This is a genomic window from Gracilibacillus sp. JCM 18966 (assembly GCF_055392695.1).
On sequence record NZ_AP043883.1, the window covers coordinates 3,979,333 to 4,037,003 of the forward strand.

The window sequence follows — 57,671 nt, forward strand, 5'->3', positions numbered from 1 at the left end:
ATAAAGCCACCATCAACTGGAATGCAAGTGCCTGTTACAAAGCCACTTGCTTCATCATCGACTAACCATAATAATGTACCTAATAAGTCTTCAGGAGCACCTAATCGTTTCATTGGTGTATGATCCACAATCTTCTCCATCCGCGGTGTAGGAGAGCCATCTTCATTTGTTAACAATGGTCGATTTTGATCTGTTAAGAAAAAGCCTGGTGCTATAGCATTAACACGTACATTTGCCTCAGCCATATGTACGGCTAACCATTGTGTAAAATTATTGATCGCTGCCTTTGCTGCACTGTAAGCAGGTACTTTTGTCATTGGACTTGGAGCACTCATCGAGGAAATATTGATAACAGTAGTTTTTCTGTTAACCATTCGTTTCGCAAAGATTTGCGTAGGGATAAGTGAGCCAATAAAATTCAGATTAAATACAGAGGAGAATCCTTCTGTTGTCATATCAAAAAATGTTCGGATTGTTTCATCATCTAAATCTACTGCTTTAAAATTCTCCTTTTCGGTTGTTCCATTCGGATGATTACCGCCCGCTCCATTTATTAAAACATCACAAGCCCCATATGTCTGAAAAATATTTTCTTCGCAAGCGACAACCGCATCTCTATCTAGTACATCACAAGCAACCGCAAGTGCTTCGCCACCTGCCTGTCTTATCTCAGCTGCAACTTTCTCTGCTTTCTCAGCCGTACGATTTAATATTGCCACCTTCATTCCTTGACGAGCGAGCTCTATAGCCATAGCACCACAAAGTACTCCCCCACCACCTGTTACTACTGCTACCTTACCTTTTAAATTGAAGTGAATTGGTAACATCAACCTCATCCTTTCCTCGTATTTGCTGATATGCATCCCATAATCCCCACAAATACATAATACCTAATGCACGATCATAGAGACCATATCCTGGGCGACAATCCTCATTCCATATATGTCTACCATGATCTGGTCGGACATATCCTGTATAACCAATTTCATGATAAGCCTGAACGATTTGATCAATAGGTAAAGAGCCATCCATTGTTCGATGAGATGTTTCGATAAAATCCCCATTATCAAATAGCTGGACATTCCTTATATGAGCAAAATGAATTCGGTCTCGTAAGTCGTAGATCATTGTTACGATATTATTTTCCTTTAAAACACCTAATGCTCCACTACACAACGTTATCCCATTATAAGGACTATCTACTAGCTGAGTAATCTCTTTCAATTGATGTTGAGTTGTTACAATCCTTGGTAAAGTAAAGATCTCCCAAGGTGGATCATCTGGATGAATGGCTAATTTAATATCATATTCCTCGCAAACAGGAATTACTTTCTCTAAAAAATATTTTAAGTGATGCATTAAGTCCTGATTCGTTACATTTTGATATGCAGTAAATAGTCCCTTCAATGTTTCTAACCGTTCTGGCTCCCAGCCTGGCATCGTATAATCTGGATTAGCGGCAATTTTTTGGACAAGCTCAAGCGGATCCATATCGCGAACCTTATCACTTTCATAAAACAATGCCGTTGATTGATCAGGTAATAATCCAAATAAATCGGTTCTTATCCAATCAAATACAGGCATAAAATTATAACAAATCACCTTAACACCAACTGTAGCAAGGTGTTGAATAGTTTTTATATAATTTTCAATATAATAATCTCTGTCATCGCTACCAAGCTTAATAGATTCATGTATATTGACACTTTCTACTACATCTATATGAAAGCCAAATTGATCCGCCTGACGTTTCATTGCTTGCACACGCTCCAAAGGCCATACCTCACCTGCTGGTAGATCATGTAATGCCCATACTAGTCCTTCCACACCAGGTATTTGTTTAATTTGAGAGAGCTTTACACTATCATTTCCTTCACCAAACCAACGAAACACCATCCTCATGTCTAAATCCCCCTATTATTAGTAAATCGTTCGTTGATGCTGATCCTGGATTCCCGATTTACGGTAAAAGTAAGTGTTAATCTGATCACACCATTCACGGGCATTATCCTCTTGTAAAGCTAGTCTTTCTCGTACATTTTCAAATCTAGCATCATCTATTTCACTTTCTAATGAGTTCCATTTCTTTTTTAACTCTTTCACTTGTTCTAGCCCTTTGAAATGAGTATCATATATATGCTGAATGACTGTTTTACCATTTTTTAACGTATACTTGTATGGTACGTGGTGAAAAAATAAAAGCAAATCATCAGGACATGTAGTAGGTGAATTATAAACCGATTTGTTTGGTTCTGCGTATTGCTCTGTATAACCGGTTCCCGTTTCCTTTGTTCGATCCACACCAATCCCATCACGATCAGCAAAATGATAGGTTCCCCATCTAGAATACTCATAGCCATCAATATTAGGGCCATAATGAATGCCTGGAGTTACCATCCAGCCTACCCCGAGAGGCGCCGTATAATTTTCATAAATTTCCCACGATTCTAACAGCATCTCTAAAATCACGGATTCCAAGTTAGCGTTCTTTCCAAATGTTTGAATAATCCATTCTTTTGCTATTTCTTCAGAGCCTAAAGAGGGATTCCAAGTTAGCCTTCCATAACCATACAGATTTGCCTGAGCTAATGTGTGCCCTGTCCAATTCTGATCATTTCCAATATTAGAAACTGCAGCAATACCACTGTAGCGATATGGATGAATATTCCCAGCAACAATCTTCTCTATCGTTGTTCCTACTCCTTTTATATGTGTATCAAATTCAAGAACTTCCTTCCATTGTGGAATTAAATAACATAGATCTTTTTGTTGGCCTGTATATTCTTGGGCAACTTGAAATTCAATCATTTGATTCGTTTTTTCCATTGCCCCGATTAATGGAGAGACAGGTTCACGAACTTGAAAATCCATAGGTCCATTTTTGATTTGTAATATAACATTCGGATGAAACCTTCCATCTAATGGTTTAAAATGATCATAAGCGGCTCGCGCTCGATCCGTATTACGATCGCGCCAATCCTGGACACAATTATATACGAAACAACGCCAGATTACTTTTCCATCATAAGGTGCAAGTGCCTCTGCAAGCATGTTGGCACCATCGGCATGGTCCCTGTCATAAGTAAATGGCCCAGGTCGGTGCTCCGAATCTGCCTTTACGACAAATCCACCAAAAGTTGGAATATAGTCATAGATCTCCTTTACCTTATTGCTCCACCACTGCATTACTTCTGGCTGTAGCGGATCGGCTGTTTCTAAATGATCAATGGCTATAGGGCTGGCAAAATTAATACTTAAGAAAAGCTGGACCCCATAGGAATGGAATATATCCGAAATTTCCTTTATCTCTGGTAAATATTTTTCGGTGATAAAAAACGTTTCTTCTTCCCATACATTTACATTATTTATAGAAATGGCATTAATACCAATAGACGCCAAAAATCTAGCATAATCCTTCAATCGTGATTTATCTCGTACTATTTTACCAGCTTCATAGAAAATCGAATTCCCTGAATACCCTCTTTCAATACTTCCGTCTAAATTATCCCACTGGTTTAACATTCGAAGCTGATTTGTAGGTTGTTCAGAAATATTAAGTGTGTTTAATGTTTGCCTTAGCTGTATTAATCTAAGTAAATGGAATGTCCCATATAATACAGCTTGATCAGTTTTTCCAACGACATATAGCTGTTCTTCAAAAAAATAAAGGAGATAACCCTCATTGCTCATTGACTCTATCTCTTGCTTCTTTTTATTCTCCAATAACTCGTTTAATTGATTTATGTTACCGATTACAATTTTAGCCTTTTGATTTGTTGTAATCTTTGGTGAGATATGTAACATATTTTTTATCGCAATATTTAATTCTTCTTTTATTACTTCCATAATGGAGGAAGATCCCATTAAGGCTACTTCCTCAAATAATTTTTGATATGCTTGAAGATCTGGACCATCGATAGAGTTATATTGGAGCCACATGTGATACATTTTTTCCTTCATCAATACGCACCTCTTCCTCTATATTTAAGCAAAAAAAACTTGGATTTTCTTTCTTTAAAGCATCTTTCTCAATATCAACTAATTGTAAATGAACAGCTGTTGCTTTTTCGGCTAAGTCAGGATTTTGATTGGAGACTGCTTCAAATATTTCTCGATGTTGGGAGACAATGATGTCCCATTCATGATTAACAGCAAGTCTCAATAATCGCAATCGATCAAATTGAATATTCATGCGCTTGACCATTTCCCAGGTTCGATGCTTACCACACCCTTTGTAAAGCAAACGGTGAAATTCATCATCTAACTCAAACAGACGCTGAAACGAGCCTTTCTCTAATGAGAATTCCTGAAGGGTTAAGTTTGTTTCTAATTGTAGTAAGTCCTCCTTCTCCATTTTTAAAGCTGCTTCACGTACAATCGCTTTTTCAATATGCTCTCGAACAAACCTTCCTTCTTCTACTAATTGAAGGTCAATTTTTGTCACAATTGTGCCTATTTGTGGAAATACACCTAGTAGTTCCTCTTGGTTCAACTGCAAAAATGCTTCTCTAACTGGAGTTCGACTGACATTTAATTTATCTGATATTTCTTTTTCAGATAATTTCGTGCCCGGTGCAATCTCTCCATTCATGATTTGTTCTTTGATTACCTGGTACACATAATCACGTGAAGAGCCTCTCGTTCTTTGATTTTGGATTGGCATAACGACACCTCTTTATACTAGTATGGTAGTTATATATTATACTTGTCTTTATAACTGAATTCAACTATGTTGTTTATATTTTCCTTTAGAAATATAATTTTATGCTTAAGTTTACTAATTATAATCCCATAGAATAACCCAATTTTCCTTTTCCTCTGTTATATAGACAGGCTGTTGTATCTCTAAATAACCGTATTTACTTTCATATCCCAGAATAACAGTAAATTGATATACATTGGAAAGACTAGGAGATTGATCACTCATTTTCCATGTATCCAATTTTACCGGTTCTGTATACTCAAATTCAAAGGTATCCACACCAAAATGATTAATGAATACATGAGCACGGTCTTGGATGTATTCACTTTTGTCCCATTTATTTTGCATCTCGGAATGAAATAATTCCCATGAGCTAGCAAACTGTCCATTCTGTTCATACTCATAAAAGCTTTTTAACACATTTTCTGCTTTCCTTTCAGGTGAAAACCACGAACTTATCCATAAATATAGAAAAACAATGCATGCAATCGCGAATATAAGTGCAATAATGGCTTTTATGGGAAATCTGTTACGACGCATGTAATCACTCCTTGATGATAAGAATGAACGCTTTGTATAACATATTCCTTTCACCCCCATTTTATTATTTACATAAATTTCTTTAAAAATAATCCAAAAGACCTATTGTAATCGCTTCCTAAATTTTATATACTGGAAACGGTTACAATAATAGTTGTTGTGTACATATACTGTTTATCCAATCACTTTTGTGTTGGATAACTACATGTACAGTATTTTGATTCAAAATAGATTGTCCCCCTTTGCACCCTTGCTGGTTTAGTAAGGGTGTCTTTTTTTGTGCAAAAAAAAAACCCTGCATGAAGGTACTGCACCCCTAAAATTAGATTTTTTCACTCTAACTTTAGGGGTGCAGTACCGAACAGAGTTTTTTTTTACTTTAATGTGCTTCTATTACTTCACCTGCTGTTTCTTTTTTATGAAAAAGCTGTTTTTTCATAAATGGGATTACATAGCGATCTAAGCCAAATTTACCTGCATTATAGCCAGCTACTAAAATAAATACGGTTAACAAAACCATTTGAGCATTTGTGCTAACTGTTCCACTAAATAAGAAAGCAAAGTTCATACATATTCCCATTAATGCTGCAAAATTTGTAAATACACCTAGAATTAATGCAATTCCTACTAGAATCTCTCCCCACATAACGAGAAATGTGAATATATCTGCTCCTGGTAATGCAACATGCTCTAGAAAGCTTGCCCACCAGCCTTGAACAGCAGGATGATCACCACTTGACTTTTCAATAGCTCCTTGAATGAATCCTCCAGCATCAAATCCACCTGTTAATTTTCCCCATCCAGCGGTGAGCCATTGGTAACCTAAATAAATACGAATAATAGCTAGTAGACCTGCAACAACTCCATTTTTTCTTAACCATTCTACAAACATATAAATCACTCCTTCAATTTGTTCAACATTTCACATGTTGGTTTTTATTGATTTGATTTATTACACTTATATAATAACATGTATTGGCTATTTTTTGATTATATTGTGAATTTATTCACAATAATGCCATAAAGTTTTGTCTAACTTGTGACATCAGGCTCAGAAATGTTTCAACTATCATGAAATATAGTGCTAGGATTATACTACTTAAAATGATATATTTAATAATGCTTGTTTAATTTGAAAGTTCGGTTGTTTTTTAGAAACCTTCTATATGGGTCAGCTCTTTTATGGACTGTTTTATATAGCTTAATTAAAGGAAGTGATGTAGAGATGCGTGGATTTTATTATCATTGCTTAAAAAGGATCGGGAAATCTAAAGGAGATGAATGGAAAATGATAACAATAGATGGTGTTGTCGGTGTTGGCAAAAGTACTTTAATGAACATTATGGTAGAAGAAATGGGATATACCCCTTTTCAAGAGCCAGTAGTTAACAATCCAATTTTAGATCGATTTTATTATGATAGAGAACGATACAGTTTTCCTTTACAAGTATTTTTCTTAAATGAACGGTTTAAGCATATTAAAAATGCAAGTAAAATCGAGAAGGCTGTATTAGATCGATCTATTTATGGTGATGTGATCTTTGCCAAAATGCTAAACGATGCTGGAGAAATGTCTAATGAAGAGTTTGGCATTTATAAGGACTTATTTGCTAATATGATTGAACATTGTCAAGCCCCCGCTTTAATGATCTATCTAGAGGCCTCTACAGAGGAAGCCGTTCGCCGCATTACAAACCGTGGCAGAAGCTATGAACTAGACACGGAAATTGCCTATTGGGAAAGATTAAACAAAGAATACCGCCAATATTTCGAGGAATACGAGGCATCCCCTGTCTTAAAAATCAATGTAGATAATCTAGATTTTGAGAATAATCCTGAGGATAAGGAATATGTTTTATCATTGATTAGGGAGGAAATTGCTCGGTTGAAGTTGGATGATGAGAACAAGTGATAATCCTTAAGACGGTAGAAACCCAACTGGTTTCTATCGTCTTCTTATTGATCTGAGCCATTTGATTTTTTATGGTTAGTTTGTTTATTATTTTTAGGTTCTTTTTTAGGATCTTGATCTTCGGGAATTTGAGGGTCTTCGGTTCCTTGGTTTGGATCTTCTGGATTTTCTGGATTATCTGGGTTTTCGTTAGGTGATTCTTCGGGCTCTTGCTCGGTGGGATTAGTTGAATCATCTAAATCTTCTGTAGGAATATCTTCTTTCCCATCTTCTTCCTCTTTATCAGTGCTATCACTCGACGAATTTTCTGGAGATGATTGTACAGTCTTTTCATCAAAGCTATCTGTTGAATTAGATTCCGGATCATTGTCTTTTTCTGATGGGTAGCTATTGTATGATGCTTCTGGTGTTGGTTGATAATTCCATGTTGACTTTTGCTCATTGGTTGGATAGTAATATTGCTCTTCTTCCTCATTTCCAATTTTCTCTTCGAACACTGCAGTTTCATTTTCTAGTTCATCATCTGGTGTTTTCGTTTCTACTTTTTCCTCACTAAATAAGTCATCATTAATTCCCATAGGACTAAGAAAACTACTGCTTGCTATATTGTATGTATGAGAGTTTGATATTTTCTCTTTGATTGTCGAATTATTAAATACCGTTTTCCCATCAAGATAGCTTTTTCCGATCCATCCAACTCCAATTAATAACGTCATACCAACTGCAATGGTTACATACAGTGCAAGGGAATCTTGATTAAATTTCAGCTTTCTCTCCTCCATTTGGTACTTTTTTCTTGTATTTAACCTATCATTATTTTGTCGAAATGTAAACGCATCTAGTTGATATATCACATTTTTGGGCTATATTATTCTAAAAATAACTTCAACACCATCGAGACATAATTATAAATTCTATTTCACGTACCAGCTCCTGCCAAATCGAACTATATCCACCTTATAAACACCATTTCACGACTAAGCTCCTACAATTTGTACTTTATCCTGCTTATAAACGCCATTTCACTACCATGCTCCTTCCAATTTGTACTTTATCCTCCCTATAAATCCAACCTGAACAAAAAATTAGAGTGTATCTCTTTTTAGAAATACACTCTGCTAACTCCCATCCTTATCTGCTAAACGTGCTTAGCAAAGCTTTGTTTGACTTCTTGTAATACATCATTTCCATCACGATCCCAAAGCGATTGGTTAATAATTTCCACTTCAATTGGTCCATGATATCCTGCTTCCTCTACTGCTTTTCTCATACGATTGATTTCTATTACACCTTCTCCCATCATGGCACGGCCTTTGAACATATCTGCCATTGGTACCTTCCAATCGGATACATGAAAACCTAGGATTCTACCTTTTGCACGATTGATTTCTTGATACAAATTTGGATCCCACCACACATGGTAAACATCAACAATTACTCCAACTTCATCCGGGTGATACTTCTCTGCTATCGTGGAGGCTTGATCCATTGTGTTAATGACAGAACGATCTGCTGCAAACATTGGATGTAAAGGCTCAATCGCAAGCTTCACCCCATAATCCTTTGCATATGGTACTAATTGGTCAATTCCTTCTTCCACTTGTTTACGTGCTGTGTCAATATCTCGGTCTGCACTTGGTCCACAGACAAGCACTAATGTATCTGTGCCAAGCTCAGCCGCTTCTTCGATGGCTCGTTTATTATCATCTATCCGTTCGGCCCGTTCCTTTGCTGTAGCAGCAGGAAACATGCCGCCACGACAAACACTAGAAACATCTAAACCGGCATCTGTGATCAATCTTTTACTTTGCTTCAGGCCGATTTCTTTTATTTTATGGCGCCATACTGATATCCAAGGTACTTCATGACGGAGGCAGCCTTCCACTGCTTCCTGCAGGCTCCATTGGTCTATTGTGATTTGGTTTAAACTAAGACGACTCATTAATTTATCCTCTGCCATTAGCGACCCTCCTGTTCAATACCTGCTAACTCAAGTGTCCATTTCATTCTTATTGTCGCTAAGTCCGGGTCACGTAATAGGCCTGCTTCATCTGCCATGACGAATAAATCAGATAAATGGACAATGGAACGAGCACCTTCCTTACCACCAATCATGCGAAAATGGTCTTGATGTCCATTTAGATAAGCCATAAATACAACACCTGTTTTATAGGAAAATGTCGGTGCCTCGAAAATATGTCTAGATAGCGGAACTGTTTTTTCGAGTAATGCATCATATGTCTTCCAATCATCAGCGTCTATTGCGTGCATGGCTGCCGCTGCAGCTGGTGCGATCGCATCAAATATCCCTAAAAGGGCATGACTATAACCTCGATCATCACCTTTAATTAATTCAGGATAATTAAAGTCATCTCCTGTGTACATCCGTACACTATTCGGTAGTAAACGGCGCATATCGATCTCTTTTTGAGCATCAAGTAATGAAATTTTAATCCCATCCACTTTTGATTCATTATCCTTGATGATCTGCAAGCACACTTCCATTGCTTGGTCGATATCTGTGTGCCCCCAATAGCCTTTTAATGCTGGATCAAACATATCACCAAGCCAGTGTAGAATAACGGGTTCTTTAACATTTTGCAAAATCTTATTATACACTCTCTGATAATCTTCAGGACCCGTGGCACATGCTGCTAATGCGCGACTCGCCATCAATATTATTTTCCCGCCTTCACCTTCTACAAATGACACCTGCTCTTCATAAGCTTTTTCTACATCGTCTAATGTCACGCTAGGTGTTGGTTCTAAATGATCTGTACCAACACCACTAGCAATATTGCCACCTACTGTCTTTGCTTCTTTAATCGAACGTGAAATTAATTCCTTCGCACCGTCCCAGCTTAACCCCATTCCACGCTGAGCAGTATCCATTGCTTCAGCAACAGATAGTCCGAGCGACCATAAGTAATGGCGATATTCCATCGTTTTATCCCAATCTATTTGAGCATTCAAAGTTGGATCGGCTGGCGATAATGGATCTGCTACGACGTGTGCTGCTGAGAAAGCCGTTCTACTTTCAAAAGGTTTATCTTGTGGAATATCAAAAGGTGTATAATTTTTGGCCTTATAGCTGTAAAGCGTTCGATCTGATTTTGGTAAAATTAGCTTTGCCATCCTAGATACCTCCTTACAGTTTGATTTCTGGCACTTCAATCCAACGACGTTCTTCCCATGATTTCAAACCAAGGTCAGATAGTTGAGTACCTTTTGCTCCTTCTAATAAATCCCAAGGAAATGCTTCATCTGCAAATACATGCTTTAAAAATAGCTCCCACTGTACCTTAAAACCGTTATCAAATACATCATTTGTTGGTACTTCCTGCCACTGTGCTTGGAAGTCAAATGGATTTTCAATATCTGGATTCCATGTTGGTTTTGGGGTATTTACACGATGCTGCACTTTACAATCTCTTAATCCAGCTACTGCACTTCCTTCTGTTCCGTCTACTTGTATTGTTAATAAATCATCTCGGTTCACACGAACAGCCCAAGAAGAATTTGCTTGAACGATCACCCCATTATCAAGTTCAAATGTACCGTATGCTGCATCATCTGCAGTTGCTTTGTACGTATTTCCATTTTCATCAACACGTTCAGGAATGTGAGTTGCACCTAGACAAGAAACTGCCTTGATATTTCCAAATAAATTGTCAATCACATAACGCCAGTGTGCAAACATATCGACAATGATTCCACCACCATCTTCTTTACGATAGTTCCATGAAGGTCGCTGTGCCTCCTGCCAGTCGCCTTCAAACACCCAGTACCCAAATTCCATTCTTACAGATAAAATTTTCCCGAAAAAGCCAGAGTCAATGAGACGTTTTAGCTTTAATAAGCCTGGTAAGAACAGTTTATCTTGAACAACACCGTTTTTAACACCGGCATCATTCGCAAGCTTTGCAAGCTCAATAGATCCTTCCAAATTTGTAGCTGTTGGCTTCTCACAATAGATGTGCTTCCCTTTTGCTATCGCCTTTTTAATACTATCTGCTCTTCTGACCGTCGTTTGGGAGTCAAAGTAAATCTCATTGTATTCATCTGCAAGTGCTGCATCTAAATCTGTGGAATATCGATCGATTCCATATGTTTCTGCTAACGCTTTCAATTTCTTTTCATTACGACCTACTAGAATTGGATCAGGCATGAGCGTGTCCTCGTTCTTTAGTTTCACGCCACCTTGTTTTCTTATCGCAACGATGGAACGGATTAAATGCTGATTCGTACCCATTCGCCCTGTTACGCCATTCATAATAATACCAATTTTATGTTGTGCCATTTTCATCCCTACCTTTTTCTTTGATACACCTAGTGTAACGCAATAAAAAAAATTCGTCTTATTAATCTAAGAACGAATTTCTTAAAATCGGAAGTCATCTTTTACAAATGATAATTTTTTTGATTAGTTCGGTATTTATTTGGTGTGATTGAGGTTATATTTTTAAATGTACGATAAAAGGTTGAGATGGATTCGAAGCCCACCTCAAAGCAGATCGAGGCGATATCCTTATCTGTTTCAGCGAGCATTTTTTTTGCTAGTCCTGTTCTCACTTCTGTTAAATACTGTATCGGGGTCATTTGATAGCTTTCTTTAAAAATAGTATTCATATGCCGAGTACTCATCCCTAAGCGTGCTGCCAAGTCCTCTGCGTGAATCCACTCGTAATAATGAGAATCTATGTAATCCTTTAATCTTTCTGCTCTTAATGCATTCGCATCTGACACCTCTGCTTTCTTTTCCCCTCTTGCTAATAATAAAAGCAAGTGAGATAAATAGATTTTTAATGCCAATTCCTGTTCCTTCGTTTTATTTGCTTGTTCATACAGCATCGTTCTTAAAATTTGACGAATTTCACTACTTTCAAATGGGTTTAAACCGATAAATTTCGTTTCATTTAACGATTCTTGAAAAAGTTTAGCATTTGCCTGAGCATCATTAATTCGCTGATCAAAGGCAAGAACAAGTACCGTTAATTTTTTGTCCGAAATAATAGCATGACTTGTAAATGGTGTAATAAAGGTAAGGTGGTCCTGTTCAAAGCGATGACGCTTTCCGTTTAATATAATATCTCCCGTTCCTTCTAATGAATAGAGAAGCTGATAGATTTCATGGTGATGGTTTTCAATTCTATCACCTTTATTATGTTTACTTTCATATAATCGAATGCCGAAAGGTTCAAGATTAATTTTTTGTAGCATGAGCTTCCCCCATTTATCAGACATTTCTGTTTAATTTTTTGATTCAATACTGCGAACCAAATGAGTTTATGATATATTGCTATTATACTTCAGAAATTTTTAAAAAAGCAAAAGTGAGGAGAACTCTGTTATGACAAAACAAGTATCTGTTGTTCTCGTAGGTATAGGTGGCTATGGGAACATGTATTTACGGGCCTTATTAGATCCACAAAATGTAAACGCATACGTAGAAGGCGTGGTTGATGTAGTTCCAGAAAATTCGAATTACTATCAAGAAATAATAGAACAAAATATCCCTGTTTTTGAATCATTAGAAGTCTTTTATCAGGAGCATAATGCAGATCTAGCTATTATCTCTACACCTATCCATTTACACAAGCACCAATCATGTATTGCTATGGAAAATGGTAGTCATGTACTTTGCGAAAAACCGGCAACTGCTAATCGAAAACATCTTCAAGAAATGATCGAAACAAGAGATCGTACCGGAAAAAAACTAGCCATTGGATTTAATTGGTCTTTCACGAATACCATCCAGGCATTGAAAGAAGATATTTTAACTGGGGAATTTGGGAAACCAATAAGAATGAAAAGTCTCGTTTTATGGCCTAGAAATGCTGATTATTTCAACCGATCTAGCTGGGCTGGTAAAAAATTCAGTCCTAATGGGGAAATGATTTTTGATAGTGTGGCGAATAATGCTACCGCACATTTTCTTCATCATTTATTTTATTTAACAGGAGATGCAATAGATCGGAGTGCAGAGATTGATCAGCTTTCTGCTGAATTATACAGAGCAAATTCGATCGAAACATTTGATACATGTGCTGTCCATCTATTAACTAAGAACAATGTAGAGGTCATTTATCTTGCTTCCCATGCTATTTCTAATAACCACCGGCCAAAATATTCGATAGAGTTCGAAAATGCCATTATTACTTACCATCCAGAGGGAGAAAGCTCAGACATTGTGGCAACGTTTAAAGATGGTACGAAAAAGACTTATCAAGATCCAGAAAACAATCATCTTGCAAAACTTGGCGTTATGATTGAAGCAATACTAACTAATGATGATAATATACTATGTGGACCAGAAGCAGCGAGTAGTCATGTTCATGCCATTTATGGTATGCATCAATCAGTAAAAGATATACCGACATTTCCGAGTAATTGGATTTCCGTTGATGAAGAGCAAAAGTTGACGATCGTAGACGGTTTAGAGGAAGTATTGACAGAATGTTATGATCAGTTTTGCTTACCGAATGATCTAGGGATCGAATGGAGCAAGCCCGGAAGTATCGTTAAATTGTAAGGAAATGAAGAGAGGCCATAATGAGTTACGCATTATGGCTTCTCCTTTATCTCGTATGAAGTAAAGAAGGATGGAAGCTTAACACTGCATCGACCGTTTCCTTTCTCATCATTTCTTTATAGTCATGATAAAATGGAATTTCAGGGTAATGATAGTTTACGACCCTTTTCATCGATTTGTCTTTATCATAGATAGCGATTACCTCTACATTTTCAATAAGTCCATCCTTCAAAAATGAAATATAGGCATTTACCTCTTGATTCCAACCTACTATAGCTACCTTTTGAAAAACCACTTTTGTCATCCTCCATTCATATTCGAAATCGTCGTTTTTTCCTAAATAAAAACAATACAAATAGCAACCAACTATTTCAATATGGAACTAGAGAAATGATTCGTACTATGATAAATTCTTAAACGTTTTTTTCGGTATTCTTTTGGCGTTATCCCTAGTTTTTCTTTGAAATATCGACTAAAGTGCGACACATTCTCAAAACCGCTCTCATAGGCAATTTGTTGAACTTGCTTCGTTTCCTCTGCTTCTAGTAAATATTTTGCTTGCTGTATGCGACAGGCCATTACGTATTCCATGATGGTGTAGCCTGTCATTTCTTTGAAAACATGCGAAACATATGACTTATTCAAATTCAAGGCTACTGCAATCTCTGAAATAATAACTTTATTTGTAAAATGCTCTTGAATATAAGAAGCAATTTTCTCTGCATGCTCTGTTTTATTACTAGGCTCCTTTTTTGCTTGTAAACAAGTATTTCGATACAAAGAATTAATCTGAACGAGCAACTCCCCAAGCAAAAATTTCATTTCCCACTCTTTCTCTGAATCAATCAATCTCGAAGAATATTCGACTTTGTACATTTTCTCAAAAATAGCTTCTATATCTCGAAGGACCTCTTTATTCGATGTTCGAATTAAATAATGGTGATCAAAGCGAAAAACATCTAATAATTCCTTAGCCTTCATTAATTCTAAAACTGGTTCAATCCAGTCTGGAATAAAGTGAAGATTACTTCTAACATAATCACAATTATCCGGAACATTTGGCCTATGCAATGCTAAACCATCCATCAATAAAATATCACCAGGCTGTAAATCATAGATTTGATTGTTTATCAGGTATCTGCAAATCCCTTTGTGAAACATAAAAATCTCAAAATCCTCATGTGAATGAAATTTAGGTAAATCAGGATTACCTGTAATTCGATAATTGATAGAGAACATTTTTTCCACTTGGATTCTCACCCCACATGAATGTATAGTTATATTTTATTGTATAATGCACCATCTGAAAATAACTAGTAGTGTTAGATTTTATTTTAAAATTTGCTGTGCGTGTTTTCTTATCATAAGACTATTGATTTTTATTCCGTTAACTGCTATTAATGGAGTCAACTTCTGCCATACTAGGTATACAAGAATAATAAAAGGAGGATATACGCTAATTAATTGGAAGCGCTAACTATAAATTATCAATGATGAAGGATGTGTAAATCTATGAAAAGGAAACCAATTCTTTTTTTAATATTATTTTTATTCACGATTACCATTTTTCTTAACCGAACATTAGTTGAGCCTGTAAAAGCAAAAACAGCTACAAGTGTAATTAAGTGGGATAAACATCGTCAATATGTGGACGGATTTGGTGGATCTGGTGCCTTTCAGAAGCCTTCTTATATTATGCAATTACCAGAACCAGAAAAAACGAAAATATTAGATATGATCTTCTCACAGGAAAAGGGAATAGGTTTATCCATTGTTCGAAACCTTGTCGGAGACGGAGTTGCGGCTTCTACTATAGAACCAGAACCTGGTAAATTTGTTTGGGATCAACCTGATTGGTCAAAGAAAAAAACGGCATTTGATAAAGATCAAATTTGGTTTATGAAGGAAGCAAAAAAAAGAGGGGTTTCCACCTTTTTAAGCTCGGTTTGGAGTCCCCCCGCTTGGATGAAAACGAACAATAGTGTACTCGGTACGAATAACGGGAAGCTTAAACAGGAGCATTATCAGGATTTTGCTAACTATTTAGCGGAATATGTATTTGGCTATAAGGAACATTTTGATTTAGATATCTCTTATATTTCTATCGCCAATGAGCCGAATTATGGGCCAGATTACTCTGGAGCGATATGGACACCTGAAGAGCTTCATATTTTTATTCGAGATTATCTCGGGCCTACCTTTGAACGAAGGAATGTTCCTGCAAAAATCGTAATGCCAGAACACATGAATTTTACCGAAGAATATGCCTTACCAGCATTAAATGATCCTATCACTGAAAAATACATAGATGTGGTTGCTGCACACGCCTATGGAATCGGAACAGATGTCCCAACATTCCCTGTATCAAAGGAAAAAGGAAAAACTATTTGGCAAACAGAATATATGAATCAAGGAGATGCCTTACAAACCTATGAATTTAATACGATAAAGGACGGCCTTCGACATGCAAATCTAATCGGAGATATGTTTCATAAAACAGGAATTAGCGCCTATTTTTGGTGGTGGCCAGTTGCCGTGAATAATGCAGATGGATCCGACTTAATTCGTTTAACCACAGACGATGACGGTGAGGTTAATGGCATGTTTAGGGTTTTCAAAAGATATTATACATTCGGAAATTATAGTCGATTTATCCGTCCAGGCTATATTATGATCGAATCCGATAAATCACCTGTTGAGGATGTACAAATTACGGCATATAAAGATCCATCCACAGACAATTTTACTATTGTAGCTGTGAACAACCAACCAACAGAGCAGCAACTAGAATTAAAGCTTGATAATTTTCCAAATACAAAAGAGCTTATTCCCTATCGTACTTCAGGAAATGAAAACTTGAAAAAATTAGATACTGTGAAGGTTAAAGGAAACGGCAAAACTGTAACGATTCAGCTTTCTAGTGAAAGTGTGACGACCTTTATCCCGAAAGAATTTGAATTACCAGCATTTGACGATTTGAAGGATATATTCTCTAGCTATGAAGCAGAAGAAAATGACGGACAATCTCCGGAAATGATAGCGCCTCCTGCTAACCAGAAAAAAGGTTATATAGAGCATGTTAGAAATGGAGATTATATCAAATACACCAATGTAAACTTTGCAGATGGCACAGCTAATGGACAGCCTGGCATGAAGCATATTTTATCAATGGATGCCTTAGTCCATCCGATAAATGGTGGTACGATCGAGGTTAGATTAGATGATCCCTATCATGGCAATTTAGTAGGAGAAATAACTGTTTCAGGAAAAGGCTCTAATGATTGGATAACAACATCGACCATGATTGATACGAATTCAGACACTGGTGCCTATGGAATTCATGATATGTACCTCGTGTTTAAAGGAGAAAACAGTAAAAAGCTCTTTGCGATAGACAAATTGACCTTTAATGATGGAATAGAAAAGCCAATAGAACTTAAAAAACATGTCTTGGATTTTGAGAATGGCACAACAGAAGACTGGACAGGAAGAGCAGGTACTGAAATGGTTGAGGTAACAGATGTTGAGGCTTATTCGGGTAGCTATAGTTTGAAAACATCTAACAGAACTTCTTCCTGGCATGGACCAACTATGGATATTACTAATATGGTTGTAAAAGGTAAGGAATATGAGTTTTCTACCTATTTCCGTTTTGTGCAACCACCAGCAACAGAGAGTAAAGTAAAGCTTACATTGGAAGTCACTGATTTTGGAGGAACGAAATATATAGCACTCGACGAATTAGATACCAATCGCAATGATTGGTTCGAATTAAAAGGGAACTATGTCTTAGATCCAGATATAACCACTATTAAGCTCTACGTCGAAACCTCTAATCCAAATGATTCCTTTTATATCGATGATGTAATCATTAATCCAGTACAATAGACGAACAAAAGCGCAAGCGACCGTTTAGAAACGTAGCGACTGGAGCGAACCAACTGAGATAAAGGAATCACGGTGAGGTTACGAACCGATGATGACTTATCGTAGGGCGGTGCGGGAAGTCGCCTAGTTTCTGGGCGCTGGAGCTGGACGTGGCCCAATTCGCTTCCCCTTATCCATAGGATCATATTTTTATACCTTCCTCAGAACAAAAATTTATCCCTCACTGCTCTAGAGATTTCTAGCATAGTGGGGGATATTATAGTTTTATAAATTCATGAAGATTGGTCTATTTTCAGCTTATCCAAACTTACCATAATTTCTTCTACTGTTTTCCCCAGATTTGCTTCCACCGCTGCGATATAAGAGCCTTCTACTAGTGGCACATCCTCCGCTATTTGTAGATTGTTCCTATCGACTAATTCCAGTACCATTTCTGCGTTCATTTTGGCGCTACCTAAATCATAGAGTAGAACAGCTCCATTCTCATTGCCGACTTGGTCGATTGCTGATTGTATCCTTTCCATACTCGTTCCAATTTCGCCATTCTCTGTCCCACATGCAAGAGCGATTGGCACATCTTCAATCACTTGATCAATCAGCTTTTTGATTCCTTCACCTATTTCGAAGCTGTGAGAAATAATAATGATCCCAGCTTTACCAGACATCTTCATCCCTCCAATTCCAATACTTCGACTAAAGCTTCAAAAATATACAGTGATGACATGGAACCAGGATCAACATGTCCTTTAGATCGTTCCTTTAGATAAGAGGCGCGACCTTTTGTTGCTATCATTTCTCTAGTATCCTCAATAGTTGCTTGGCAAACTTCTACCATGCCACCCCAATCGTTTACCTCTTCTTCCTCTAAAAAATCAGCTACTTGTGACCAAACGTCATACATTGTTTTTTCACCAAAATCTGCTTTACCTCGTGAATGAATCCCATCGACTGCTTCTTTAATTGCCTGCTTAAAAACATGCTCGTCCACATCTTTCCCTTGCATCGCAACGGACATTTTTAAAAATGCTGTTCCATAGAGTGGTCCAGATGCACCTCCAACTTTTGCCATCAGTGTCATTGCTGCACTTTTTAATACATCGGAAACCGAATCATAGTTTACATGATGGATCTTGGCAGTTACCTCTGTAAAACCACGAGTCATATTGATTCCATGATCACCATCACCAATTGCTTGATCTAGTACCGTTAATTGCTCTTTGTGCTCATCCATTCGTTTTTGTATTTCTTTCATCCATTCGACTGCTTGATCGACTGTTAAAATGATCATAATATCCTCCTATTAAACGTGAAATGCTATCGTTTTTACTTTTCGTGTTAAGAGATTTTTCAATTCTTGATCTAATTTTAATAAGGTTATCGAAAATCCTGCCATTTCTAAAGATGTCATATATTCTCCTACCCATGTTTGGAAGATTTTAATCTCCTTATTGCCTAAAAGTTCTGAGAGCTTTCGATAGACAATGTGTAGCTCCATTTCTGGTGTAGCTCCCAATCCATTGATCATTACTGCAACCTCGCTTCTTTCATAATCTATATCCGATAAGATTTTGTTGACTAAAATTTCCGTTATTTGATCAGCGGGTTTTAACGGAACGCGTTCAATACCTGGCTCTCCATGTATTCCAATTCCAATTTCCATCTCGTTTTCTGCTAATGTAAAACTTGGTTTACTAGCTGCTGGTACCGTACAAGCTGATAAGGCAACCCCCATAGAGCGAACATTCGCAATTGTTTTTTCCGCAATGCTCTTTACTTCTTCAAGTGAGGCACCATTTTCTGCTAATGCCCCCGCTATCTTGTGAACAAATACAGTTCCAGCTATTCCTCTTCTACCTATAGTAAAGGTACTATCTTCTACAGCTACATCATCATTAACAATGACTTGATCTACTTGGATCCCTTCCATTTCAGCCATTTCTTTGGCCATTTCAAAGTTCATCACATCTCCGGTGTAATTTTTAATAACTAAAAGAACACCTTTCCCACTGTCAACTGCTTTGATCGCTTCTAACACCTGATCTGGAGTTGGAGAGGTAAACACTTCCCCTACTACAGCAGCATCTAACATTCCTTTTCCCACATAACCTGCATGGGCTGGTTCATGCCCACTTCCACCTCCACTTACAATACCAACTTTTCTTTCAGCTGGAGCATCAGTTCGTACAACTACATTTGTATTCGGAAGCCTTTTCAAAAGCTTCGGATAAGCTGTTACTAATCCAGTAATCATTTCATCGACAACATGATTTGGATCATTTATTACTTTTTTCAATCCGCTTCACCTCTACTTTCATTTTCTTTCATCGTATCGGAATTTAGATGTTTTTTCCACTTTTAAAGTATCTGTTCCTACTTGATAATGATGAAGCTGGGACGAAAGAGTAAGTAAAGAAAGGAAAACCCGAACGTTAATATTTCTGCACGGATACCGCTCCGTCAAAATACTCCGCTTTCCGCGGGCACGGCTTCAGCTAACTTTGCAAAGAAAACCGCTTTGCAAAGTGGATCTTCAGCTCGTGCTGTTCCCACAGGAGTCTCCGTATTTTGACTACGCTAAAGCAGAATAACGTTCGGATTATAGCGCTTGCTGTTTAGTTATGTCCCAACCCCAATTCGGCAATTCGGGTTATTCATTTGTTGGGTGTACTGCTTCATATAAGAGATTTTCAAGCTCTTTCGTATACACATCCTTTTGCTCATCTGTCCATTTAAAAATATGTTGCATTTCATCTGTAACAGCATCTTTTTCCTGCTGAACCCAGTTGATGTCAAAGAAAAGCGCTCCTGTTCTTCGAATAAAGAAATCAACAGGTTTACACGTTAATTCGTGCTCTATACTATACAGAAGCATTGCCTTTGTTACAGGATGAATGTCTGAATCATCCTCTAAAGCTTTCTTATAATAGTCAAATAATTTTGGAACATTAGATCCATAGCGAAGGATAAGAAGTTTTGTCTCTTCCTTGGTTAGCCCTATCTTCATTCCGTCCTTAACCTGTTCTTTAGCATAAGCCACAAAGCCTTTTGAACCACCAACATCTCCACCTGAAATTGGTAAATGCTTCGTATTGCTCGGCTTAAATACCCTTTTTTCTTTTTCAATCATTTTATCAACAATTACTTTTACTACATCCTCTGCCATCTTGCGATATCCAGTTAGTTTTCCTCCAGCTATTGAGATAAGACCAGAGCTTGATTCGAATATTTCATCCTTTCTAGAAATCTCAGAAGGGTCTTTACCTTCTTCATAAATGAGAGGTCTTAGTCCTGCCCAGCTTGATTCCACATCTTGTGAAGAAATATCTAGGTTCGGGAACATAAACTGAATAGCATTTATTACATAGTCACGATCTGATTCGGTCATTGTTGGATGGGCAATATCGCCTTTATATACTGTATCTGTCGTTCCAACATACGTTTTCCCATCTCGTGGTATGGCAAATACCATTCTACCGTCAGGCGTATCAAAATAGATCGCTTGTTGCAATGGAAATTTTGATTGATCAAAAACAAGATGTATTCCTTTTGTCAGCTGAAGTGTCTTTCCTTTTTTCGATTGATCTATTTCTCTAATTGTATCCACCCACGGACCAGAGGCATTGACAATGTACTGCCCATGAATATGATGGGTCTCATCATTTAACTGATCCTTAATCTGAACACCAATAACCTTGCCATCTTCATAGATAAGATCATCTACTTTTGCGTAGTTCAGAGCAAGTGCTCCCTTTTCTACCGCTTTTTTCATTACTTCCATTGTTAATCTTGCGTCATCAGTTTTGTACTCCACATAATAACCTGCACCTTTTAGACCTTCACTTTTTAAAAGTGGTTCACGCTTGAGTGCCTCTTGCTTATTAAACATTTTTCTTCTTTCTGATTTTTTAACCCCTGCTAAAAAATCATACACCCTTAGTCCAATATTAGTGGATAACGGGCCAAATGTACCCTTTTCATAGAATGGAAGCATCATCCATTCCGGTGTGGTAACATGAGGTCCGTTCTCATAGACAATTTCTCTTTCCTTGCCGACCTCTGCAACCATTTTTACTTCAAATTGTTTTAAATACCTAAGTCCTCCATGAACAAGCTTTGTTGATCTACTTGATGTACCCGCAGCAAAATCTTGCATTTCAAAAACGGCTACACGAAGGCCACGTAGAGCAGCATCTAGTGCGATACCTGCTCCAGTTATTCCGCCACCAATAATAATCATATCAAGCGGCGTCTCCTTCATTTGTTGGTAAGTATTTTTGCGATTCAAACTAGAAAAAGTCATAATAGATGTCCCCTTCTTTTTGTTTTTATTTAAATACTCTGGCTGCTTCTACTGCCTTTTTCCATCCTGAGTACAGCTTTTGTCTGTCTTGATCGTTCATTTCACTACTAAATCTTTTGTCCATTTGCCATTGTGCTTGAATTTCCTCGCGATCCTTCCAATAGCCTACAGCTAATCCAGCCAAATAAGCTGCACCCAATGCCGTTGTTTCGATTACCTTTGGTCTTTCTACAGGAAGATCCACTAAGTCACTCTGGAATTGCATTAAGAAATTATTTGCAACAGCACCACCATCTACTCTGAATGATTTTACTTCAAGACCTGCATCATCCTTCATGGCAGCAAGTACATCCTTTGTTTGGTAGGCAATCGATTCAAGTGTTGCACGGATGAAATGTTCTTTTTGTGTACCTCGTGTCAATCCGAAAACTGCTCCACGTACATCACTGTCCCAATATGGTGTACCTAGACCAACGAAAGCAGGAACAACATAAACACCATCTGCTGATTCTACTCTTGTCGCATACTTTTCAGACTGTTTTGCATCTTTAAACATTCTTAATCCATCTCTTAACCATTGAATTGCAGAACCACCTACAAAAATACTTCCTTCTAATGCATACTCCACTTTGCCGTCAACACCACAAGCTAAGGTTGTTAATAATCCGTGGTCAGACTTCACTGGCTCTTCACCTGTATGCATTAACATGAAGCACCCTGTTCCATACGTGTTTTTCACCATTCCTTTTTCGAAGCATGCCTGACCGAATAATGCTGCTTGCTGATCCCCAGCAATTCCTGCAATCGGTACATTTTGACCAAAGAAATGGTAATCTACGGTCTCGCCGTACACCTCTGAGGAGGATTTTACTTCAGGAAGCATGCTAGATGGAACCCCTAGAATATCGAGTAGCTGTTCATCCCATTTCAAATCATAAATGTTATACATTAGTGTTCTAGAAGCATTAGAGTAATCGGTAACATGTACTTTTCCGCCAGTTAGCTTATAAATCAACCATGTGTCAATTGTCCCGAATAATAAATCTCCATTATCGGCCTTTTCTCTTGCGCCTTCCACGTTGTCAAGGATCCATTTCACTTTTGTTCCAGAAAAATAAGCATCGATTAGTAAACCTGTTTTATCACGAAAAAGATCTTGATGTCCTGCTTCTCTTAATCTTCGACATATATCTTCTGTTTGACGTGATTGCCATACAATTGCCTTATAAATTGGCTTTCCAGTATGTCGATCCCAAACAACTGCTGTTTCTCGTTGATTCGTAATTCCAATACCTTCGATTTGGTTTGCCTCAATATCTGATTTTCTCAGAACTTCTGCGATACATGATAAAACAGAGGTCCAAATTTCATTCGCATCATGCTCTACCCATCCCGATTTTGGAAAAAACTGCTCAAATTCTTTTTGTGCAACATCCACAATCGAGCCTTTTTTGTTAAAAATAATTGCTCTTGAACTTGTCGTACCTTGATCAATCGATAAAATGTATTTTTCCATTTTAATTCCTCCTCGTATCGTAAAAATCCTCTATATTAAATGTCTTTATACAACCTTGTCACTGGCTTTTTCTGCTATGTTTGTATTATTTTTTCTTAATTCTTTAGAGACAGCTACTATAACAATTACTAACACAACAGCTGACATGATCCAAAATAATGCTGTTATTTCCCCTACGAAGAACGCATTATAAAATACGGCGCCATAAACACCACCAATAATCGGACCAAATACTGGTATGGCGGCATAACCCCAATCTGAGGACCCTTTGCCGATAATAGGTAATACTGCATGGGCAATTCGTGGACCTAGATCTCTTGCTGGGTTTATAGCATAGCCAGTTGTTCCACCTAAAGACACTCCGATCGCAACAATTAATAACCCTACGATTGCTGGATTGAGACCGTCTGTAAAATCATTAGCACCAATGAACAAAAGCCCCATAATTAATACAAATGTACCGATCATTTCACTTAATAAATTGGATGGCAGACTTCTTACTGCAGGATCTGTTGAAAAAACAGCTAACTTTGCCCCTTTATCTTCTGTTTTGCCCCAATGAGAAAGATATTGAAGAAATACAATAACTGCACCAATAAAAGCACCTATTAGCTGAGCTGTAATATAAGTCGGCACTTTTGACCAAGGAAATTCACCTATCGCTGCGAACGCTAAGGTCACGGCAGGATTTACATGCGCATCGGAAACATTACCAACAGCGTAAACTGCCATTGCCACAGCTAACCCCCAGCCAATCGTAATCACTACCCATCCAGCACCTTCCGCTTTTGTCTTTTTTAACACTACTCCACCAACTACTCCTCCACCGAAAATAATGAGGATCATAGTTCCAATTAATTCTGCCACAAATTCAGACACTTTACTCACCCCTTATAGTTTAAATTACCCTTAAAATTACAAGTCATAACACGAAATTAGTTAGAGTACAAAAAAAGTCCACACTAACAATATCCATACTTCCCCCAAGGAAGTACTAAATATTGCAGTGTGGACTCCATTTCTCCAACACATTCGTTAACTTGTTGCTTCTAAGCATAACTTATAAATAAAACGCTGTCAATCCTATTTTTTGTTTGAAATCCATCCCTTATTTAGAATTCAAATTCCCACAAAGCATTATTCGAGGTTGTGACAGCAATAGCTCCTGCATTAGAGGCTTGATTGACTTGTTCTTTTGTATTAATTAAGCCACCTGCTATAACCGGAATTCCAGTGTCCACAGCGACTTCTTCTATTACGGAAGGTATAATACCTGGAAGGACTTCGACATAATTCGGTTTGGATTGTTCGACTAATCTTTTACTATTTTGCAAAGCAAGGCTATCCAATGCAAATAACCGTTGAATCGCTATTACTTCATTCTTTTTAGCTAATGCTATTACATTAGCACGTGTAGATATCACACCATCGACTTTTACGACACGAATTAAGTATTCCATTCCGTAACGATCTACTTTTAAACCATTAATCAAATCGGTATGAACTAAAACCTTTTTTCCCCGTTTATGTGCATAATTCACCATTTGATGAATTTGAGCTATTCTCGTTTCAAGTAAAATTAAGATTTCGAAATTACTATGGGCTATTCTTTCAAAATCCTTCATTTTTCTTGCTGCTGGTAAGACTCCAGATAATTTTATCAATGATTACAACTCCAATTCTACCTTCACTTTTTCTCTATTAATTAGGGAAATTTCTGAATATTCCCAATAAAAAATATTTGCGCAACCATTCGTTTTAGCTTAAACTAGTAATGTTCCTGTTTTTCTTTCCCCTTGATTATACATGATTCTTCTAGCTGTGGTAGCGAAAAATTATTCAATTCGACAAATTCATGTTATGATAGTAAAGGTGTCTATTTATATTCATTTCTAAGCCAATTCCTCTATCCAACTCCAACCAATGAAACGTTGTGCGATTTTCGCGCAAGGACGATCAACAATTCGTACTTAATTTTTACGAAATGTTCCATATCATACAACAATATTTTTGAAAGGAAGTGGGATAAATGGGAGTAAAATCTGACGAGAAAACAATTTCCTTACTTAAAGATGTGGAGTACTTAACGAAAATTTTAGATGATGTCTTATTACATGAAGGCGGAGAAGAATTATTAGATAAAATCAAGAAAATCCGTGAACTTTCTACAAATGTTCGTGATACTAGTACCCAGGCAACACAAAAAGAAATTAAGGAAGCAATCCAATCCCTTGATCCTAGTTTACGTCAAAATGTAATTCGAGCGTTTTCTATTCACTTACATTTAATCAATGTTGCGGAACAGAACTACCGGACTCGTCGTCGACGCGAATATCAGGCTCAAGATGCCAACATCATACAGCCTGGTTCACTTGAAGCGGGTGTGAAGCAATTAGTTGATAATAACGTAACCCCTGAACAAATCACTGAATTATTAGATAAGCTTTCTCTTGAATTAATTATGACAGCACACCCAACAGAAGCAACTAGAAGAACGATACTACAAATCCATAAACGGATTGCAAAACTATTAACTGCTTGGGATTATTCTTATACACGATATGAGAAAAAATTGATTAAAGAGAAAATTTATAATGAAATTACCATTCTTTGGCAAACACAAGAAATTAGGCAGAAAAAACCTTCTGTAATGAAGGAAGTATCCAACGGTCTTTATTATTTCTATCATGTCTTATTTGATGTATTACCTAGAATTCACGATGATTTAGAAGATCTTCTTTTTGAAAAATATAATCAACGTTGGAACATTCCATCCTTTCTCCGATTTGGTTCATGGATCGGTGGAGATCGAGACGGAAATCCTTTTGTAAAAGCAACTACTACATTCGAAACCATTAAACGTCATCGTCGATTAGTCCTTAAAAAATATAAAGATTCACTAACCATCTTAAAGGATCGTTTGAGTCATTCTGATACGAAGATTGAAGTGAGTAAGGAGCTTCGTGAATCCATAGAGTTAGATAAAAAAGCTTTAGGAGAAGAAGGATGGCATAAGGAAGACGAAGTGTATCGCGTTAAATTAGCTTATATGCTTAAAAAATTAGCCTATACTGAACAGGATGATGAACGAGGATATTCCGAATCAGAGGAGCTTTTAGCAGATCTTAATCTTATTCGTGATAGTATGAAACTGCATCACCCAAACAAGAATCCGGTTAAATTATTAAGAAAAGTTGCTCGCCAGGTAGATTTATTTGGATTTCATTTAGCATCATTAGATATACGTAACCATAGTGGTGAGCATGAAGCAGCACTGACAGAAATTTTTAATAATGTAAGCATTACAGATAATTATAAAAACCTAAGTGAAGAAGAAAAGGTACAAACTTTAATCAGTGTTTTAGAAAATCCTCGTCCTATGATCTCGATATATGATGAGTTCACACCGGAAACATTAGAGGTAATTGATACCTTCCGTATGATAAAACGGGCTCAGGACACCTTTGGATTACGTGCAATTGAAGTCTATTTAATCAGTATGACAGACAATGTCAGTGACTTATTAGAGGTACTTGTATTAGCAAAAGAAGCAGGACTATATCGCGTGTATCCTGATGGTAAAGTAGTAAGTCGTATACACATTGCCCCACTACTTGAAACCATTGATGATTTAAAGAATGGTCCAGAAATGATTCAAAAGCTATTAGATATTCCTTTATATCGTAAGCATATTGAAGCTCGTGGCAACCATCAAGAGGTCATGCTCGGGTATTCAGATGGTAGTAAAGATGGAGGAAATATTACAGCAAATTGGGAACTTTATAGTGCACAGCAAGAAATTCACGCTATTGCATCTAAATATGGAGTGAAGCTAAAATTCTTCCATGGACGTGGCGGTTCGCTTGGACGTGGTGGTGGTCCACTTTATTCAAGTCTATTATCACAGCCTCCTGTTACACTTGGAGATGGTGTAAAAATAACTGAACAGGGAGAAGTATTATCATCTAGATACCTTTTAGAAGACATTGCTTACCGAAGTCTAGAGCAAGCCACATCTACTTTAATTACAGGTATTCTCGGTATCAATGATGAAAGCTCTACTATGCAACCAACTCCAGAAGAAGAACAAGCAATGGGCATCATTTCAGAATATGCCTTGAAAAAATATCAATCCCTAGTATTTGATGAACCAGGATTTATTAAATACTTTAATCAAGCAACACCATTGCATGAGCTTGGTGATCTAAATATTGGTTCTCGTCCAATGAAACGTAAAGGTAGCGATAATTTGGAAGATCTACGCGCCATTCCTTGGGTATTTGCATGGACTCAATCAAGACAGTTGTTACCTGCCTGGTTCGCGACAGGAACTGGCTTTAAAAAATATCTAGATGAAACTAATAATTTAGAATTTTTACAAAATATGTATAAGCACTGGCCATTCTTTACGGCAACAATAGATAATTTACAAATGGCTCTTACAAAGGCAGATCTTGAAACAGCAAAAGAATATGCTAACATGGTCGAGGATCCTGACATTCGTGACCGAATATTTGGTCAAATTGAAGAGGAATATCATATAACAAAAGATATTATTTTGAAAATTACAGGACAAGAAGAATTGCTTGATAATAAGACAAATATTAAAGAATCAGTACGTGTACGTAATCCATTAATTGATCCGTTAAATCAATTACAGGTTCAATTAATTTCTAAACTACGGAACACAGATGAAAACAGTGAAGAATATCAAGAATTATTGTTGGAAGCTTTATTAACCATCAATGGTGTTGCGGCAGGTCTTCGCAACACTGGCTGATTCACTTTTCAAACCTTTGGGCATAAATTAAATGCTCAAAGGTTTTTTTATTTTCATAGGCGGGTAAAGAATTAGTAAGTTAGAAAATTAAATGTGTCTATTTTTTGAAGGAAAAGTTACAAAATTGTGAACAAGTGTGTTATACTGTAACTGGAAACACTTACAAATAATTAATTTGCCTATGAGGTGATCATGATGGATATATTATTGATATTCTTGTTAATATTTAGCTTTACACCATTTTTACTTTGGGGTGACAACTGGAAAAAAACAGCGTTATTCCAAATTCCATTTATTTTAGGTGCATGGTATACATTTATAAAATTTGTTTCCGTTGGTATCGCACCACATGAAAGTTACCTTTGGATGCTATTCTTTGCTAACCTAGTATATGGACATATTGCCTTTACCATTATGTTATTAGAAATGCGAAAATCATTAAAAGCACGCCAAGGCTTTGTTCAACATAATAATTAAAAATGAGAATTGTACATGTATGATCGAGAAGGTAAATAACACCTTCTCTTTTTATTGTTCAAATATTAGGGTTACTTGTTGTATGTATGCGCTACCTTCAGTATAATTTGAATTAAGTTCGTAATCTGTCCGAGGAGGATTAACATGAATATAATAGTTGCTCCAGATTCTTTTAAAGGAAGTTTATCCGCTACAGAGGTAGCTATGACAATAAAAAATGCTCTAGAGGAAATCGCTGAGGATACTGTTACAATTAAGCCAATGGCTGATGGTGGTGAAGGAACGATTGAGGCTATTCTGTCTTCTACTAATGGAAATGCTGTATCTGTTTCCACATCCGGGCCATTAGGTAATCCCATTGATACCTATTATGCTATCATCGATGAAAACATAGCAGTCATTGAAACCGCATTACATGCAGGAATTATCCAAGTAAAGGAAGAAGATAGAGATCCCAACCTAACCACCACTTATGGCATAGGAGAAGCGATATTAGATGCTTTAGAAAGAGGTTGTTCTTCATTTATTATTGGTTTAGGTGGAAGTGCAACTAATGATGGTGGACTTGGAATGCTACAAGCACTTGGATTAGAGGCATATGATGAAGATGGAAAGAAGCTCGGTCCCTTTGGACAAGACCTGTTAAACATCCACTCCATTAATTTATCAAAGCTTGATCCACGCTTAAAAAATACCCATTTCCAAATTGCTTGTGATGTCGACAATCCTTTATGCGGAGACAATGGAGCATCAGCAATCTATGGACCGCAAAAAGGGGCAACGGATGAGCAAATAACACACTTTGACGATGCATTAGATTACTTTGCCAATCTTATAGAAAAGGAATTCAATATAAACGTGAAAAATACCCCAGGAGCTGGTGCAGCTGGTGGCCTAGGCTTTGCATTTCTAGTCTTAAATGGACAACTAGAATCTGGTGCCTCCCTTGTAGCTAAGGCAATTCAATTAAAAAAGGCGATCACAAATGCAGATCTTGTTATAACTGGAGAAGGCAAAAGCGATGAACAAACCTTATTCGGTAAAGCCCCTAGCCATGTAGCTGATCTCTCTCAGCAATATGGGAAGCCATGTCTATTACTTTCAGGTAGCTTAGGTGAAAATAATGAACGTTTACGCGAAAAATTTGCTGGATGCTTCTCTATCACTAATCGACCACTATCCCTACAGGAATGTATGAAGAATAGTAAAACACTACTATCTGAACAAACAAAGCAAATTCGAACATTAATTAGTTATTTTGGGGTAAGGTAAGAATTCCATCCATGAGGTGCTAACATTCCTCAAGATTCCTCCGAGATAAAGAAGGGTAACGAGAGCTTGTGGACAGTTGTGATTTTAGGATGAAATAAAACAACGAATTACTTTTCACCTCGAGCCTTTTGCTTTATGATTAGGTAGTTAGCTTTTTTTAATTACAATAAAATTTTCTATGAATTGTTTTATATTTGAAATTTTCACTAAAGTAGGAGGTTTTTTCCTTGAGCAATACTTATCATAATACTAATTTGAGAGTATTTAGCCTTAATTCGAATACAGAACTCGCAAAAGAAATTGCTGATAATATCGGAATTGAACTAGGCGAATCATCTGTAAAAACATTTAGTGATGGCGAAATACAAATTAATATTGAAGAAAGTATTCGTGGTTGTGATGTCTATGTCATCCAATCAACTTACGATCCTGTAGAGGATCACATAATGGAATTACTAATCATGGTTGATGCATTAAAACGTGCATCTGCTCGATCGATCAATGTAGTAATACCATATTATGGATATGCCCGTCAGGATCGAAAATCACGTGCCCGTGAACCAATAACCGCAAAACTGATTGCTGATTTAATCCAAAAGGCCGGGGCAAACCGAATGATTTCTATTGATTTACACGCTCCTCAAGCCCAAGGATTCTTTAATATACCAGTTGATCCAATCACAGCTGTTCCAATTATTGGCGAATATCTGTCAAAGAAAAAGCTAAAAGACATAGTTGTTGTGGCACCTGACCATAGCAGTGTATCACGAGCCAGACAGCTCGCAGATCAATTAAAAGCACCTATTGCGATAGTCGATCGAAGGGGGCCTAGAGATAATGCATCTACTATTAATGTTGTAGGTGAAGTGAATGGAAAAACCGCTATCATCATTGATGATATAATTGATACAGGTCGTAGAATAACGACAAGTACAATGACATTATACGCACATGGTGCAACAGAGGTTTATGCTTGTACCACACACCCGGTTTTATCCGGTATAGCTGTAGAGAAAATTGCTGCTTCTAATTTAGTAGAGTTAATTGTTACTAATACTATTCCATTAACCGAGCATAAAAAAATCGACAAGCTTACCCAGTTAACCGTAGCACCAATAGTAGCAGAAGCGATTATCCGATTATACGAACAACAATCTGTAAGCTCCTTATATACATAATCATAAACAAATGCACCTCCACCCGGACTTTATCTATATGATAAAAATCCGGGTTTTTTCTTGTTCATTTTCTCATGCACATTATTTGGGCGGTTATCATAATATGACCATATAAGAGAGGAAGAGGTTTATGAAGACAAAATTATCGATTCAACAATTGATCACCATCTCCTCCCCACTCATTTTATTATTACTTTGGGAAATTCTATCCCAAACCAATATTTTAGATGCGAGATTTTTCCCGCCACCAACGGTAATATTACAAACTTTAATCGAATTAGGGGAATCAGGAGAGCTATTTCAGCATGTCTCAGTAAGCCTTGTGCGAATTTTGTTAGGCTTTTTATTAGGGGTGCTCCCAGCAATTTGTATTGGTTTATTAATGGGGATGTATAAACATTTTAAATACTTCTTCTCCCCTATTGTGATGATTTTCATGCCAATACCAACTTTAGCTATGCTACCGATTATCTTAATCTTGTTTGGAATTGGGGAGTTTTCCAAAATAGTAACCATTGCTATCAGTGTATTTTTTCCTGTTGTAATTAATACAGCTGCAGGAGTTGCCAATATTGACCGGATTTACTTAGATGTCGCAAAAAACTATCAAGCAAGTGCGAAGGATTTTTTCTTAAAAATCGCACTACCTGGGGCACTACCTGTCATGCTTGAAGGGATTCAAATGGGTCAGGCAATTGCATTACTGACGATTGTTGCTGCAGAAATGATTGGTGCAACCTCTGGAATTGGGTACTTGATTTGGATGAATTATAAAGCCTTTCTTTTACCAGAAATGTATGTAGGATTAGTACTTATATCGTTTTTTGGTTATTTATTTTCCCTATTACTTAGAGGACTCGAACGAAAATTATTGCCATGGAAATAATGGTTGAAACGGGGGATGATGATGTCAAAAATCCAAATCAAGCAATTATCCAAAAAGTTCAAGAAACGGAATAAATATATTGAGGCTTTGGATCAAATCCATTTGTCGATTCAAGAAGGAGAATTTGTCTGTCTACTAGGACCGAGTGGCTGTGGAAAGACCACTTTACTTCGAATTCTTGCAGGATTAGAAGTACCTACTACAGGAGAAGTTAACATTCAACAAGAGGGATCATCCAAAACCCCTATCCAATCTATGGTATTCCAGGAAAATGGCGTGATCCCCTGGCTTACAGTAGAAGAAAATGTTGCCTTTGGATTAAAAATGCGCCACCTACCTTCCTCGTATATAAAGGAACAAACAGAACATTATTTACGGAAAGTCGGTCTTATAAATTTCAAAAAGCTCTATCCAAAGGAACTATCTGGTGGAATGAAGCAAAGGGTAAGCATTGCAAGAGCTTTTGCGAATGACCCTGAGATTTTATTAATGGATGAACCGTTTGCTGCACTAGATGAGCAGAATAAATTTATATTACAAGAAGAGCTTTTATCTATTTGGCAGGAAACGAAGAAAACGGTACTTTTTATTACACATAGTATCGATGAAGCTTTACTATTAAGTGATCGAATTTTACTGATGAGCGCACAGCCAGGCAAAATCGTTAGGGATATCCCGATTAGGTTGGAAAGACCAAGAACTATTGAACAGGTACGCTCCGATCCTGAAATCACCAATACCTTCTTAGAAATTTGGGAGCATTTACAGAAGGAAGTAAAACAAACAAGATAAGTTTTGGGGGAATGATGATGAAAAAAATCATTGGTTGTCTGCTTATAAGCATTTTGGCTATATTATGTTTAACGAGTTGTCAGCAGGAGGAAAAGCCTAAAGCAGAAAAAGCATCCGATGGAGAGCTTCCACCATTAGAAAAAACAGAGAAAGTTGTGATTGCAGAAGATGGATCAGCTTCTGGTGCAGGCTTTTATATCGCTAAAGATAAAGGTTATTTTGAGAAGTACAATATTGAAGTAGAATTTGCTACATTTGGCAATAGTGATGAAATGCTCCCGGCCGTTGCAGCAGGGGAAGTCGACGTGGCGGGCGGTGTCTCCTCTGCCTCTTTCTTTAATTCCATTGCACAAGGAATCGATGTTCGATTTATTGCAGATAAAGGACACAACAATAAAGGCAATTCGTATTTCACATTTGTTGTTAGAGAGGATTTAAAGGACGAAATTAAAGATTATGAGGATGTCAAAGGGAAACGAATTGCAGTCTCCACGAAAAATGCAGTAGATGATTATATCTATCATAAAATGCTTGAACATGCAGGAGTGTCGCCAAATGAAACAGAATTTGTGTTAATGAGTGATTTTGCTAACATGATGGCAGCGATGAGTAATAAACAGATTGATCTCGCCTTGCAAATAGAGCCATTAATTACTCAGGGTGAAAATAAAGGTATTCATACCCGCTTTGGTGATGCAACGGATTATGCACCTAAAGCACAAATTGCCATGGTATTAGGGTCACCAAAATTTCTGACAGATCGTCGTGATGTTGCTGTACGTTTTATGGCTGCCTATCTAGAAGGTATACGTGATTATCATGATGTTTTTATGAAAGGTACTGGTGATGAAGAAGAGATAATCTCTATTATGGCAAATCATACGGCTTTAAAGGATAAAGAACAATGGGTGCAAGCTGGCGTAACAGGACTCAATCCAAATGGTACGATTTTTGAAGAGGATGTGATTCAACAGTATGAATTTTACAAGGAACAGGGTGCTATTCAAGAAGAGCTAGATTTTGATAAAATTATCGATATGTCATTAGTTGAGGAAGCAATTGAAGTAATTGGTACCTATCAAGAATAAGAGTAACATTTTCCTTCTATTCCAATTGTTTTAGTAGATTTAATGTTTGCTATTTGCTAAAATATAGAAAAAGGAATGAGGAGGAAAAGAAATGGATGTATTAGAGGCGATAAAAAAACGTCGTGAAATCACAAAATTTGAAGATCGATCCATTGAGAAGGAAGTACTGGAAAAGGTCATTGATGCGACCTACTATGCTCCTTCAGGAAACAATCTCCCCTCAAAAGATATTATCGTAATAAAAGATACGGAAAAGCTTAAAGCATTAAAAGATACGACTCCCTTTATGCCATGGATCGCTGAAGCAAAGGCAGCCATTGCGATAACTGGTAGGCCGGATATAAGTAAATATTGGCTCCAAGATACTTCGATTGCATCTGGTTATACATGGTTAGAGGCTGTGAATCAAGGATTAGGTGCAGCCTTTGGTGCGATTTATCATGCAGAGGATGAAGAGGAATCTGTTCGTAGAGAAAATCATGCGCGAAAGATATTGAATATTCCTGAAGATCGTCGTGTTGTTGCCATTATCGGTCTCGGTTATCCAGCCGAAACAAAGCCACCTAAAAAGCTTTCGCCAAAAGTAGAAATGGTTCATTTTAATAGTTTTACAGAGTAAATCCCGGATTCTAGCCCCGGGATTTTACTATATCAAATATTTTCTTTTTACCTGAAGAGTAAATACTATCTCCTTTTTTATAGGGTCTTTTTTGCCATTCTGATAACTCATTAGTCGATGGCTGTCCATAAAAAGCATGGATCAGTAAATGTTCCCCTTCTTGGATCGATGATGTTATCGTCGGAATAACCGTTCGCTTATATAAAAGATTTGTATTGGCATTTGGACGGATAAGGATGGCCTTGTGTTCATCCATTAAGTCAATACAACCGACCATCCCATTGTCATTTACCATACCAATACCTACCCCTTCTTTTACTAGTTGTTCTTCTGAAGTATGATCTATGCCTAATGCAAAGCCACCATCAGCAATGTCTAAAGGTCGTTCTGTCTTGATCTGATGGACACGAACATGCCAAGGTAATCCTGGTAATATCCATGTTTGCACCATCACATCCTTCCATGGACGCCATTTCATATATAGGTGGGTCTCCTTCACTTCCTTTTCCACAACATTACGTTTTACTCGATACAATTCATCTTGCTCACTGAGAGCAAGCATCGAATCAAACGCTCCTTGATCCAAGCCCCACTCCGCACGTGGTACACTAAAACCAAAATGGGTGGAATATGCGAATTTTTCATATTTTGCAGAAGTATGGGTGTGAGCATTTGAATGCGCATAGCCTGTTTGGAACGCAACGACATGTTTACTATTCTTTTCTCGGTCTAGAATAAACCCTGGTTCATTTTGTATATCTCGCTCCGGTAAAGTAGGCAGTGGTTCTTCTGCTACTCGCCAAAAATAATGATGATCAGGTAATGCTAAAATAAGAAATATTTTAAAGGACCAATAAGGGGAGCCTGGTGCATTATAATTTTCTGCCATCAATAAATTAGGGTAATGATAGCCAACAGATAAAGTGCCATCTGGGAGAAAGATGTCTTGGTTCATCCAATGACGTAAATGGCGTAAAATAATTCCTTTTATAATCCCCAGTGAAAATACCTCAACGTCCGCATAAACGATTGCACTCCAAAAGGATGCTTGTGCAAATCGATAGGTTAAGCTCCTTCCGTAGGGTAGGCTTCTTCCGTCTTCACTAAACCAATAGATAAACTTCTTGGCAAAAAGGACAGCTCGCCCTTTGTACTTTTTGGCACGGATTGGATCATCCTTTTCCATCACTTTTGCATAAAACAACCCGTAATAATGCATGGCAAATGGGGTGTAGTAATCAATATGGGCAATCTCTCCATCCTGATACCAACCATTTCCAATATAAAAGTCCTCTATTCTTGTTAAATTTTGTTCTATTTTCTCTTTACTATATGGGGCACCAACCTGCTTTAAACCAATATTGACGATTACCGCGAAAAACAACCAATTACAATCATGTGCCTTAAATCGATTGATTTGAGACAACCAATTAACAAGGTTTTGTTGTTCTTTTTCTCCTAGTACATGCCAAATCTCATCTGGAGCAATACACAATGCATAACCGAATGCAGCCATCTCGACAATTCTTTGGTCATAATCATGAACATCCCCCCAATACCCTTGATGATTTGGATTTGTTCCATTCATGATTCCTTGTAAGTGTCTTGGCCATAGCTCCGGCTTCTTTTGATGAGCTAACAAGGGGGCAGCTCCCCAAAGAACGCGAGAAAAACACTCCATTCCCGCTACTTCATCAGAGTAAGCTGCTCCGGCACCCTCTGGAAGAATTCTAGAATGAAATGAATCATAATAAGGCTCCAATTTCCCCCATAAATCAATTAATAATTGTTCGACATCGGCTTTTGTTTTCAATGGATTTTGCTTCAAACTATCCTACCTCTTCTCCTTTTAACAAAATTCTAATGTGAATATAACCTCTATTTCTTGCTCCAAATCCACTAACGGAAATTGAACACGGAGAAACCCTTCCTGCTCTCCTTGATGATTAGTAAAAAATTGTTGCTCAATGATCGGAGTAAGCTGAGAATCGAATATAAATTTTAATGATTGCTCCTCCCCTTCGAATAAAATATAATCATCAAATAGTCGATAGCTTCTGTCTTCTAAAATAAAACTTTCGATAATGGAGCTTGGTTGTTTCTTAAACTGAAATACATCCGTTAGGAAAAGTCTTGGTTTAGCTGTTTTCTTCCAATGAAATCGTCTATTGTATGCTAATAGAGTAGGTTCTGGATATGTCTGTTCTAGAGCTAATTGCCATATATCCTCATCCTTCGAAAAATCTGATTTCAGTGGAATAGCTTTATATTCTTTACCATCACGCTGAAATTTTCCATTAATAATCGGAATCGAATGCCCTGCTGCACTTGTACAAATAAAGTCATAGCGTTTATCGTTAAAATAGTCTTTATGGTACTGCCCTGCTCCTAAATCCTTTAGAAAAATTTCATTCCCACCAAGCAAAATAAAGTGGCCGATATCATTATGATTATGTGGTTCTGCATTATGTCCACCTTTTGCGGCAAAAGCATATATGCTTATTCTTGAAAGAAATATCATCGATTCATCAAATAAAACCGTCTTCTCTGGCCAATTATTCCCCGGTAATTTAGAATCGTACCAGCTAAGCTCACGAAAAGCAGGTGCCCATCTTCCACAATGATCAATGATTTGAAATTGACCATGCTCTCGTGCAGGAAGATGAATGTCATTCCATTTATGATATAAATAATGACTGAAACCTAGCATTGGTTTGGCCATCGGTATAGCATCTGAAAAATTCACGACAAAATTGCTTGATAGAAAAATATTTTGTTGAAATTGAGCAATTTTATGTACCTTATCCCTTGATAATAAGCGAGACGTTTCTCCAGTCGCTTGTTCATATAAATCTAGAAAATAGAGAAAATATCCAAACCCGTATTGCCAATAGCTGTATCCCTCTGTACATGCACCATCCTCTTCAAACCCTTGCAAATAGCATTCCATTGTTTGGAAGACTCGTGCTAGGATCGAGCGAAGCACGCTCCTATCTGATACCAAATATAAAGCGGCAGCCCCTATCGATCCTGCACAAACTGCTGCCCAATTATGAGTTGCCTCCTCCCACTCATATGGTCCATTGTCTAAATAGATTGCAATCACTCTTCGATCGATTTCGATTTTGATCTTTTCGATTAAAAATGGATCTAATCTATCTTGAAAAATATGATGAATCTCCGCTAGAGTAAAGGCTGTCTCCGCTGCAAATAAGTCAATGGAATAATGTAACGATTGTGAAATTCGATAGTCTTCATAGGTCTGCCCCTCCCGCTCCATATGTAAATGAGCTGGTAGACACCAGGTAAACTCCTGACAAATTTGCCAAATTTGATTTTCTAACTCCTCTATATAAATAGACTCATTAGGGTGTAAATAGCTAAGTAATCCAAAGGTAGTTAATCTCTTTCTTCGATCAAAATATTCGCTCTCAAAAAGCTGTCGATCACCGTTCTTGTGAAAGTGTTGAAACGATTGAAAGGAGGGCTCCTTCGCTCGATTTGTCAGGAAACATTCCGCTTCTTTTTCTATAAAAGCTAGCATTTCTTTAGGTAATTTACTAGGATTTATCGGTTTTTTTTTCCAGATTCCTTGTTTATTTATTTCCATTATGATTGTAGGACTCCTTGTAAAAGTTTGTTCCGGTATTCTAAGGGAGTGCAACCAGTTTGCTTTTTAAATATCTTAATGAAATAGCTTTGGTTATCATAGCCTAATCGCTCACAAATTTGACCAATGGGATCTGTTGTGAATTCTAATAATTCCTTTGCACGTTGGATTTTTTGTTGTTTAATATATTCCACAAATGTAATATTCATTTCTTTTTTAAATAAGCGACTAAAATAACTTGGGTTTAAGTAAAGGTGATCTGCCACTTCATCCAAAGAAAATTTCGATTCAATATTACTAGAAACATAATAGCATGCACTAAGTACATCCTTGTGATAAGCGCTTTTTAATAAATGCTCTGAAGCGCCAAGACAGTTTATTAAATATTGAAGAACATATTCCTTTAACTCTTCCAAGGAAGCAATCATTAAAATATCCTTTTGGATTGCCTCTGCTTGATAATTGGATGGATAGTAATGAACAGAACTCAACTTCATTTTCAGCTCTAATAACATTCTTAAAAATCCTTCTTTGACTGTTTCAGGATCACAATCTTCCTTTTGACAGTAGAGAGACCAATGATGGATTTGTCTTTCTAATTCGGATCGATCCCGTTGAAAAATAGCCTTCTTCATTCGACTAATGATCTCCTGATAGAATTGTAACATTTCACTTCTATTGTTTTTGCTTGACGCTTTGCTCAGTTTTTGCTTATCTGTAATGCTATTTTGTTTTAAATAGAACAATTGCTTATCACTATTGACTAAGTAATGAATTTCCTTTTTTATTTGGTAAACAGGCTTATTGTCCCCGATTAAAAAAGTGATTTGAATATGCAAAAACTGATTGATTGCTTGTTGGATTTTATTCAACAATACTCGTAAATCATCAAAATAATTCCGCTTAATATTATTAGAATTAGGGTATAAAAGAACCCCCTTGTTCTGTTCATAATGGATAAACAATGCATGTGTTTCCTGCTTGAGAATCATTTCCTCTGCAATATTTTGAATCGCAAATAACAAGGTTTCCTCTGATACATAGTTGTTTTTTACAATATAAAAATGGTTGATAAGAAATAGAACAGGAATATAGTACTTGTCTTGTTGTAGGCGTTCTTGATGAAATCGATTGGATGCACCTTGAATAAATTCTTTTAACAGTCTTTGGTTTTCTAAGTCATGATTTTGATTTACCTGGTGTCGAAGACGCTGCACCTCACCTTTTTGATATTTTTCATTATCTAAACGTTCCTTACATATACGTAATATATTTTGTAAATCTTCTGGATCAAGTGTTTCTTTCAGCACATAATCTTGAACATTTAATTTTAGTGCTTTTTGCGCATAATTAAATTCATTATGACAAGAGATAATAGCGACCTGTAAATTAGTTTTTAGTTCTTTTAATTTTTGCGTTAATTCGATCCCATCCATTTTAGGCATTCCAATATCTGTGATGAGAATATCTGGCATCTCCTTTTTAGCAGATTCATAGGCACTCATGCCGTTGTCGTGGGTACTAATTAGTTTGAGACCTAATTTGTCCCAATCTACCACCTCTGTCAGAAATTCAATGGTAGGAAAATCGTCATCAACTAACATCACCTTGTACAATACCATCACCCTCCAAAGGAATTTTTATGCTAATCGTTGTGCCTTCTCCAATTTGACTGCGTATTTCCATCGATGGTCTCAGAGGAAATGTCAAATGTAGACGTTCATAGACATTTGCTAAACCAATACTAGAGAGTCCTTTATTGGATTTATACTTTACTTTTGGTTTGATGAAAGACTTCTGAACTTTTTCCAATGTTTCCGGATCCATTCCTATTCCGTTGTCTTGAATCAAAATCTCTAATTCACCCTCTTCAACCCTTGTCTTTAATAGAATCCTTCCATTACTCTGATGAAACCCGTGGATAATCGCATTTTCTATTAGAGGCTGTAGGATAAACCGCGGTATCATCACTTCCGTGCTTGGTTGATCCATTTCTTTTAGGAGGTTCACCTTATGCTTTTGTCTCATATTCATTAAATGAACGTAATCACTAATTAGACTAATTTCATCAGCAACCGTTATCATATCATGGTTATTATCTATCGTTCCTCTTAATAACTTCGACAAAGATTGAATCATGATAGCGCTGTCTTTATCACCGAACTTTAACACTTTCATCCTAATGGAATTTAATACATTAAATAAGAAATGTGGATTAATTTGAGCTTGAAGCATAGCAAGCTCTGCCTGTCTTTTTCTCCTCTGTGTATTTCTCACTTCTTCAATCATTCCATTAATTCGTTCAATCATTTGATTTAAGGACCGGGAAAACTTTCCGATTTCATCATGGCTTTTCACCTCTGCACGTACTGTTAGATCACCAGTTTGCACTTGTTTCACTACTTTATCTAAATGACCTAGTGGTTTTGTAATACGTTTCATTAAAAAGGCTAATAGCACAAAAAATATGGCGAATGAAATAGATAAAAACGAAAAAACCTTTGAAAATACGGCATTGATATTGGATGTCGCTTGCTTATATGGAATGATTGAAACAAGACTCCAACCATTAAAGGAAAGTTTCTTAGTCGTCAATAAATGCTTTTTCTCTTTCCAATCAATAATAGTAGAGGTATCCTTGTTCGTAAGCTGTTCTCTAATCTCCAGTTTTTCTCCAATTTGATCAGCATTTTGTGTAGATAATATCGTCTGATTCTGATCAACTAAAAGGATCTGTTCTTGATTATTTTTGTTTTGTAAAATATTTCTGATTTTCGTTTCAAGTAGTGTAACGACCACATAGCCATATATCTGTTGATTGGTGTCTCTTAGGGTTCTCGCTACAGATAACTGAAATGGGTGATTCAGTTGGTCATAAGCGAATTCAGTTGATTCCACTCCCACCCATAAGGATTGATAGCCTCTAATTTGTTGCAAGTCTTCAAACCAATCCTTCTTGAATATTTCCATTGGATTATATTCCGTAACAGAATAATTCGTATAATACTTTCCATTTGTTAGCAATATCGTAACATAGGATTTCTCCCCCAATTGTGTAATGTTTTCAATCGTTTTTCGAACGAGCCGATCCTCCATATATGCTTCATACGTATGGCTATCTTCTCCACTTCCATCTCTTGCTTTACTTTTTAACACGGCATTGATTTCTGTATCGATCTGAACAAAATTGGAGACATTCATTAAATCCTCTAATATTTTCGTTACATTCTCATTTACTAAATTGATTTCTTTTTTGGCATTCATAATTGCTTGCTCTTCCACCGCATCTCTCGTTAAGTATGTATAAAAGGAAAGACATACGAGGACAGGAATGCCGATACATAAAAAGGATGCAAAAAATACCTTAGAACGAAAAGAAGGAGACGCCAATCTCCGAAAATTCACCATCATTTGTTCACTCCTCTAGGAAAGAAAGGGTGGGGAAAGGTCGGGAGAAAACGTCCCTATACTAATTGTAATCGCTTTTATATTTTATTGCTATCATACTGTTTTTTTTAGATTACTGGTTATTGGCTATTATTTCTTTCGCTTTCTCATGCATTGCCTGTATCGTTTGATCTATATCCTGTTCTTCGTAAATCAGTTTTTCGTATTCATCATTCACCATTTGGTAGATTTCTGCTTGATACGAAACTGGTGCAATAAGCTTGGATGACTTGGCATTTTTTAATACCGTAATTAATGCTTCTTTATCGACTTTTTCTGGATTATTCGTATCTGCTAAAATCGTGTCAACAATCCCTTCTAGTTCACTATCTTCCACACCATTCCATGATGGAATATTCTTCCCTTGTACTAATTGACCTTCTGTTGTGTACCAACGGATAAATTGATAGGCTGCTTCTTTGTGCTCCGAGCTTGATGCTACAGCCATATAATCTGTTGTGACAGGAGTATACCCACCTTCTGAATTTTCGTCATTTTTCGGATATGGCGCAACTCCAACATTAAATTCTAATGGAAATTGATCGGTACCACCTAATTCTGTATTCATCCAACTCCCAATTAATACTAGGCTGGAATCTTGATTAAAGAATTGATCCCTATAATGCAATTTCTGTGACATAATATCCGTATATGGTGTCGCTGATTGATCTTCTTTTTCCATTTGCCAACGCAATTCTAGTGTTTTACGAAAAAGTGGATGTTCAAAATTAGAAGAACCATCTTCCTTAATAAAACCTGTTTCCTCTTCTTCACTTGCTAAAGCGAGCTTCATATATTCCATCCAACCACCATTTTGAGGCCCATGGAAAAATGTTCCGTAGTGATCGTCTGTCGTTAATTTCTTCGCATAATCGGCAAACTCATCCCAAGTCCAATCTGTCGGCATCTCTAATCCAGCTTCTTCTAAATGATCTTTATTCACTAATACATACCATGGATTAAACTTTCCTGGTAAAGCATAATAGCTTTCATTCAGTTTTGTGTTCACTTTATATTCCTCGCTTACTTCAAATCCTTCTTCCTCAATAAATTCATCAATCGGAGCTACCATACCTAAATCTACTCTTTCTGCATAGGATGCTGGATCACTGAACATCAGAACATCTAGCTGTTCACCAGAGGATGCGGCTAAATCTAATTTTTGCAATGCTTCATTTGTATCCCCTTTTTCACTGAGCACAACTAGTTCCACATTAATATTTGGATAAGCCTCTTCAAATGCTGGAATGGTTTCTGACCAGTTGTAGCTTGCTTCGTTTCCATGTGTATGGAACTTGATCGTTACCTCCCCATCTTCTTCATTTGATTGATTACCATTGGCTGAATCGTTTGAATCGGTTTCCTCTGTATTACAGCCAACCAACATACCGATAAGTATAAACATACTAAATAAGACCCACAAAACTTTTTTTTGCATCATTCTACCCCCTCTATTTTATGAAAACCCTTTCATGCTATTAGCTTAACAAAATTCAATTTTATCGACATACTCATTTTTTTACCTATGACAGCACTATTTTGACATTCAATGAATACTTGTGAAAATACTTAACCTTTTACACCCCCTAATGCAATTCCATCGATAACATGTTTTTGACCTAATATGAAGACAATCAATAACGGTAATATTGCAGATACAGCTGCTGCCATAATTAGTGTATAGAAGCTTCCATTAATCGTGGTAAACTTCTGCATAGCTAATTGGATCGTATATAATGCATCTGTTCTTAAGAATATCAGTGGATTTTGGTAATCATTCCATGTCCAAATAAACCGCAAAATAGCATATGTGGCAACAGCTGGTCTAACAATTGGCAAAGCTATCTTCCAAAATATTCGCCAGTGTCCTGCCCCATCTATCTTCGCTGCATCAATAAAGTCTTGATGGATTCCCATAAAGAACTGCCTAAGCATAAATGTACCTAAAACACTAAAGCTTCCGAGTAGGATTAAGCCTAGGTGACTATCAAATAATCCAATAAAACGATATAAAATGAATTGTGGTACTAAACTTGCTTGTGGTGGTACCATATAAGTTGCTAATACGATAATAAATAGCCATCCACCAGCCGGGAAGCGAACCTTCGAGAAGCCATAGGCAGCTAGTGAAGAAACGACAACTGATAAAGCAGTTGTGAGAACAGCTACTTTAATCGAATTCCAATAATAAAGATAAAATGGATGCTCTCCAAACCATACTTCTTTATAATTCTCTACCGCATTCCATCTTGAAGGAATCCATTCTATTGGAAATTTAAACACATCTGCCTCTATCTTCAAAGAGGTAGAGAGCATCCAAATAAAGGGTAATAAAAATGCTATACTACAAAACAATAAGACAATCGTACTTACTAATTTTTTTATGTTTAACGTCATTCTACACACCTACCTTTAATAATTCACCCATTTTTTCTGCCCCAACCATTGTAAGATCGTAATTGTGAATACAAAAATAAATAAAACAACTGCAATTGCGGAAGCATAACCAATTTCTAAGTTAAGAAATGCCATCTCATATAAATGCCAGACGAGCATCGTAGTAGAATTTAATGGTCCACCTTGTGTAAGGACAGCTATTAAATCAAATACCTTAAATGTTGCAATAATCCCTGTTATTAATAGAAAGAACGACGTTGGTGAGATTAAAGGAAAAGTAATATTACGAAACTTGTACCATGTATTTGCCCCATCGATATCTGCAGCTTCATATAGTTCTTTGGGTATAGATTGGAGCCCAGCTATATAAACTATCAAATTAAACCCAATTGAAATCCAAATATGGATAATCATTACGGAAATAAGGGCAAAATTCGGATCCGAAATCCATGTTGGTGGATTTTCAATACCGAATGACATTAATACTTGATTAATTGGACCTTGTGACGGATGAAACAACACTTGCCATACAACGGCAATAGCCACAACACTTGAAATATATGGCATGAAAAACGCTACCTTAAAATAGCTTTTTAAATAAACATGCTTGTCAATAATGATAGCCAAACATAATGCAACAAGCATCGTAATAGGTACGGTAAAAATAAAAATAGCATTATTAACAACAGATTGAATAAATTTCTTGTCCCCGAGTAGTTCAGAAAAGTTCTCTAAACCTACCCATTTTAAATTTTCAATGCCTTGAACAAATTTCCAATCTGCAAATGCTAATATAAATGTTGCAATAATAGGAAATAAAACGATAATCGAAACCCCTATTAACATTGGGGAAACAAATAGAAAACCTGCTAGATTTTCACTTTTTTCTATTTTACTTTTCTTTTTACGCTGTGTAGATTGGGAAGTCCAATTTACTTCACTTGCCATGTAAGACACCTCTTTCCTCGATTGGTTGGATTCTAATCGGTTCCTTTATTTGATATTTTTTCATTCGCTTAAATGCCAGCTGTGTGAAGTACATTGCAATAAAGGAGAGACCACTTCCTAAAAATAAAAATGACAAACCTGGAATAACCAGACATACAAATAAAAAACCCCAAATCGTCATAAGCATCCAAAAGGTTTGTAAAGGAAATAATGTCCCAATTTGAATCGCAGCTTTTATTTGTTGATAGATTTTTCTTTTAGCTGAAACCAGTAGGCCAAAAACATATAACAAAACTACGATACCTAGAATAAAGACGGTTGCACTACTACTTAAAATGACATAATAGATAAAACCACTAAAATTCTGTACTAATGAAAAATCAATGTAAAGAGCAATTCCGCTTAATAGGACGAAGCTTCCAATTATATTGCTTTGAATAAAATATTGCTTATATGCACCCCAATATTCTTTCCACACTACAAAATCGTCCTCACGATCTATCCATTTTTTATTGATCGCAAACATGGCTGTAATGGCTGGAAAGATTCCTGCTATAATCCCACCTATTATAGTAAAAATAAACGCTAAAATGTTGAGATAGGCCAATCGATATATCCAATCACATAGCCTAAAAATTCCACTAGTTGTATGGAATTGCATGTCGTTCACCTTCTTTCCTACCATTCATTTTAAGCGTTTTCAACAAGGGGTTATAGCTCTATTTTTACTTTTATCATGTGCATTTTTACTTATATAGCTAAAACACACTAGGAATTCCTTAAAAGGATCCTAGTGTGTTTTCCTTACTTTTTCTTTAATTCTGCTATTGCATCATCTAATGAGCTCCTTGCTTCAGCCACATCTAAAATAGTAGATTGAGGATTTTTTAATACCCTTTTGGCATGTAACAATGCTTTATGGAATATCTTCCAGCTTTGTTTCGTATATTCTTTACGATTTTTATCTTTGTGAGTATCGTAAAGCTCTTGTAATTCTGCTTTATCGACTTCGATCTTATTTTTTCCTGTGATGATATCCATACCATCAAAGGTAAATTCGCCTGCTTTTATATAAACTTTTGCAGAATGCTCCTGATCCTTTAAGCCCCTAATGGAATAAGAGGTTTGACGATCACCTTTTGCCTGTATTCGATAATCATCATCTACTAAAACACCATCAATATAAACATCAACTATGGAATCCGAGGTAGCACCAAACAAATTGAATCCAGAGCCATTAAAATGAAAGATCATACTACTATTACTTATTTTATCTGAACCATCTGATATAGGGTCATTGGTTTCTACTTCTGCTTTTGTAAAACTAGTCCAGCCATCCTTAGCAACTACTCGTAATGTGTGTTCTCTTTCCTCTAGATTTTCAGCAGACCACACCATTTTTTCCATACTGCTATTGTTTAAGTAGTTCCCTTCAGCAACTAATTTACCGTCCAAATAAATATCTGCTTTTCCATTGTTTGGATTTGCCTCACCGTATAATCGAATGCCATGACCTTTGAACTTAATTTCAAATGCTTCGCCATCCGAACCCCATGCATTATTGCTATTGGATGACCAATCACCCTGATAATACACCTTGTTTAAGTCCCCTTGTTGCTTAGCAATATCTTGATGCGTGATCGTCACTCCATTCCAGACAGGAATCTCTGTACCTGCGCGCATGAGTGTACGATTAAAATGGCCGTACCCTGATTGTAAAAACTCCCAGTCTCCAATATAGCTAATTGGATTCCATTTATCTTTTTGACTTAATGCTTCTTCCTCTGAATTCATTTTCTTACCTTGTGCATTATCATATTTTTCAGAGGTATAGGTATATCTTTTCAATTTATCGATATGCAAATTATCAAATAATGTCTGATAATATCCTGAACCAATGGCTACTCTACCAGCCATTACCGTTGCATCCTCATCTATAAAGCTATCAATTTCTTTACCATCTAAGTAAAGCGTAAAATTATTCTCTTTTGCCTCAAAAGCTAAATGATGCCATTCTTTATTATTAAAGCCTTTCAGGGTACCACTTTTTTCAATATTTCCTAATTTCCATAATTCATATCGACCATCTGCATAGATACGAGCATTATAAGGTGCAGAGGAATCGGACCATGCTGATTTCACCTGGCGTAAACCAATCAACACATAGTTTTCTCTACCTTCTACTTGCTGTGTATCGGTATCCAATAAAAAGTCAAAGGAGGCCTTATAATTTACCCAACGGAAATCCCCTAATACGGTATGTGGATTGACGTCAGCTGCTGATCCGTCTTCTCCTCCCCAGACGGACCATTCTGCTCCAATCATATCTGGAGTAATTTTTTGCATGAGCATATTTCCATGTGGTTCTGCATTTGGAATATCACGGTTAAGTTTTGTCTCTTTAGTAACCACTTCAAATGCACCGATTTGATCAGTTGTATACCTTGGAGTACCCCCTCGACGTTCTACATAATCTCTACCTTTTTCATCAATGGAATAATCGTCATATTCAAAATTATCCTTATAAGGTAAAGGCATGATGGTATCTTCGGTTAAATCTACTGGATTAGATTGATAGGTGAAATCACTAACCTCTGATTCCTTATCTAATGTAGATATCGTGACAATCGAATATGGCTTGACCTCTACTTCATAGGTGCCCTCTTTTGGTGTGATAACATCTATATTTTGAAGCCAATTTTCATCATAACTTTCATCCTTATCTGGTCCGCGTGTTTCCCAAACGTATACAGGGGCGTTTTGCTTATTACTTAAATTCTTTGTCTGAATCTTGTATTTACGTGTTAGATTCGTGTTGTTGGCAAATACAGTTGTATAATCATCTGTCTTCGGATCCTTTAAAGTTAAATAGTTATGGGTACTTGTATCAACATCTACCCCTCCATCAAAAAATTCACCATCACTATATGTCGCGTCCTCGACGTACATCCAACGTTCATTTTCCTTTGTTGATGGGTCGTCTTGTTCAACAAAATTCATGACATGACGGACCCCCGTTATACCACCATCTACTTCATAAAAGCCTGACCATGGATCAAATGCGCTGATCAGGTGCTTAGGATTGTATTGGGCACCTTGATAAAAAGCTGCTACAGCAGGTTGAAAATCAAAGGATACCGCATTCAGTGGATAATTTCCTGCTCCGGTCCAGGAGTAAACGGAAATGATACGAGATGTTACGTCTATAATCCCAGCCCTTCCTCCAAGCCCATGATATTGTGGCTCCATGTTATCTCGGTATCGAGCATTAATCATTGGGGCAATTCCTTCCGAAACCCATAATTCCTTTGGTTGTTTACCTTCTGCTATTAATTGCTCTTGCAACTGATTTAATTCACCAGATCCAGTTAATCCATAGTGGCTACTAATCACATCAATCTCATCGATTAAATCAGGCTCGTCAAGTAATACTTGACTAATTGAAGATGTGTCACGATAACCATCTGCCGCTACTAATTTTAAATGCTTATAATCTGATTCATAGTTTGGCTCTTGTTTAATCTTTGAAGTAAAATATTTCAACCATTCTACTTCTACTCTTCCGTTTCCATTAATAGCTCTTTCATTCTGTGAGATTCCAATATAGTCTAGTTTAAAGCCATATTCTTCATATACTGCATCTATCGTTTGTTTATACCATTGATAGCGATTTTCAAAATTGCCATCTTTGGCACCATTCCAAGTCCAACGTGGCTCACCCCATCGTAAGATTTCAGTCGTTATATTAGGATTAATCGATTTCGCATCTGCAGCAAATTGAAATCCTGCTCCTCTTCTGACATTTGCTGGTTCGTTCTCCTTTCGTTTTGTTGCAGGTTCGGTTCCTGACGAAGAATTCACATCTGCACCTAATTCAATCTTTACATGAGCAAGGCCAGCACCTGTATCTGGATTAAATAAGTGATTCATTATTTCCCAATACTTATCTGGATGTTCTTCTTTATAATCCAATAGTAATCGTGATGTATTGTTGGCAGTGACGACACCAAAGCCTTTGAAGCGATGGTAATCATTGACCTTTTCTCCATCGATCGTAATTGTTTGGACATCTTGATCTGCTTTCACATCATCCTTCTCGAACACGGTAACAGCAATAATGATAATCATGATAGAAGCGAATACCCAGATTCGTTTCTTATTCCTTCTCCCCATCAAATCTCCCTTTCTATTCGCATAATTGCATACGCCTACAAGTAAAGTTTATAACTCTAGCTATTCCTTCCATTGCTCTATTAATTTTTCGCTATATTTTTTTAAATCCTCTTGTGCCTCACTCGATATATTGTCAGCATTATTATTCAAATGCTTAAGGAAATCCTCTAGACTTTTGATTGCTTGGTTCCACTTGTTTTTTTCATAATGCTTTTCTGCTACTGTTAATCGATTATTTAATATTTTGTAGCTTGGTTTGGCTATTTCTTCTGATTTTACGTAATCACTTAATGCCATTCTCAATGAATCGATGGAAATCATTTCTTCTCTTTCAACTGCTAGCCATGCTAGAACCGGATCACTTCCACCTACTTTACTAACACTAATTTGTACGTCATCAGCCTGTTCTAATTCAAATTGAAGTCTTTCTTGGTGGGCTTTTGTGTCTTTATTTGTTGTGAATTCTACCGAATCTAGCACATGACCAGTAGAATCTATGGCAGAGAACTTCATATTTCGTGTAGCACCCCACCATTCCTTGTAACCTGAAATAACTGTATATTTCCCCGGCTCTAAATTTATTTTGTAATCGATACTTTTATCGGCATGTGCCCACCAGCCACTATCATAAATATTGGTAGAGTCGGAAGTGCGAGAACCAATATCTGTCCCAATGATTCCTGTATAACCCCAATTGCCATCATACTCTTGATCAGGGACATTATTGATAAGCTGATCACCTAATCTTTTCTTAACAGCCTGAAAAAAAGGATCCTCTGTTGCAGCACCATGAATAAAATAATTGGTATCCTGATTAATTACATCTACGGTTGCAGTTACTTCAAAACCATCAGCCATCGTCCCTGTAATCTTTTCTGAGTGATAAGGGGTAAAATCTATATCATTTGTTAGCCAATTAACTGATTCTGTCACCGTTTCACCAATCGCATTCTTTACTTCAAGTGTTTCTGGTAAACCTGAAGCACCTTCATCGGCAGTGACGGCGAATTCGGTTGGACCAACCACAGATACAATCGTATCTGGTTCTATAAGATTATACGTTTCTGTTAATATACCGCTCGACTCTTCCCCGTCTACATAAGAAACCGCCTTTAGCGTTGTCTCGCCATAGGTTAGTGCAATCGGTTCCTCATATAATGTACTGTTCTCCGTTGGTTCAGAACCGTCCGTCGTATAGTAGATACGGGCATTACTATCTGGACTAGTGAGTGTAATAGATTGTTCCGATGGATAGGTTTCCCCTTCCTTATTAACTACAGGTAATGCAGCAATTTCTCTATCTAGATTATTCGCATAAACCTGCATCTCTAGTAACCCATTTTCCCAGCTAGCCGTAGAATTATCATTATGGGCATTTTTTACGGCTGTCACATCTATCTTTACATAACGATATTTACCTTCTAACTGGTTGCTTTTAAAACCAGTCATTTTATTCTGGGATTCGTCCGCAAGCAACGTCCAATCTTTATTATTATTGCTACCTTGTACTGTATATTGATAGTATGCCTCTGAACCATTGAATTGCTTGAAGCTAAAGTCAACACGGGCTAAATCATACACTTTTTCTAAATCAATCGTTGCAGACCATGGTACTTTATTTTGTTGATAATATTTCGTGTCTGGACTCCAAGTATCTGGTTCAAAATAATGACCATCATTTATATAACGTAGTAACTTTCCTTCAATAACATTATCTTCCCCAAAGACAGGCTTACCTTCTGATACATTCGTTACATTAGGATGGACAAATTTCCCTGTATCAGAATCCATATACCAGCCAGGTTCATATTCCATTGTCATTGTCTTTGTTTCATGATTTATTTCAAGTGGTAGCCAAACATAGGTGGAGAATCCGATCGAATCAGGCTTCCAACGATCTCCCATATAAACATATTGAGAGCTGCCATCTTTGGCTTTTACCTCCATAATATTCGTTGGTTGACTATAAAAAGTCGTATTATTTCCTACTGGTTGAAGCTTAGCCCAACCTTCGGGGTTACTAATATCTGTTGTGTAGGAATACATTGCCTGGTTAGGATACCATCCAGATTGTCCTGAGGTGATGATATAATAAATGCCATTTGCTTTAATTAAAGCTGGGGCCTCTCTTCTTTGACCTGTAAATAATAAATAAGATTCATCCACTACCACATTAGTACTATCTTCCGTAAGTGGATAAACTCTCATGTTCTCATGATCTTGTGTACTAATTAAATATCCTTCTCCCGTATCTGGATCTTGGAATACATTGAAATCACGTGAAGTAAAACCACCAGGTCTGAAATTATGATGGATCGTATAATGTCCGTCAATAGTATCCGAAGAAGCGATCAGCAACCGGGAAGCAGTATAATTTTCTCCATTTTCCCAATGGGCAAATAAGACAAATTTTTCGCTATCTTCATCGTAAATAAGCTTCGGACGTTCCATATTAAAATTACCTGTTTCTGGATCCACTAGACCAGGTGATTCATCTGTGTTTTCTCCTGGATTTGTTTCATCTGAAAGAATCGTTTTAACGAATTTCCAATTTAATAAATCCTTTGAACGATAAAGATTAGCTCCATGTGTATCGTGTGTATTATCAGATTTGTCTTCGCCAATCCAGTAATACCAGCCATCATATTCAAGAAAACCTCCACCATGTGCTTGAATATGATTTCCATCCGTATCATTCCAAATTTCCCCTACCGGAACACCTTGGTAATTAGTAGTAGCTGAGGAAGTAGCTAAGCTTGCTGCAATAGATATCGGGACAATTCCGCTAAACATTAGCATTAAAACCGTAGACAAAAATATTTTTTTTGCTTTTAAGTCTTTCATTTTCCACTCCTCCTCTTGTTTTTGAATCATTAAGTGGTTACACACTTTAGGTATGGGGCTAGCCATCGCACTAGCCCCAGCTTGATTTAAGCTAGTCTCAGTGAATGGCTTTCTATTTTTTTTCTAATTCGGCTACTATTTCGTCAACATAATGGCTAATCTCTTGAATGATACTCTCAGAAACATGCTTCCGATTTTTGTTGCTCGTTAAATGTTTTTGAAAATTTTCTAGACTCTTAATGGTTTGCTTTAACTTATTATCCCGATAATGTTGTTCCGCTTGCCTAAGTCTATTACTCATTACTTTTACCATAGATCCAGAGATTTCTCCTGATTCGACATTACTGTTAAATAAGGCTGTTAACCCTGCAATCGTCCCTTTTCCATCATCGGGGTTTTGCTTTACAGTAAAATGTACTTGATACGTATTGGTATTCTCTTGGTCTTCGGAAGTAACGATTATCGATGCTTTCCCTGGGACAGAGTCTGGTAAAACTACTTCATATGTCGCAAACAAATCTGTAGGTGTTACGATAATAGATGGGATGTCGGTTTCTTTTTCCACTTCTAATTCATAAGTGAATTGGTCTGATCGGAAGCCTTCTAGCTTTTCCTCGTTAACTAAAATATTAGTTAATGTGGCATCCTCGCCTATTATAGGACTATCCCCTACGCCCATTACCTCCATTTCAACGACAGCAATACACGTTTCAGGCATTGCCTTTAGCTGTGCTCTAATCTTTGATGTGGTTATTTCATCAAAGGTTATCGTTTTTTCATCCTTATCTTCTATGATTGCGTCCGAATTTTTGATTTTTGTCCAGTCGGAGCCATTCCAATATTCTAGATATAAGGATTCTGGTGGTCTTGTTCCACCTTCATCGTCGTAAAAGGTAAATCTCACTTCGGAAATTGCTTCTGTCTTACCAAAGTCTATTTGTATCCAGTCCTTTTCACGCCATTCATTTGGATCCCAATTTGTCCACCTATTACTGGAGTAATCTCCATCATTAATTCGATCCACATCATCCCATTGACCTGTAAAAGAGGCACTAGCAGCCGGGTACTCCTCGACATTTTCTTGGAGTGCTATATTTTCGATAGCAGCCTCCCTTACTTGTACTTTAGCGATTACCTTTTGGGTGCTACCAGTGACGAAACCATGTACCGTAAATTGTCCAAGTTCATCATATTTGGCTTGATCTATTTCCTCCCAATCTACAGGAACATTAATTTTTTCCCCAATTGCTAGCTGTGTTTCAACAAAGGATGGTAAGGAGGGTGCATTACCGATAACTGTTTTTAATTTTGGTTCTGTCACATTTACTATCTCACTTACATATACGATAGCCTTTGCTTTTAAATCTGTTCCCGAAACCTTACCTTCCACGGTAAATTTCCCTTCCTTTTCATATTGGTCAGAAGATATCTCCTTCCAGATTACTTTTTCCTCCACAATATCTCCATTACCATAATGTGCGATTACTGCTTCAGGTAAGCGTGGAGCTTTGTTAATACTTGTCCAAATTGTGGTGTCTTCTAATTTAGTAATGCCTGCCTCAAAAATTCTCCATGCCTGATTTGCACCTGCATTAGCCTTCCAAACACCTGCTGAGGCTCCTTCTTCTTTTGATTGGCCACCTATTTCTAGTAACGTTCTGCTTTTTACATTGATAAACATATATTCCTCTTTACCAGTAGTAGAGATAATCCATTGCTGAGCCCCCGTTCCACTATCCTCAGCTAGTATGACTTTTCCGTCTTGGTGGGTTAACACTTGATTTGTTTCCTTATTCACGATTCGGTATTTTTCCATCGTCGTATAGCTATCCGTTATCTTTTCAATTTTCCATTCCTGACTAACCTTTCCTCGTTCTGTTGAGTACTGAACAGCTTTTTCCTTTTCTACATCTAATACCTTTTGACTGTGCTTATTTTCTAGTTTAAACACTTTATTATCTGATAAGTATACTTCCTCCTTCTTCACCCCAGAGACATCAGAAATAACAAATGTTGTAACCGACTTTGGTGCTACAGATGTGATAAGCTGATCATTTTCAACCTGTATTGTTTCTCCTTGTGTGAGATTACTGTCAGCTGACGTAGTATATGGCACGGCAGAAGCTGACTGTTTTACCACATCAAATCCTGAGAGGTCGATGTCGATCTTTTCAGCGTTTTCGGTATGATTGGTATAAACGACAACCGCTTCCTGATTTTCCTTATTAATGGCTGCTAGTGTATTGTTATTATCTGTATTAATAACGTTATAGCCTGGTCGAATAAACTTCGAATAATTTGCCATCGTGTAATATTTTTTATTTTTGTGCCATTCTAGCTCGTCAAAATTATCAGGGTCAAAGTCCACTTGAATGAGACCCCAATTCGAATTTTCATTGTCTTCATTCATGTTTATTTGGTCTTCAATAGCTTGCCAAAGCACCCAAGCTCGAGGCTCTAAATTCATAATATCCGATGCAATACGTTCTGATAACTCCAATCCTGGTTCGATATGATCAAAATCCTGTGGGACACTTCCTCCTAAGTCCACTTCTGACATCCATAGACGCTTCTTCTCGCCCTTGGCTAGATCACGGACAGCGGTTCTTTCACCAGGCCAGTATGTGTGTACATTCATCTGACCTACATTTTCCTTTGTCGTTACATCGTATTGCTCCCAATTCTGTCTGAATTTTTGTGGATTTGTTTCATCCATTGCAGATACGACAGTTCCTAATTGTAGCTCCTTTAGTTGTTCACTTACTTCCTTAATGATTTTCTCCTGGGATTCTGGTGACCAATTCGATCCTTCCTGTCTACCTAAGGCACCCCAATAGCCTGTATTAGGCTCATTAACAGGGGATAATGTATGAATATCTATACCTTTTTCTTCTTCTAAATATTGGACTACTCGAGTCAAATAAATGGCGAATTCTTCAAATTTATCTCGTTGGAGGTTATCCTCCCAGGAATCAAAGTTTCCTGAAGTGTACCCACTATTCGTCATAAAATATGGCGGAGAATTAGAAAACGCTTCAAATAAATTAGCTCCTCTTTTCTTTGCGGCTTCTAACCACCATTGTTGATTTTGGTCTTTATCCCAGTCCCAATGGTCGGGGTTATTTGGATCCCACCAATCATCTGGTTCTTCCCAATCGTCTCCTGCATTTTCTGGTGGGCTATATTCTGCTGGTCGATTCCAATATCCTGGTACGGCACCACCAAGACGCATATATGGCTCTGTTTCTGGTGAATCCTCTCCACCGATGTTATAACGTGCAATATTAAAGTTTAAACCATCCTCTCCAAATAGCGCATCTGCTAGTTCATTTTTTATGTGATCAGGCCAGCCTCCTGTGATGTTAGCAAACCATACCAATGCCGTCCCCCAGCCTTCAAAGGATTTATGCTGATAACTAGGATCTAATTTGATCATCGTTTTCACCTCCCCCTCTTCTTTAATGGGGCTTTGCTGTGCGTTTATACGAATAGGGTGCTGAATGATACTTAACAGCAATAGAAAAATACCTCCTAAAGCGATTGTTTTTCTTAATGATAATTTCAACTTAATTCATCCTTTCTGCATTCATTACACTAAGCACTCTTCCCTTCTACTTGCTCAAGCTTTCTGAAAATATTAGAAGCAATATACATCGTCACTAAACTTGTCATACTTCCTGAAAAAAATGGGATTAATCCAGGTAATAAAAGAAATAATAGACAGATTAATAGAATCGAAAAAGCTAAAGCTAACATGTGAAATGGATGACTGATAACGATCATGGCAGAGTATTTAAGGTAGTGAAAAATAGATAGCTTAGCGTGACTAAATAAAGGAAATGACATACAGATAATCAATATGAAGTAACAAGTCGTAACGAGAGTAATCACTTGAAATAAATCACCTATCACCCCCTCTAACCCGCTTATTAACAGATAGTAGACAGATAAAAGATAAACAAGGATTAAATGTGTGTATACTAATAAATTTGCTTGAAAGAAATTTTTCTTAAAATTGTGCCAAAAAACTTGAAAAACTGGCACCTCTTCCTTTTCTAAGATCCATTTTCTGCTCACGGAAAACATCGCCAAAGTTGCAGGCCCAAATCCGAGAAACACCAATCCAATAAGAGTAAATAAGAACCATAGAATATTTAGATAGGTTAGCTTCATCACCCATTCACAACAATTGTACAATCCATTCAAATTAACCTTCTTCATTTCGCCCACCCCTATTATCCTTTTAAAGACCCACCGATCTTAATACCTGATAAGATATACTTTTGTAAAAATAAGAACAAAAGGAGTGGTGGTATCAATGCAGTTAAAGAAGCAGCGAACAAGATTCCATAATCCGTTATACCGTCTCTTTCCCCCTGCAATGAGTATAGCCCTAATTGTAATGGGAATTTATCTGGGTCACTTAAATAAATCAAAGGACCGAGAAAATCATTCCAGTGGAAATTAAAGGTCATAATACCAATTGTTACCATAATAGGCAAGCAGAGTGGGGCAATAATTTTCCATAAAATCTGAAAGGAATTTGCCCCATCCATGTAAGCTGATTCATCTAGCTCCTTAGGTAAAGTCTTGATGAACTGTCGAATCAAAAATATATTAAACGGAACACCAAAGGCACTTGGTACAATTAAAGGCAAATAAGTATTCACCCACCCTAATTCAGAGAATAATAGGAATTGGGGAACGAGTGTAACTTGTTCAGGAATCATCATGGTAGCCAAAACGATTAAAAATAGTGGTCCATTTAATGGTGATTTAAATCTAGCAAAACCATAAGCAACAAAGAAAGAAGAGGCAAGAACAAAAATAATATTAAATGCGACAATGATCATACTGTTCCATGCATAGGAAACCATTGGAAAACTTGATAACATATTGATATAGTTCTGCCACATGAATGTCTCCGGGATCCATTGAATAGGAACAGTAAAAATTTCCCCATTAGGTTTTAAGGATCCTGATAATGTCCAAACAAGTGGGAGCATAAATACGATGGTACCACCAATTAAAAGAATGTACTTTATCATTAACAGAACTAGTCTGCTTTTATGCTGTTTGTTCGTGTCCCTCATCGGAACTGCGACTTGACCATTATTCATAATCGTAATACACCCACCTTTTGGATAAATATAAATTCAAGATGGTAATCATTAATATAATGACAAACATAATCCAAGCTAATGCAGATGCATAGCCCATTTGAAAATATTCAAATGCATTGTGATAGAGGTGAATCATCAAGGTATCGGTCCAAGCAGGATCGAGGCCTGGAATAATCATTGGCTCGATAAACATTTTTAGTGTTCCGATAATTTCCATTGTTGCAACAAACAATACAGCTGGACTAATCGCCGGAAATGTTATGGACCAGAACTTGCGGAATGGAGAAGCTCCATCCATTTCTGCAGCCTCATGTAATTCCTTTGGCACACTAGATAAGGCAGGTAAAAAGATCAGTAAGCTTCCTCCAACACCCCATAGCTTGACAAGCACAACGGTTGGCTTTGCCCAATTCGGATCACTTGACCAACCAGGTCCATCTATCCCGACTAAAGAGAGCATGGCATTAACTAAACCAACATTCTGCCCGTTAACCCCAGGTGCTAACATATAATTCCAAAGCAACAGAATCGCCACACCACCAAAAATGGCTGGTAAATAAAAAGCTGTTCGAAATATCATAATCCCGGGAATTGCTCGTAATAGAAGTAAAGAAATCATTAGCCCAAGAAAAACATGTAAGGGAACT

Annotated in this window: 45 protein-coding genes (2 of these 45 only partly in view); 11 read left to right on the forward strand and 34 right to left on the reverse strand. The window is 37.1% G+C overall.

What is annotated here, in order from left to right; translation table 11 throughout:
* From ACZ5N5_RS19385 to ACZ5N5_RS19410, 6 genes are all read right to left on the reverse strand, one after another.
* A protein-coding gene (locus ACZ5N5_RS19385) for an SDR family oxidoreductase (protein ID WP_054787139.1) crosses the window boundary here: on the reverse strand, window positions 1-827 show its 5' portion. Its footprint begins 19 nt before the window's first position; the window shows 827 of its 846 coding nt (coding positions 1-827); its start codon is at window positions 825-827; its stop codon lies off the left edge, out of view.
* A complete protein-coding gene (uxuA, locus tag ACZ5N5_RS19390; protein WP_464372950.1) occupies window positions 796-1,902 on the reverse strand; it encodes a mannonate dehydratase in 1,107 nt (368 codons plus the stop codon). Before uxuA ends, ACZ5N5_RS19385 begins: the two co-directional genes overlap by 32 nt.
* Before the next feature lie 18 nt (window positions 1,903-1,920).
* Window positions 1,921-3,960 (reverse strand): alpha-glucuronidase family glycosyl hydrolase, encoded by a 2,040-nt coding sequence (locus ACZ5N5_RS19395; RefSeq protein ID WP_464372951.1) that lies wholly within the window; start codon window positions 3,958-3,960, stop codon window positions 1,921-1,923.
* Complete coding sequence (locus ACZ5N5_RS19400; protein WP_464372952.1) at window positions 3,923-4,663, reverse strand: GntR family transcriptional regulator; 741 nt, start codon at window positions 4,661-4,663, stop codon at window positions 3,923-3,925. The genes ACZ5N5_RS19395 and ACZ5N5_RS19400 overlap by 38 nt, the downstream gene beginning before the upstream one ends.
* A 114-nt stretch (window positions 4,664-4,777) precedes the next feature.
* Window positions 4,778-5,242 (reverse strand): hypothetical protein, encoded by a 465-nt coding sequence (locus ACZ5N5_RS19405; RefSeq protein ID WP_054787140.1) that lies wholly within the window; start codon window positions 5,240-5,242, stop codon window positions 4,778-4,780.
* 379 nt (window positions 5,243-5,621) lie between these two features.
* On the reverse strand, window positions 5,622-6,134 hold the full coding sequence (locus ACZ5N5_RS19410) for a DoxX family protein (protein ID WP_109983628.1): 513 nt from the start codon (window positions 6,132-6,134) through the stop codon (window positions 5,622-5,624).
* Window positions 6,135-6,530: 396 nt separating this feature from the next.
* Between ACZ5N5_RS19410 and ACZ5N5_RS19415 the strand changes: the two genes are divergently transcribed.
* Window positions 6,531-7,154, forward strand: coding sequence for a deoxynucleoside kinase (locus ACZ5N5_RS19415; protein WP_109983854.1), 624 nt, complete (start codon window positions 6,531-6,533; stop codon window positions 7,152-7,154).
* A gap of 44 nt (window positions 7,155-7,198) precedes the next feature.
* On the opposite strand, the gene ACZ5N5_RS19420 is transcribed toward ACZ5N5_RS19415, so the two are convergent.
* From ACZ5N5_RS19420 to ACZ5N5_RS19440, 5 genes are all read right to left on the reverse strand, one after another.
* Window positions 7,199-8,008, reverse strand: a complete 810-nt coding sequence (locus ACZ5N5_RS19420; RefSeq protein ID WP_464372953.1) for a hypothetical protein — start codon at window positions 8,006-8,008, stop codon at window positions 7,199-7,201.
* 284 nt (window positions 8,009-8,292) lie between these two features.
* The gene (locus ACZ5N5_RS19425) at window positions 8,293-9,114 is read right to left on the reverse strand and encodes a TIM barrel protein (RefSeq protein WP_054787144.1); all 822 of its coding nucleotides are present in this window, start codon (window positions 9,112-9,114) and stop codon (window positions 8,293-8,295) included.
* The gene (locus ACZ5N5_RS19430) at window positions 9,114-10,289 is read right to left on the reverse strand and encodes a dihydrodipicolinate synthase family protein (RefSeq protein WP_054787145.1); all 1,176 of its coding nucleotides are present in this window, start codon (window positions 10,287-10,289) and stop codon (window positions 9,114-9,116) included. Before ACZ5N5_RS19430 ends, ACZ5N5_RS19425 begins: the two co-directional genes overlap by 1 nt.
* Before the next feature lie 13 nt (window positions 10,290-10,302).
* Complete coding sequence (locus ACZ5N5_RS19435) at window positions 10,303-11,454, reverse strand: Gfo/Idh/MocA family protein (RefSeq protein WP_054787146.1); 1,152 nt, start codon at window positions 11,452-11,454, stop codon at window positions 10,303-10,305.
* Window positions 11,455-11,555: 101 nt separating this feature from the next.
* Window positions 11,556-12,374 (reverse strand): helix-turn-helix domain-containing protein, encoded by an 819-nt coding sequence (locus ACZ5N5_RS19440; RefSeq protein WP_277678461.1) that lies wholly within the window; start codon window positions 12,372-12,374, stop codon window positions 11,556-11,558.
* A gap of 130 nt (window positions 12,375-12,504) precedes the next feature.
* On the opposite strand from ACZ5N5_RS19440, the gene ACZ5N5_RS19445 reads away from it, so the two are divergent.
* Entirely contained in the window at window positions 12,505-13,686 is a 1,182-nt protein-coding gene (locus tag ACZ5N5_RS19445) for a Gfo/Idh/MocA family protein (RefSeq protein WP_464372954.1), read from the forward strand.
* A 46-nt stretch (window positions 13,687-13,732) separates the two neighbouring features.
* Here ACZ5N5_RS19445 and ACZ5N5_RS19450 read toward each other — a convergent pair whose 3' ends face one another.
* Window positions 13,733-13,990, reverse strand: a complete 258-nt coding sequence (locus tag ACZ5N5_RS19450) for a hypothetical protein (protein ID WP_054787147.1) — start codon at window positions 13,988-13,990, stop codon at window positions 13,733-13,735.
* A 62-nt stretch (window positions 13,991-14,052) separates the two neighbouring features.
* Window positions 14,053-14,925, reverse strand: coding sequence for an AraC family transcriptional regulator (locus ACZ5N5_RS19455; protein ID WP_245902282.1), 873 nt, complete (start codon window positions 14,923-14,925; stop codon window positions 14,053-14,055).
* A gap of 273 nt (window positions 14,926-15,198) precedes the next feature.
* Here ACZ5N5_RS19455 and ACZ5N5_RS19460 point away from each other — a divergent pair, with 273 nt between their 5' ends.
* Window positions 15,199-17,574, forward strand: coding sequence for a carbohydrate binding domain-containing protein (locus tag ACZ5N5_RS19460; RefSeq protein WP_464372955.1), 2,376 nt, complete (start codon window positions 15,199-15,201; stop codon window positions 17,572-17,574).
* 272 nt (window positions 17,575-17,846) lie between these two features.
* Here the strand turns inward: ACZ5N5_RS19460 and dhaM are convergent, their stop codons facing one another.
* The 7 genes from dhaM to ACZ5N5_RS19495 all read right to left on the reverse strand — a co-directional run bounded on the left by dhaM (window position 17,847) and on the right by ACZ5N5_RS19495 (window position 25,054).
* Window positions 17,847-18,239, reverse strand: coding sequence for a dihydroxyacetone kinase phosphoryl donor subunit DhaM (dhaM, locus tag ACZ5N5_RS19465; protein WP_054787150.1), 393 nt, complete (start codon window positions 18,237-18,239; stop codon window positions 17,847-17,849).
* 2 nt (window positions 18,240-18,241) lie between these two features.
* Window positions 18,242-18,862: a dihydroxyacetone kinase subunit DhaL gene (dhaL, locus tag ACZ5N5_RS19470; protein WP_054787151.1), complete on the reverse strand. Its 621-nt coding sequence runs from the start codon at window positions 18,860-18,862 to the stop codon at window positions 18,242-18,244.
* A gap of 12 nt (window positions 18,863-18,874) precedes the next feature.
* On the reverse strand, window positions 18,875-19,867 hold the full coding sequence (gene dhaK, locus ACZ5N5_RS19475) for a dihydroxyacetone kinase subunit DhaK (RefSeq protein ID WP_464372956.1): 993 nt from the start codon (window positions 19,865-19,867) through the stop codon (window positions 18,875-18,877).
* Between the two features lie 354 nt (window positions 19,868-20,221).
* Entirely contained in the window at window positions 20,222-21,874 is a 1,653-nt protein-coding gene (locus ACZ5N5_RS19480; protein ID WP_464372957.1) for a glycerol-3-phosphate dehydrogenase/oxidase, read from the reverse strand.
* Window positions 21,875-21,899: 25 nt separating this feature from the next.
* Entirely contained in the window at window positions 21,900-23,390 is a 1,491-nt protein-coding gene (glpK, locus tag ACZ5N5_RS19485; RefSeq protein ID WP_109983640.1) for a glycerol kinase GlpK, read from the reverse strand.
* Between the two features lie 45 nt (window positions 23,391-23,435).
* Window positions 23,436-24,269 carry an MIP/aquaporin family protein gene (locus ACZ5N5_RS19490; protein WP_277678466.1) on the reverse strand — a complete coding sequence of 278 codons (834 nt, stop codon included), beginning with the start codon at window positions 24,267-24,269 and terminating at the stop codon, window positions 23,436-23,438.
* A gap of 233 nt (window positions 24,270-24,502) precedes the next feature.
* Complete coding sequence (locus ACZ5N5_RS19495; RefSeq protein WP_109983642.1) at window positions 24,503-25,054, reverse strand: glycerol-3-phosphate responsive antiterminator; 552 nt, start codon at window positions 25,052-25,054, stop codon at window positions 24,503-24,505.
* A 365-nt stretch (window positions 25,055-25,419) separates the two neighbouring features.
* Here ACZ5N5_RS19495 and ppc point away from each other — a divergent pair, with 365 nt between their 5' ends.
* The 8 genes from ppc (at window position 25,420) to ACZ5N5_RS19535 (ending at window position 34,482) form a co-directional block, all read left to right on the forward strand.
* Entirely contained in the window at window positions 25,420-28,170 is a 2,751-nt protein-coding gene (gene ppc / locus ACZ5N5_RS19500) for a phosphoenolpyruvate carboxylase (RefSeq protein ID WP_109983643.1), read from the forward strand.
* 195 nt (window positions 28,171-28,365) lie between these two features.
* On the forward strand, window positions 28,366-28,647 hold the full coding sequence (locus ACZ5N5_RS19505; RefSeq protein ID WP_464372958.1) for a spore morphogenesis/germination protein YwcE: 282 nt from the start codon (window positions 28,366-28,368) through the stop codon (window positions 28,645-28,647).
* Window positions 28,648-28,791: 144 nt separating this feature from the next.
* The gene (locus tag ACZ5N5_RS19510; RefSeq protein WP_109983644.1) at window positions 28,792-29,919 is read left to right on the forward strand and encodes a glycerate kinase; all 1,128 of its coding nucleotides are present in this window, start codon (window positions 28,792-28,794) and stop codon (window positions 29,917-29,919) included.
* A gap of 227 nt (window positions 29,920-30,146) precedes the next feature.
* Window positions 30,147-31,097 carry a ribose-phosphate diphosphokinase gene (locus ACZ5N5_RS19515; RefSeq protein WP_109983645.1) on the forward strand — a complete coding sequence of 317 codons (951 nt, stop codon included), beginning with the start codon at window positions 30,147-30,149 and terminating at the stop codon, window positions 31,095-31,097.
* 130 nt (window positions 31,098-31,227) lie between these two features.
* The gene (locus ACZ5N5_RS19520) at window positions 31,228-31,983 is read left to right on the forward strand and encodes an ABC transporter permease (protein WP_109983646.1); all 756 of its coding nucleotides are present in this window, start codon (window positions 31,228-31,230) and stop codon (window positions 31,981-31,983) included.
* A gap of 21 nt (window positions 31,984-32,004) precedes the next feature.
* Window positions 32,005-32,775: an ABC transporter ATP-binding protein gene (locus ACZ5N5_RS19525; protein ID WP_054787260.1), complete on the forward strand. Its 771-nt coding sequence runs from the start codon at window positions 32,005-32,007 to the stop codon at window positions 32,773-32,775.
* A gap of 17 nt (window positions 32,776-32,792) precedes the next feature.
* Window positions 32,793-33,863, forward strand: coding sequence for an ABC transporter substrate-binding protein (locus ACZ5N5_RS19530; RefSeq protein WP_109983647.1), 1,071 nt, complete (start codon window positions 32,793-32,795; stop codon window positions 33,861-33,863).
* Between the two features lie 91 nt (window positions 33,864-33,954).
* Window positions 33,955-34,482, forward strand: a complete 528-nt coding sequence (locus ACZ5N5_RS19535; RefSeq protein WP_109983648.1) for a nitroreductase family protein — start codon at window positions 33,955-33,957, stop codon at window positions 34,480-34,482.
* 10 nt (window positions 34,483-34,492) lie between these two features.
* On the opposite strand, the gene ACZ5N5_RS19540 is transcribed toward ACZ5N5_RS19535, so the two are convergent.
* The 14 genes from ACZ5N5_RS19540 to ACZ5N5_RS19605 all read right to left on the reverse strand — a co-directional run.
* Window positions 34,493-36,310 carry a DUF2264 domain-containing protein gene (locus ACZ5N5_RS19540; protein ID WP_464372959.1) on the reverse strand — a complete coding sequence of 606 codons (1,818 nt, stop codon included), beginning with the start codon at window positions 36,308-36,310 and terminating at the stop codon, window positions 34,493-34,495.
* Between the two features lie 21 nt (window positions 36,311-36,331).
* Window positions 36,332-38,092, reverse strand: a complete 1,761-nt coding sequence (locus tag ACZ5N5_RS19545) for a heparinase II/III domain-containing protein (RefSeq protein ID WP_464372960.1) — start codon at window positions 38,090-38,092, stop codon at window positions 36,332-36,334.
* Window positions 38,092-39,699 (reverse strand): response regulator transcription factor, encoded by a 1,608-nt coding sequence (locus ACZ5N5_RS19550; RefSeq protein ID WP_464373801.1) that lies wholly within the window; start codon window positions 39,697-39,699, stop codon window positions 38,092-38,094. The genes ACZ5N5_RS19545 and ACZ5N5_RS19550 overlap by 1 nt, the downstream gene beginning before the upstream one ends.
* A complete protein-coding gene (locus ACZ5N5_RS19555; RefSeq protein WP_109983650.1) occupies window positions 39,686-41,503 on the reverse strand; it encodes a sensor histidine kinase in 1,818 nt (605 codons plus the stop codon). The genes ACZ5N5_RS19550 and ACZ5N5_RS19555 overlap by 14 nt, the downstream gene beginning before the upstream one ends.
* A 109-nt stretch (window positions 41,504-41,612) precedes the next feature.
* The gene (locus ACZ5N5_RS19560; RefSeq protein ID WP_109983651.1) at window positions 41,613-42,980 is read right to left on the reverse strand and encodes an ABC transporter substrate-binding protein; all 1,368 of its coding nucleotides are present in this window, start codon (window positions 42,978-42,980) and stop codon (window positions 41,613-41,615) included.
* Between the two features lie 128 nt (window positions 42,981-43,108).
* Window positions 43,109-43,936 carry a carbohydrate ABC transporter permease gene (locus ACZ5N5_RS19565; protein ID WP_109983652.1) on the reverse strand — a complete coding sequence of 276 codons (828 nt, stop codon included), beginning with the start codon at window positions 43,934-43,936 and terminating at the stop codon, window positions 43,109-43,111.
* A 15-nt stretch (window positions 43,937-43,951) separates the two neighbouring features.
* The gene (locus ACZ5N5_RS19570) at window positions 43,952-44,884 is read right to left on the reverse strand and encodes a carbohydrate ABC transporter permease (RefSeq protein WP_464372961.1); all 933 of its coding nucleotides are present in this window, start codon (window positions 44,882-44,884) and stop codon (window positions 43,952-43,954) included.
* The gene (locus tag ACZ5N5_RS19575; RefSeq protein ID WP_464372962.1) at window positions 44,874-45,569 is read right to left on the reverse strand and encodes a YesL family protein; all 696 of its coding nucleotides are present in this window, start codon (window positions 45,567-45,569) and stop codon (window positions 44,874-44,876) included. Before ACZ5N5_RS19575 ends, ACZ5N5_RS19570 begins: the two co-directional genes overlap by 11 nt.
* A 119-nt stretch (window positions 45,570-45,688) precedes the next feature.
* Window positions 45,689-49,057 carry a glycoside hydrolase family 30 protein gene (locus ACZ5N5_RS19580; RefSeq protein WP_464367870.1) on the reverse strand — a complete coding sequence of 1,123 codons (3,369 nt, stop codon included), beginning with the start codon at window positions 49,055-49,057 and terminating at the stop codon, window positions 45,689-45,691.
* Window positions 49,058-49,117: 60 nt separating this feature from the next.
* Window positions 49,118-51,901: an FIMAH domain-containing protein gene (locus tag ACZ5N5_RS19585; RefSeq protein WP_464372963.1), complete on the reverse strand. Its 2,784-nt coding sequence runs from the start codon at window positions 51,899-51,901 to the stop codon at window positions 49,118-49,120.
* A gap of 112 nt (window positions 51,902-52,013) precedes the next feature.
* Window positions 52,014-55,466, reverse strand: coding sequence for a glycoside hydrolase (locus tag ACZ5N5_RS19590; protein ID WP_464372964.1), 3,453 nt, complete (start codon window positions 55,464-55,466; stop codon window positions 52,014-52,016).
* 29 nt (window positions 55,467-55,495) lie between these two features.
* Entirely contained in the window at window positions 55,496-56,122 is a 627-nt protein-coding gene (locus ACZ5N5_RS19595; protein WP_109983658.1) for a YesL family protein, read from the reverse strand.
* A gap of 14 nt (window positions 56,123-56,136) precedes the next feature.
* On the reverse strand, window positions 56,137-57,021 hold the full coding sequence (locus ACZ5N5_RS19600) for a carbohydrate ABC transporter permease (RefSeq protein WP_054787240.1): 885 nt from the start codon (window positions 57,019-57,021) through the stop codon (window positions 56,137-56,139).
* Window positions 57,014-57,671: the 3' portion of a carbohydrate ABC transporter permease gene (locus tag ACZ5N5_RS19605; protein ID WP_464367866.1), read on the reverse strand. Its footprint extends 224 nt past the window's final position; the window shows 658 of its 882 coding nt (coding positions 225-882); its start codon lies beyond the right edge, outside the window — the gene reads right to left on this strand; it ends in the stop codon at window positions 57,014-57,016. Before ACZ5N5_RS19605 ends, ACZ5N5_RS19600 begins: the two co-directional genes overlap by 8 nt.

Coding starts and splice junctions, on each gene's coding strand:
- ACZ5N5_RS19575 (WP_464372962.1), bottom strand. CDS start 45,569: ATGGTAGGAAAGAAGGTGAACGACATGCAATTCCATACAACTAGTGGA.
- uxuA (WP_464372950.1), bottom strand. CDS start 1,902: ATGAGGATGGTGTTTCGTTGGTTTGGTGAAGGAAATGATAGTGTAAAG.
- ACZ5N5_RS19395 (WP_464372951.1), bottom strand. CDS start 3,960: ATGAAGGAAAAAATGTATCACATGTGGCTCCAATATAACTCTATCGAT.
- ACZ5N5_RS19535 (WP_109983648.1), top strand. CDS start 33,955: ATGGATGTATTAGAGGCGATAAAAAAACGTCGTGAAATCACAAAATTT.
- glpK (WP_109983640.1), bottom strand. CDS start 23,390: ATGGAAAAATACATTTTATCGATTGATCAAGGTACGACAAGTTCAAGA.
- ACZ5N5_RS19565 (WP_109983652.1), bottom strand. CDS start 43,936: ATGACGTTAAACATAAAAAAATTAGTAAGTACGATTGTCTTATTGTTT.
- ACZ5N5_RS19530 (WP_109983647.1), top strand. CDS start 32,793: ATGAAAAAAATCATTGGTTGTCTGCTTATAAGCATTTTGGCTATATTA.
- ACZ5N5_RS19430 (WP_054787145.1), bottom strand. CDS start 10,289: ATGGCAAAGCTAATTTTACCAAAATCAGATCGAACGCTTTACAGCTAT.
- ACZ5N5_RS19455 (WP_245902282.1), bottom strand. CDS start 14,925: ATGTTCTCTATCAATTATCGAATTACAGGTAATCCTGATTTACCTAAA.
- ACZ5N5_RS19585 (WP_464372963.1), bottom strand. CDS start 51,901: ATGAAAGACTTAAAAGCAAAAAAAATATTTTTGTCTACGGTTTTAATG.
- ACZ5N5_RS19520 (WP_109983646.1), top strand. CDS start 31,228: ATGAAGACAAAATTATCGATTCAACAATTGATCACCATCTCCTCCCCA.
- ACZ5N5_RS19510 (WP_109983644.1), top strand. CDS start 28,792: ATGAATATAATAGTTGCTCCAGATTCTTTTAAAGGAAGTTTATCCGCT.
- ACZ5N5_RS19435 (WP_054787146.1), bottom strand. CDS start 11,454: ATGGCACAACATAAAATTGGTATTATTATGAATGGCGTAACAGGGCGA.
- ppc (WP_109983643.1), top strand. CDS start 25,420: ATGGGAGTAAAATCTGACGAGAAAACAATTTCCTTACTTAAAGATGTG.
- ACZ5N5_RS19560 (WP_109983651.1), bottom strand. CDS start 42,980: ATGATGCAAAAAAAAGTTTTGTGGGTCTTATTTAGTATGTTTATACTT.
- ACZ5N5_RS19400 (WP_464372952.1), bottom strand. CDS start 4,663: ATGCCAATCCAAAATCAAAGAACGAGAGGCTCTTCACGTGATTATGTG.
- ACZ5N5_RS19440 (WP_277678461.1), bottom strand. CDS start 12,374: ATGCTACAAAAAATTAATCTTGAACCTTTCGGCATTCGATTATATGAA.
- ACZ5N5_RS19555 (WP_109983650.1), bottom strand. CDS start 41,503: ATGATGGTGAATTTTCGGAGATTGGCGTCTCCTTCTTTTCGTTCTAAG.
- ACZ5N5_RS19600 (WP_054787240.1), bottom strand. CDS start 57,021: ATGAATAATGGTCAAGTCGCAGTTCCGATGAGGGACACGAACAAACAG.
- ACZ5N5_RS19405 (WP_054787140.1), bottom strand. CDS start 5,242: ATGCGTCGTAACAGATTTCCCATAAAAGCCATTATTGCACTTATATTC.
- ACZ5N5_RS19425 (WP_054787144.1), bottom strand. CDS start 9,114: ATGGCAGAGGATAAATTAATGAGTCGTCTTAGTTTAAACCAAATCACA.
- ACZ5N5_RS19450 (WP_054787147.1), bottom strand. CDS start 13,990: ATGACAAAAGTGGTTTTTCAAAAGGTAGCTATAGTAGGTTGGAATCAA.
- ACZ5N5_RS19410 (WP_109983628.1), bottom strand. CDS start 6,134: ATGTTTGTAGAATGGTTAAGAAAAAATGGAGTTGTTGCAGGTCTACTA.
- ACZ5N5_RS19525 (WP_054787260.1), top strand. CDS start 32,005: ATGTCAAAAATCCAAATCAAGCAATTATCCAAAAAGTTCAAGAAACGG.
- dhaL (WP_054787151.1), bottom strand. CDS start 18,862: ATGATCATTTTAACAGTCGATCAAGCAGTCGAATGGATGAAAGAAATA.
- ACZ5N5_RS19480 (WP_464372957.1), bottom strand. CDS start 21,874: ATGACTTTTTCTAGTTTGAATCGCAAAAATACTTACCAACAAATGAAG.
- dhaM (WP_054787150.1), bottom strand. CDS start 18,239: ATGTCTGGTAAAGCTGGGATCATTATTATTTCTCACAGCTTCGAAATA.
- ACZ5N5_RS19445 (WP_464372954.1), top strand. CDS start 12,505: ATGACAAAACAAGTATCTGTTGTTCTCGTAGGTATAGGTGGCTATGGG.
- ACZ5N5_RS19415 (WP_109983854.1), top strand. CDS start 6,531: ATGATAACAATAGATGGTGTTGTCGGTGTTGGCAAAAGTACTTTAATG.
- ACZ5N5_RS19580 (WP_464367870.1), bottom strand. CDS start 49,057: ATGGGGAGAAGGAATAAGAAACGAATCTGGGTATTCGCTTCTATCATG.
- ACZ5N5_RS19505 (WP_464372958.1), top strand. CDS start 28,366: ATGGATATATTATTGATATTCTTGTTAATATTTAGCTTTACACCATTT.
- ACZ5N5_RS19595 (WP_109983658.1), bottom strand. CDS start 56,122: ATGAAGAAGGTTAATTTGAATGGATTGTACAATTGTTGTGAATGGGTG.
- ACZ5N5_RS19570 (WP_464372961.1), bottom strand. CDS start 44,884: ATGGCAAGTGAAGTAAATTGGACTTCCCAATCTACACAGCGTAAAAAG.
- ACZ5N5_RS19460 (WP_464372955.1), top strand. CDS start 15,199: ATGAAAAGGAAACCAATTCTTTTTTTAATATTATTTTTATTCACGATT.
- ACZ5N5_RS19545 (WP_464372960.1), bottom strand. CDS start 38,092: ATGGAAATAAATAAACAAGGAATCTGGAAAAAAAAACCGATAAATCCT.